The organism is Methylobacterium sp. ap11 (assembly GCF_900110515.1).
Taxonomy (GTDB): Bacteria; Pseudomonadota; Alphaproteobacteria; order Rhizobiales; family Beijerinckiaceae; genus Methylobacterium; species Methylobacterium ajmalii.
Map to the genome: position 1 here is coordinate 1 of NZ_FOEB01000009.1, position 56,871 is coordinate 56,871.

General features: G+C 70.8%; 47 protein-coding genes, 2 tRNA genes and 2 pseudogenes (1 of these 51 only partly in view). 28 read left to right on the forward strand and 23 right to left on the reverse strand.

All coding sequences use genetic code 11. The annotated features are described in order from the left end of the window. Window positions 1-412: pseudogene (locus BMX97_RS14860) on the reverse strand (porin family protein); the annotation flags it as partial. A 663-nt stretch (window positions 413-1,075) separates the two neighbouring features. Here BMX97_RS14860 and BMX97_RS14865 point away from each other — a divergent pair. Then, window positions 1,076-2,686 (forward strand): DEAD/DEAH box helicase, encoded by a 1,611-nt coding sequence (locus tag BMX97_RS14865; protein WP_091751488.1) that lies wholly within the window; start codon window positions 1,076-1,078, stop codon window positions 2,684-2,686. Between the two features lie 124 nt (window positions 2,687-2,810). Further along, window positions 2,811-3,875: a GGDEF domain-containing protein gene (locus BMX97_RS14870; protein ID WP_091751491.1), complete on the forward strand. Its 1,065-nt coding sequence runs from the start codon at window positions 2,811-2,813 to the stop codon at window positions 3,873-3,875. A 51-nt stretch (window positions 3,876-3,926) separates the two neighbouring features. On the opposite strand, the gene sufA is transcribed toward BMX97_RS14870, so the two are convergent. Continuing rightward, a complete protein-coding gene (sufA, locus tag BMX97_RS14875; protein ID WP_091751494.1) occupies window positions 3,927-4,307 on the reverse strand; it encodes a Fe-S cluster assembly scaffold SufA in 381 nt (126 codons plus the stop codon). Window positions 4,308-4,420: 113 nt separating this feature from the next. Between sufA and BMX97_RS33710 the strand changes: the two genes are divergently transcribed. Together BMX97_RS33710 and BMX97_RS33715 are read left to right on the forward strand one after the other, a co-directional pair. Further along, a complete protein-coding gene (locus tag BMX97_RS33710) occupies window positions 4,421-4,843 on the forward strand; it encodes a Uma2 family endonuclease (RefSeq protein WP_244538442.1) in 423 nt (140 codons plus the stop codon). A 21-nt stretch (window positions 4,844-4,864) separates the two neighbouring features. Continuing rightward, complete coding sequence (locus BMX97_RS33715) at window positions 4,865-5,035, forward strand: hypothetical protein (RefSeq protein ID WP_244538443.1); 171 nt, start codon at window positions 4,865-4,867, stop codon at window positions 5,033-5,035. 6 nt (window positions 5,036-5,041) lie between these two features. Here BMX97_RS33715 and BMX97_RS14885 read toward each other — a convergent pair whose 3' ends face one another. The 6 genes from BMX97_RS14885 to BMX97_RS14910 all read right to left on the reverse strand — a co-directional run bounded on the left by BMX97_RS14885 (window position 5,042) and on the right by BMX97_RS14910 (window position 11,643). Next, window positions 5,042-5,347 (reverse strand): SUF system Fe-S cluster assembly protein, encoded by a 306-nt coding sequence (locus BMX97_RS14885; RefSeq protein WP_244276460.1) that lies wholly within the window; start codon window positions 5,345-5,347, stop codon window positions 5,042-5,044. A 91-nt stretch (window positions 5,348-5,438) separates the two neighbouring features. Then, on the reverse strand, window positions 5,439-6,683 hold the full coding sequence (locus BMX97_RS14890) for a cysteine desulfurase (RefSeq protein ID WP_091751500.1): 1,245 nt from the start codon (window positions 6,681-6,683) through the stop codon (window positions 5,439-5,441). Between the two features lie 57 nt (window positions 6,684-6,740). After that, entirely contained in the window at window positions 6,741-8,060 is a 1,320-nt protein-coding gene (locus BMX97_RS14895) for a SufB/SufD family protein (protein ID WP_091751503.1), read from the reverse strand. A 2-nt stretch (window positions 8,061-8,062) separates the two neighbouring features. After that, complete coding sequence (sufC, locus tag BMX97_RS14900) at window positions 8,063-8,815, reverse strand: Fe-S cluster assembly ATPase SufC (RefSeq protein ID WP_091751506.1); 753 nt, start codon at window positions 8,813-8,815, stop codon at window positions 8,063-8,065. A gap of 113 nt (window positions 8,816-8,928) precedes the next feature. Continuing rightward, on the reverse strand, window positions 8,929-10,398 hold the full coding sequence (gene sufB, locus BMX97_RS14905; protein WP_060847530.1) for a Fe-S cluster assembly protein SufB: 1,470 nt from the start codon (window positions 10,396-10,398) through the stop codon (window positions 8,929-8,931). A 69-nt stretch (window positions 10,399-10,467) separates the two neighbouring features. After that, entirely contained in the window at window positions 10,468-11,643 is a 1,176-nt protein-coding gene (locus BMX97_RS14910; RefSeq protein WP_091751508.1) for a cysteine desulfurase family protein, read from the reverse strand. 256 nt (window positions 11,644-11,899) lie between these two features. Between BMX97_RS14910 and BMX97_RS14915 the strand changes: the two genes are divergently transcribed. Continuing rightward, on the forward strand, window positions 11,900-12,556 hold the full coding sequence (locus BMX97_RS14915; RefSeq protein ID WP_060847528.1) for an alpha/beta hydrolase: 657 nt from the start codon (window positions 11,900-11,902) through the stop codon (window positions 12,554-12,556). A 190-nt stretch (window positions 12,557-12,746) separates the two neighbouring features. On the opposite strand, the gene BMX97_RS14920 is transcribed toward BMX97_RS14915, so the two are convergent. Beyond that, entirely contained in the window at window positions 12,747-13,700 is a 954-nt protein-coding gene (locus BMX97_RS14920) for a polyphosphate kinase 2 family protein (RefSeq protein WP_091751511.1), read from the reverse strand. An 82-nt stretch (window positions 13,701-13,782) separates the two neighbouring features. Between BMX97_RS14920 and BMX97_RS14925 the strand changes: the two genes are divergently transcribed. The 7 genes from BMX97_RS14925 to BMX97_RS14955 all read left to right on the forward strand — a co-directional run bounded on the left by BMX97_RS14925 (window position 13,783) and on the right by BMX97_RS14955 (window position 23,564). Further along, window positions 13,783-14,376: a histidine phosphatase family protein gene (locus BMX97_RS14925; RefSeq protein WP_091752040.1), complete on the forward strand. Its 594-nt coding sequence runs from the start codon at window positions 13,783-13,785 to the stop codon at window positions 14,374-14,376. Between the two features lie 201 nt (window positions 14,377-14,577). Beyond that, the gene (locus BMX97_RS14930; protein ID WP_091751514.1) at window positions 14,578-18,690 is read left to right on the forward strand and encodes a Pls/PosA family non-ribosomal peptide synthetase; all 4,113 of its coding nucleotides are present in this window, start codon (window positions 14,578-14,580) and stop codon (window positions 18,688-18,690) included. A 97-nt stretch (window positions 18,691-18,787) separates the two neighbouring features. Beyond that, window positions 18,788-20,581 (forward strand): single-stranded-DNA-specific exonuclease RecJ, encoded by a 1,794-nt coding sequence (recJ, locus tag BMX97_RS14935; protein WP_091751517.1) that lies wholly within the window; start codon window positions 18,788-18,790, stop codon window positions 20,579-20,581. A 105-nt stretch (window positions 20,582-20,686) separates the two neighbouring features. Next, window positions 20,687-20,771: transfer RNA gene (locus BMX97_RS14940), tRNA-Tyr, on the forward strand. Between the two features lie 149 nt (window positions 20,772-20,920). After that, a tRNA-Tyr gene (locus BMX97_RS14945) sits at window positions 20,921-21,005 on the forward strand. A 146-nt stretch (window positions 21,006-21,151) separates the two neighbouring features. Next, window positions 21,152-22,072 (forward strand): polyphosphate kinase 2, encoded by a 921-nt coding sequence (gene ppk2 / locus BMX97_RS14950; protein ID WP_091751520.1) that lies wholly within the window; start codon window positions 21,152-21,154, stop codon window positions 22,070-22,072. A 7-nt stretch (window positions 22,073-22,079) separates the two neighbouring features. After that, complete coding sequence (locus BMX97_RS14955) at window positions 22,080-23,564, forward strand: carbohydrate porin (protein WP_091751523.1); 1,485 nt, start codon at window positions 22,080-22,082, stop codon at window positions 23,562-23,564. A 443-nt stretch (window positions 23,565-24,007) separates the two neighbouring features. Here BMX97_RS14955 and BMX97_RS32885 read toward each other — a convergent pair whose 3' ends face one another. From BMX97_RS32885 to BMX97_RS33725, 5 genes and pseudogenes are all read right to left on the reverse strand, one after another. After that, a complete protein-coding gene (locus BMX97_RS32885) occupies window positions 24,008-26,053 on the reverse strand; it encodes a methyl-accepting chemotaxis protein (protein WP_244538444.1) in 2,046 nt (681 codons plus the stop codon). 359 nt (window positions 26,054-26,412) lie between these two features. After that, window positions 26,413-27,411, reverse strand: coding sequence for a TorF family putative porin (locus BMX97_RS14965; protein WP_091751526.1), 999 nt, complete (start codon window positions 27,409-27,411; stop codon window positions 26,413-26,415). A 193-nt stretch (window positions 27,412-27,604) separates the two neighbouring features. Further along, complete coding sequence (eat, locus tag BMX97_RS14970) at window positions 27,605-28,984, reverse strand: ethanolamine permease (protein ID WP_091751529.1); 1,380 nt, start codon at window positions 28,982-28,984, stop codon at window positions 27,605-27,607. A 56-nt stretch (window positions 28,985-29,040) separates the two neighbouring features. Next, entirely contained in the window at window positions 29,041-29,850 is an 810-nt protein-coding gene (gene eutC / locus BMX97_RS33720; protein ID WP_244538453.1) for an ethanolamine ammonia-lyase subunit EutC, read from the reverse strand. Window positions 29,851-29,940: 90 nt separating this feature from the next. Beyond that, window positions 29,941-31,239: pseudogene (locus tag BMX97_RS33725) on the reverse strand (ethanolamine ammonia-lyase subunit EutB); the annotation flags it as partial. Window positions 31,240-31,528: 289 nt separating this feature from the next. On the opposite strand from BMX97_RS33725, the gene BMX97_RS14980 reads away from it, so the two are divergent. From BMX97_RS14980 to BMX97_RS14990, 3 genes are all read left to right on the forward strand, one after another. Next, window positions 31,529-32,581: an AraC-like transcriptional regulator QhpR gene (locus tag BMX97_RS14980; RefSeq protein WP_091751534.1), complete on the forward strand. Its 1,053-nt coding sequence runs from the start codon at window positions 31,529-31,531 to the stop codon at window positions 32,579-32,581. A gap of 434 nt (window positions 32,582-33,015) precedes the next feature. After that, window positions 33,016-34,695 carry a methyl-accepting chemotaxis protein gene (locus BMX97_RS14985; protein WP_091751537.1) on the forward strand — a complete coding sequence of 560 codons (1,680 nt, stop codon included), beginning with the start codon at window positions 33,016-33,018 and terminating at the stop codon, window positions 34,693-34,695. A 316-nt stretch (window positions 34,696-35,011) separates the two neighbouring features. Continuing rightward, the gene (locus BMX97_RS14990; protein ID WP_091751540.1) at window positions 35,012-36,565 is read left to right on the forward strand and encodes a sensor domain-containing diguanylate cyclase; all 1,554 of its coding nucleotides are present in this window, start codon (window positions 35,012-35,014) and stop codon (window positions 36,563-36,565) included. A 29-nt stretch (window positions 36,566-36,594) separates the two neighbouring features. On the opposite strand, the gene BMX97_RS14995 is transcribed toward BMX97_RS14990, so the two are convergent. From BMX97_RS14995 to BMX97_RS15010, 4 genes are all read right to left on the reverse strand, one after another. Beyond that, complete coding sequence (locus tag BMX97_RS14995) at window positions 36,595-37,479, reverse strand: NAD(P)-dependent oxidoreductase (protein ID WP_091751543.1); 885 nt, start codon at window positions 37,477-37,479, stop codon at window positions 36,595-36,597. Then, a complete protein-coding gene (locus tag BMX97_RS15000) occupies window positions 37,479-37,823 on the reverse strand; it encodes a putative quinol monooxygenase (RefSeq protein WP_091751545.1) in 345 nt (114 codons plus the stop codon). The genes BMX97_RS14995 and BMX97_RS15000 overlap by 1 nt, the downstream gene beginning before the upstream one ends. A 71-nt stretch (window positions 37,824-37,894) precedes the next feature. Continuing rightward, a complete protein-coding gene (locus BMX97_RS15005; protein ID WP_060848063.1) occupies window positions 37,895-39,256 on the reverse strand; it encodes an NAD(P)H-dependent oxidoreductase in 1,362 nt (453 codons plus the stop codon). A 172-nt stretch (window positions 39,257-39,428) separates the two neighbouring features. Beyond that, a complete protein-coding gene (locus tag BMX97_RS15010) occupies window positions 39,429-40,337 on the reverse strand; it encodes a LysR substrate-binding domain-containing protein (RefSeq protein ID WP_091751548.1) in 909 nt (302 codons plus the stop codon). A 331-nt stretch (window positions 40,338-40,668) separates the two neighbouring features. Here BMX97_RS15010 and BMX97_RS15015 point away from each other — a divergent pair, with 331 nt between their 5' ends. Beyond that, window positions 40,669-41,700, forward strand: a complete 1,032-nt coding sequence (locus tag BMX97_RS15015) for a TRAP transporter substrate-binding protein (RefSeq protein WP_091751551.1) — start codon at window positions 40,669-40,671, stop codon at window positions 41,698-41,700. Further along, a complete protein-coding gene (locus BMX97_RS15020; protein WP_091751554.1) occupies window positions 41,697-43,568 on the forward strand; it encodes a TRAP transporter large permease in 1,872 nt (623 codons plus the stop codon). Before BMX97_RS15015 ends, BMX97_RS15020 begins: the two co-directional genes overlap by 4 nt. 190 nt (window positions 43,569-43,758) lie before the next feature. Here BMX97_RS15020 and BMX97_RS15025 read toward each other — a convergent pair whose 3' ends face one another. Then, on the reverse strand, window positions 43,759-45,435 hold the full coding sequence (locus BMX97_RS15025; RefSeq protein WP_091751557.1) for a formate--tetrahydrofolate ligase: 1,677 nt from the start codon (window positions 45,433-45,435) through the stop codon (window positions 43,759-43,761). A 315-nt stretch (window positions 45,436-45,750) separates the two neighbouring features. On the opposite strand from BMX97_RS15025, the gene BMX97_RS15030 reads away from it, so the two are divergent. From BMX97_RS15030 to BMX97_RS15040, 3 genes are all read left to right on the forward strand, one after another. Further along, window positions 45,751-46,095, forward strand: a complete 345-nt coding sequence (locus BMX97_RS15030; protein WP_091751561.1) for a hypothetical protein — start codon at window positions 45,751-45,753, stop codon at window positions 46,093-46,095. A gap of 170 nt (window positions 46,096-46,265) precedes the next feature. Beyond that, the gene (locus BMX97_RS15035; RefSeq protein ID WP_091751564.1) at window positions 46,266-46,496 is read left to right on the forward strand and encodes a DUF6894 family protein; all 231 of its coding nucleotides are present in this window, start codon (window positions 46,266-46,268) and stop codon (window positions 46,494-46,496) included. 161 nt (window positions 46,497-46,657) lie between these two features. After that, the gene (locus BMX97_RS15040; protein ID WP_091751567.1) at window positions 46,658-47,251 is read left to right on the forward strand and encodes a hypothetical protein; all 594 of its coding nucleotides are present in this window, start codon (window positions 46,658-46,660) and stop codon (window positions 47,249-47,251) included. Window positions 47,252-47,358: 107 nt separating this feature from the next. Here BMX97_RS15040 and BMX97_RS15045 read toward each other — a convergent pair whose 3' ends face one another. The 4 genes from BMX97_RS15045 to dgcN form a co-directional block, all read right to left on the reverse strand. Beyond that, window positions 47,359-47,640, reverse strand: a complete 282-nt coding sequence (locus tag BMX97_RS15045; protein WP_091751569.1) for a hypothetical protein — start codon at window positions 47,638-47,640, stop codon at window positions 47,359-47,361. A 117-nt stretch (window positions 47,641-47,757) separates the two neighbouring features. Continuing rightward, window positions 47,758-48,075, reverse strand: coding sequence for an EthD family reductase (locus tag BMX97_RS15050; protein ID WP_091751572.1), 318 nt, complete (start codon window positions 48,073-48,075; stop codon window positions 47,758-47,760). 177 nt (window positions 48,076-48,252) lie between these two features. After that, on the reverse strand, window positions 48,253-49,233 hold the full coding sequence (gene dgcA / locus BMX97_RS15055) for an N-acetyl-D-Glu racemase DgcA (RefSeq protein ID WP_091751575.1): 981 nt from the start codon (window positions 49,231-49,233) through the stop codon (window positions 48,253-48,255). Continuing rightward, the gene (dgcN, locus tag BMX97_RS15060; RefSeq protein WP_091751578.1) at window positions 49,230-50,240 is read right to left on the reverse strand and encodes an N-acetyltransferase DgcN; all 1,011 of its coding nucleotides are present in this window, start codon (window positions 50,238-50,240) and stop codon (window positions 49,230-49,232) included. Before dgcN ends, dgcA begins: the two co-directional genes overlap by 4 nt. A gap of 298 nt (window positions 50,241-50,538) precedes the next feature. Here dgcN and BMX97_RS15065 point away from each other — a divergent pair, with 298 nt between their 5' ends. The 8 genes from BMX97_RS15065 to BMX97_RS15100 form a co-directional block, all read left to right on the forward strand. Then, entirely contained in the window at window positions 50,539-51,450 is a 912-nt protein-coding gene (locus tag BMX97_RS15065) for a transporter substrate-binding domain-containing protein (RefSeq protein WP_091751581.1), read from the forward strand. Between the two features lie 157 nt (window positions 51,451-51,607). Next, window positions 51,608-52,327 carry an amino acid ABC transporter permease gene (locus BMX97_RS15070; protein WP_091751584.1) on the forward strand — a complete coding sequence of 240 codons (720 nt, stop codon included), beginning with the start codon at window positions 51,608-51,610 and terminating at the stop codon, window positions 52,325-52,327. Window positions 52,328-52,355: 28 nt separating this feature from the next. After that, entirely contained in the window at window positions 52,356-53,048 is a 693-nt protein-coding gene (locus BMX97_RS15075) for an amino acid ABC transporter permease (protein ID WP_091751587.1), read from the forward strand. 142 nt (window positions 53,049-53,190) lie between these two features. Next, on the forward strand, window positions 53,191-53,919 hold the full coding sequence (locus tag BMX97_RS15080; RefSeq protein ID WP_091752045.1) for an amino acid ABC transporter ATP-binding protein: 729 nt from the start codon (window positions 53,191-53,193) through the stop codon (window positions 53,917-53,919). A 103-nt stretch (window positions 53,920-54,022) separates the two neighbouring features. Then, window positions 54,023-54,667, forward strand: coding sequence for a maleylacetoacetate isomerase (maiA, locus tag BMX97_RS15085; RefSeq protein WP_091752049.1), 645 nt, complete (start codon window positions 54,023-54,025; stop codon window positions 54,665-54,667). Between the two features lie 109 nt (window positions 54,668-54,776). Next, window positions 54,777-55,352 carry a sigma-70 family RNA polymerase sigma factor gene (locus tag BMX97_RS15090; RefSeq protein ID WP_091751590.1) on the forward strand — a complete coding sequence of 192 codons (576 nt, stop codon included), beginning with the start codon at window positions 54,777-54,779 and terminating at the stop codon, window positions 55,350-55,352. A gap of 32 nt (window positions 55,353-55,384) precedes the next feature. Further along, window positions 55,385-56,164: an anti-sigma factor family protein gene (locus tag BMX97_RS15095; protein WP_091751593.1), complete on the forward strand. Its 780-nt coding sequence runs from the start codon at window positions 55,385-55,387 to the stop codon at window positions 56,162-56,164. Between the two features lie 38 nt (window positions 56,165-56,202). Beyond that, window positions 56,203-56,871 carry the 5' portion of a Bax inhibitor-1/YccA family protein gene (locus BMX97_RS15100; protein ID WP_091751596.1) on the forward strand. It continues 42 nt past the right edge of the window, so the window shows 669 of its 711 coding nt (coding positions 1-669); its start codon is at window positions 56,203-56,205; its stop codon lies off the right edge, out of view.

Below are 56,871 nucleotides of genomic sequence, written 5' to 3' on the forward strand. Positions count from 1 at the left end.
GGTTGCGGCTGCGGCCGAAGTCGACGTACTGGGCGTCGGCCTCGATACCCACGACCACGCCCGAGCCCGGGGTGAACTGGTAGTTGTAGCCGATCTGGCCGCCGCCGACGAAGCCGTCGTTGCTGTTGCGGTTGCCGAAGGCGACGACGCCCGTGGCCGGCCGGCCGAACTGGTCGATGAACACGCTGTTGGCGGCAACGGTGCCGGCCGGCACGCCGATCACGGTCGGGGCGCGGGTGTCAGCGGTGTTGAAGCCGTAACCGGCGTTGAAACCGGCGTAGAAGCCCGTCCAGGTGAAGACCGGCACCGGGGTGAAGACCGGCGGCGGGGCGACGCGACGCGGCAGGTCGGCGGCCGAGGCAGCGGCGGACAGGCCGACGAGGGCCACGGAGGCGAGGAGGATCTTCTTCATTGTCTGACTGGTCCTGATTGGCGAGAGCCGGCGCGCTTCTATCCCCGGTCGGTCACCCGGTCTGTCGCATTCCTGCAACGAGGCCAGGGTTTACCCCGCCACCCGTCAACGAAGCGTGAATCGCGGACCACCCGAAGCCGGAAAAATCGAACTGCGACGGTGACTTGTCATTAACCATGGCGCCGCGGCCGCACACCAGGCGATGTCCACCGGACCTGTGCGGCAGATGTGTCCGGCCGCACGTCCCCGCCCGGCCGCACCCGGAAAACGCCGCCCGGCGCCGTCCTCGACCCACCGAACGATCGTGGGATTCCCTAGCGGCCCGAGGCGCCGAGCCGGCCGGTGTCGCCGGGTCCCGCCGTCTCCCGCGCGGGGGCGCCGTCGCGATCGCCCCCCGGCGTCCCGGCGGCCCGGCGGCCCGGGCTGCTCCGCCCCGGGCGCCGCCGTCACCGGGCAAATCACGGCCAGCACTTGACAAATGCCTGCGCATCGGGCGTGTCCTGCGGGCGGTCGCGTGCCCGACGCGACGGAGCAATGGCGTGAACGTCCCGCCTCGGATCACCGGCGCGGGACTGGCTGCGAAACGACTTTGCCTCCCGGCCGTTGCCGCGACGGTTTCTCCGCGCCGGCCCGATCGGCCCGCGCGCAACGGTTCTCCTCAGGATGTCATTCGCCGAACTGGGTTTAAGCGAGAAGGTCCAGCAGGCCGTCGAGGCCGCGGGCTACACCACGCCGACCCCGATCCAAGCCCAAGCCATTCCGCACGTGCTGGCGCGACGCGACGTGCTGGGCGTCGCCCAGACCGGCACCGGCAAGACGGCGGCCTTCACGCTGCCGATGCTCACCCTGCTCGAGCAGGGCCGGGCCCGCGCCCGGATGCCGCGCACGCTGGTCCTCGAACCGACGCGCGAGCTCGCCGCGCAGGTCGTCGAGAACTTCGAGCGCTACGGCACCAACCACAAGCTCAACGTCGCTCTCCTGATCGGCGGCGTCTCGTTCGCCGACCAGGACATGAAGATCACCCGCGGCGTCGACGTGCTGATCGCGACGCCCGGCCGGCTCCTCGACCACTTCGAGCGCGGCAAGCTGCTGCTCACCGGCGTCGAGCTCCTCGTCATCGACGAGGCCGACCGGATGCTCGACATGGGGTTCATCCCCGACATCGAGCGCATCGTGAAGATGGTGCCGTTCACCCGCCAGACGCTGTTCTTCTCCGCGACGATGCCGCCGGAGATCCAGCGCCTCGCCGACGACTTCCTGCACAACCCCGTGCGGATCGAGGTGGCGCGCCCGGCCTCCACCGCCACCACCATCACCCAGCGCCTCGTGGCGACGGGCGCCGAGGGACACCAGAAGCGCAAGACCCTGCGCAAGCTGATCCGCGCGGCCGAGGAGTTGAACAACGGCATCATCTTCTGCAACCGCAAGCGCGACGTCGCGCAGCTGCAGAAGTCGCTGTCGAACCACGGCTTCAACGTCGCGGCTCTCCACGGCGACATGGACCAGCGCGCCCGCATGGCGGCGCTCGACGCCTTCCGCTCCGGCGAGGTGCCGCTGCTCGTCGCCAGCGACGTGGCCGCCCGCGGCCTCGACATCCCCGCGGTGAGCCACGTCTTCAACTTCGACATCCCGCACCACGCCGAGGACTACGTCCACCGGATCGGCCGCACCGGCCGGGCCGGCCGGGCGGGCGCCGCCTTCACCCTGGTCGGCCGCGGCGACGAGAAGTCGCTGTCCGCGATCGAGACCCTGATCGGCCAGCCGATCGCCTGGGCCGAGGGCGACCTCGCCAGCCTGCCCGACGAGGAGCCCGGCGAGTCGGACGACCGCCGCCGGCGGGGCGGCCGCGGCCGCCGCGACGAGGGCCGAAAGGACGAGGGCCGCCGCGAGGAAGGCGGCCGCCGCGACGAGACGCGCCGGCGCCGGGCCCGCAGCCCCCGCACCGAGGAGGCCGCGTCCGCCCGCGGCAACGGCGAGGGACAGGCCGCCGAGGCCCGGCCCGCTGCCGAGGAGCGCCGGCCGCAGGAGGCCCGCGGGCCGGAGCGTCGCCCCCGGCAAGAGCGCCAGCCCCGCGAGGACCGTGCTCCGCGGGACGAGCGTCCGGTCCAGGAGGAGCGTCGTCCCCGTGACGAGCGCCCGACCGCCCGCCGCAACGACCGCGGACGCAACCGCGACGACGACGCGATGCCGGAGGCCGCGGTCGGCCTCGGCGATCATGTTCCGGCCTTCCTGCTACGGCCGGTTGTGCTGAAGAAGCGCCCGGATTCCGAGTAGTCTCCGGTTTTTCTCGTCTGCCGGCGCTTGAGGGGCGCCGGCTTTAACTGCTTCTCCACGGAACGACCGTAATGGTCTCTGGAAGGCGGCGGCACGAAGCCGGCGCCCAGCGCGGAGACGTTCGATGCCTGACCTGAGCAGCGCCGACCTCGATCGGAGCTTCTTGTTCGGTCAGCGGGCGATGGAGCTGATGAAGGCGTACCGCTCGTCGGCGACGCCGCGCAGCTACGCCGTCTGGTACACCTACGTCGCCGGCCTCAACCCGCAGCTGACCGAGACCGTCAAGCGTCTCACCGCCGAGCACGGTGCCCTGACCGACAACAACGTCGATCTGCTTTTCGAGACCTATCTCGACGGGCGCCAGCTCTCGAGCGAGACCGAGCGGGCGAGCAACGGCGTGCTGGCCGAGATCGAGCAGATCATGGAGATGCTCGATACGGCGCTCGGCTCGACGGCGCGCTACGGCGCCTCGCTCCAGGCCTTCACCCAGGACCTCGCCGCGCCGGCGGTGAACCGCGCCCGGGTGCGCGAGATCATCTCCTCGCTCGTCGTGACCACCCGGGACGTCGCGGCCAACAACCGCACCCTCGAAGCGCGGATGCGCGAGAGCCGCAACGAGATCGAGACCCTGCGCGAGACCCTCGAGGCGGTGCGGGTCGAGTCCCTCACCGATCCCCTCACCGGCATCGGCAACCGCAAGCACTTCGAGGAGATGCTGCGCAAGGCGGTCGACCACTCGGCGGTGCAGGGCCAGCCGGTCTGCCTCGTCGTCCTCGACATCGACCACTTCAAGCGCTTCAACGACCTCTACGGCCACCTGACCGGCGACCAGGTGCTGCGCCTGGTGGCGATGACGATGCGCGAGAGCGTCGAGACTCGCACCACCATCGCGCGGTTCGGCGGCGAGGAATTCGGGATCATCCTGCCGGATTGCGACCGGATCAGCGCCGGCGAGGTCGCCGAGAAGGTCCGCACCAGCGTGATGGGCCGCGAGCTCGTGAAGCGCTCGACCGGCGAGAGCCTGGGCCGGATCACGATCTCGGTCGGCGTCGCGGTCTATCGCCGCGGCGATACCGCGGTGTCGCTCCTGGAGCGGGCCGACCACTGCATGTTCACCGCCAAGCGCTCGGGCCGCAACCGGGTCGTGGACGACGGGATCCCGGCCGACACGATGCACGACGTCGCCTGAATTCGGTCCGAGGCGGCCCGTACGGCACCGCCCCGGCGAAGCACGCTGCCCTCAGGCGTGGGCGGCGGTGAGCGCGTTGGGATCGGCTGGGGTGATCGCCACCGACTCGCCGCACCCGCAGGCCGAGGTCTGGTTGGGATTGTTGAACACGAACTGCGACGACAGCTTCGTGGTCTGGAAATCCATCTGCGTGCCGAGCAGGAACAGCACCGCCTTCGGGTCGATGAAGACGCGCACGCCCTTGTCCTCGACCACGTCCTCGCCGGCCTTGCGCTCCTCGGCGTATTCCATCGTGTAGCTCATCCCGGCGCAGCCGCCGTTCTTGACGCCGACGCGCAGGCCCGCGATCGGGCGCTCCGCATCGGCCATGATGCCCTTGATCCGCGCGGCGGCGGCGTCCGTCAGCGACATCACCTTGAAGCTCGGTGCCATGGTCAAAACTCTCTCCGGCGGCCGGGTTCAAGGCCCGGGCGGTTGAGGCGTGAGGTTACGCCTCGGAAGATAAGCATCCCGTTGCCGATGGTCCACCGGCGGGACGTGCTAGGATGGGACTGCACGGAGGCGGCCATGGCGGATGCGGCACGCGGCGGATGACGCCGGAGGAATTCTTTCGCTGGCAGGAGGGCCAGGACGAGCCGTTCGAGCTCGTCGACGGCGTTCCGATCCCGAAGCACCGGATGATGACCGGGGCGAGCGTCCAGCACGACCGTGTGACCGTGAACATCATCATCGCTTTGGGCAATCAGCTGCGCGGGTCGCGCTGCCGGCCGACGACGGACGACGTCTCGCTGCGCACCAGCATCACCACGATCCGGCGGCCCGACGTCACGGTCGAGTGCGGCGAGATGGTCTACGACACGCACGAGGCCCGCGAGCCGCGCCTCGTCGTCGAGGTCGCCTCCCCATCAACGACCACCGTCGACCGGACCGTGAAGCTGGAGGAGTACAAGCGGCATCCGAGCCTGTGATACATCCTCCTTCTCGAGACCGTGGCCCCGGTCGCCCTCCTCTACCGCCGCGAGGCGGAGGGCTGGCGGCCGGAGCTGTTCGAGGGGCTGGACGCCGTCATCGTCCTGCCGGAGATCGGCGCCGAACTGGCGCTCGCCGAGATCTACGACGGCCTCGCCTTCCCGCCCCGCATCACCGACGCGATGCGCTGAACCCGCTCACCACATGTCGAGCGCGATGCGGGCCTCGTCCGACATCCGGCTCTGGTCCCACGGCGGATCGAACACCATCGTGACGCTGCAGCCGGCGATGCCCGGCACCGCCGAGACGGCGTTCTCGACCCAGCCCGGCATCTCGCCGGCCACCGGGCAGCCCGGGGCGGTGAGCGTCATGTCGATGGCGACGTTGCGGTCGTCGGCGATGTCGACCCGGTAGATCAGGCCGAGCTCGTAGATGTCGGCCGGGATCTCCGGATCGTAGACGGATTTCAGCGCCGCCACGATGCCGTCGGTCAGGCGGTCCATCTCCTCCGGCGGGATCGCGGGAGCGGTCACTTGCGCGTTCAGCGGCGGGGTCGTCGCGCCGGTCGCGGCGGGGGTATCGGTCATGGGGTCCTCACGCGAACATCCGTTCGGCCCGGGTCAGGGCCGAGACGAGGGCGTCGATCTCCGCCGTCGTATTATACAGGCCGAACGAGGCGCGACAGGTGGAAGTGGCGCCGAACCGCTTCAGCAGCGGCATGGCGCAGTGGGTGCCGGCGCGGACCGCGACGCCCTGGCGGTCGATCACGGTCGCGACGTCGTGGGCATGCGCCCCCTTCATCTCGAAGGCGATCACCGCACCCTTGTTCCTGGCCGTGCCGATGATCCGCAGGCTGTTCATCCCGCGAAGCCGCTCCTGCGCGTAGGCGAGGAGGTGCGCCTCGTGCGCGGCGATGCGCTCGCGGCCGAGGCTCATCATGAATTCGAGCGCCGCGCCGAGCCCGATCGCCTCGATGATCGCCGGGGTGCCGGCCTCGAAGCGGTGCGGCGGCGTGTTGTAGGTGACGCGCTCCTCCTCGACGATCTCGATCATCTCGCCGCCGCCCTGGTAGGGGGGCAGGCGCTCCAGCCACTCCTTCTTGCCGTACAGCACGCCGATGCCGGTCGGCCCGTAGACCTTGTGGCCGGTGAAGACGAAGAAGTCGCAATCGAGGGCCTGGACGTCGACCGCCTGGTGGACCGCGCTCTGGGCCCCGTCGAGCAGCACCGGCACGCCGTGGGCATGCGCGATGCGGACGATTTCTTCCGCCGGCGTCACCGTGCCGAGCACGTTCGACATCTGGGTGATCGCCACCATCTTGGTGCGGGGCGTGAAGAGCTTCTCGTATTCCTCGACCAAAAAGTTGCCCTCGTCGTCGACGGGGGCGAATTTCAGCACGGCGCCGCGGCGCTCGCGCAGGAAGTGCCAGGGCACGATGTTGGAATGGTGCTCCATGATCGACAGGATGATCTCGTCACCCTCGCCGATCAGGCCGGCCCAGCCCATGCTGCTCGCCACGAGATTGTAGGCCTCGGTGGCGTTGCGGGTGAAGATGATCTCGTCGGTGGAGCGGGCGTTGAGGAACTGGCGCGTCGTCTCGCGCGCGCCCTCGAACCCGTCCGTCGCCGCGTTCGCCATGAAGTGCAGGCCGCGATGCACGTTGGCGTAGGCCGTCTCCATCGCGCCCGACATCGCGTCGATCACCGCCCGCGGCTTCTGGGCGGAAGCGGCGTTGTCGAGATAGACCAGCGGCTTGCCGTAGACCTGCTGCGACAGGATCGGGAATTGCGCCCGGATCGCCTCGACGTCGTAGGGGGTCTGCAGGACGGGTGCGTTCATGTCGGGCTCTCGTGCGTACGGGGTCGGGCCGGCCCGCTCGGGCCGGCCCCGTCGTCGTCAGCCGCGGCGAGCGAGCCAGGCCTCGGTCTCGGCGATCATCGCGGCGCGTGCGCCCTCGTGGGTCACCGCCTCGATCGCCTCGCCGAGGAAGGCCTGGACCAGCAGGCTCTCGGCCTGGGCCCGCGGCAGGCCGCGGGCCATCAGGTAGAACAGGAGCTCGTCGTCCGGCGCGCCGCAGGTGGCACCGTGGCCGCAGGCCACGTCGTCGGCGAAGATCTCCAGCTCCGGCTTGTTCATCATCTGCCCCTCGTCGGTGAGTAGGAGGCAGTCGGACTTCATCTTGCCGTCGGTCTTCTGGGCGATCTGGCGGACGATGATCTTGCCCTGGAACACGCCGGTGGCGTCGCCGTCGATGACCGTCTTGAACTGCTCGCGGCTGATGCCGCCCACAGCCGCGTGGTCGGCGAGCAGGGTCGAGTCGGCGAGCTGGCCATCGCGGATCATCGCGGCGCCGTTGACGGTGGCGGTCGCGTCGTCACCCGCGAAGTGCAGGTAGAGCTGGTGGCGCGACAGCACCGCGCCGGTCACCACGTTGACGGTCTCGATGTGCGAGCCGGCGCCGAGGCGGGCCGACACGGTCGAGAGCGCAATGGCCGCGTCGCCCTCGATGTTGAGGCGGCTGTGCAGCACGCGGGCGCGGTCGGCGATCACGACGTCGAGGACGTCGTTGGGCTGGTAGGCGATCCCGTCCGGGCCCTCGTGGCTCTCGAGGATCGTCACCTCCGACTCCTCGCCGGCGACGACGAGCACGCGGGTCGCGGTCGAGAACGGGGACGACCCGGTGCCGACGAAGCGCAGGTGCAGGGCGCGCTCGACCTTGGCGCCGGCCTCGACCCGGATCACCGCCCCGTCCGCCATGAAGGCGGCGTTGAGCTGGTAGATCGGGTTCTCGCGGGTCTGCTCGACCGGAGCGAGATGGTCGAGGAGCGGATGGCCCTCGGCCATGGCCTTCGCGAAGGTCACCACCTCCAGGCCCTCGGGCAGGCCCGAGAGATCGGAGAGCGCCGGGACCAGGTGGCCGTTGACGAAGGTCAGGCGCGCGGCCTCGATTCCCGAGAAGCCCCGGGCCGCCTTGACGGCGTTGCGGGCGGTCTCAGGCTCGGGCGCCTCGGCCGGCGGGGCGGCCTCGCGGACAGCGGCGCGCAGGTCGGTGTACTTGAACGCCTCGACGCGGCGGTGCGGCAGGCCCGCCGCCTCGAAATAGCGAAAGGCCTCCTCGCGGGCGATGGCGGCGCCGGGAAGCTTGAGCCGCTGGACCTCGAAGAGCTTCGATAGCCCGGTCTCGGCGGCGGTGCGGAGAGTGGTGACGTCGGCCATGGTCACGCGGCCTCGTTCGCCCGGTACTCGGCGTAGCCCGAGGCCTCGAGCTCGAGGGCGAGCTCCTTGCCGCCGGACTTCACCACGCGGCCCTGCGCCATGACGTGCACGGTGTCGGGCACGATGTGGTTGAGGAGCCGCTGGTAGTGGGTGATGACCAGGAAGCTGCGGTTCTGGGCACGCAACGCGTTCACGCCCTCCGAGACGATGCGCAGCGCGTCGATGTCGAGGCCGGAATCGGTCTCGTCGAGGACGCAGAAGCGCGGCGAGAGCAGCGCCATCTGCAGGATCTCCATGCGCTTCTTCTCGCCGCCGGAGAACCCGACGTTGAGGGCGCGCTTGAGCATCTCGCGGTTGATCTCGAGCTTGTCGGCGGCCGCGAAGACCTGGCGCATGAAGTCGGGCGTGGTCAGCTCGTCCTCGCCGCGGGTCTTGCGCTGGGCGTTCATCGCCGCCTTGAGGAAGGTCATCGTGCCGACGCCGGGGATCTCCAGCGGGTACTGGAAGGCCAGGAAGATGCCGGCCGCCGCGCGGGCGTCGGCTTCCATCTCCAGGATGTTCTCGCCGTCGAGCAGGATCTCGCCGTCGAGGACCTCGTAGTCCTCCTTGCCGGCGATGACGTAGGATAGGGTCGACTTGCCGGAGCCGTTCGGCCCCATGATGGCGGCGACCTCGCCGTCGTTGACGGTCAGGCTCAGGCCGTTGAGGATGGGCTTGTCCTCGATGTTGACGACCAGGTTCTTGATTTCCAGCATGGTAGAAAAGTCCTGACGGGAGCGCAGGCCGTGCGTGCGGCGCCGCGTCCGTGATGGGCGGTATCGGGCGTGGAGCGGTTCCCGGCGCGGCGCCGGGAACCGTGAAGGGGCGATCAGCCCACCGAGCCTTCCAGGCTGATCGAGATCAGCTTCTGGGCCTCGACGGCGAACTCCATCGGCAGCTGCTGCAGCACGTCGCGGACGAAGCCGTTGACGATGAGCGCGGTCGCCTCCTCCTCGGAGAGGCCGCGCTGCAGGCAGTAGAACTTCTGGTCCTCGGAGATCTTCGAGGTGGTGGCCTCGTGCTCGAACACCGCGGATGCGTTCTTCGACTCGATGTACGGCACGGTGTGCGCGCCGCACTGGTCGCCGATCAGGAGCGAGTCGCAGTTGGTGAAGTTGCGAGCGCCCTTGGCCTTCTTGTGCGCCGAGACGAGGCCCCGGTAGGTGTTCTGCGACCGGCCGGCCGAGATGCCCTTCGAGATGATCCGGCTCGTCGTGTTCTTGCCGAGATGGATCATCTTGGTGCCGGAATCGACCTGCTGCATGCCGTTCGACACCGCGATCGAGTAGAACTCGCCACGGGAATTGTCGCCGCGCAGGATGCAGGACGGATACTTCCAGGTGATCGCCGAGCCGGTCTCGACCTGCGTCCACGAGATCTTCGAGTTCGCGCCGCGGCAATCGCCGCGCTTGGTCACGAAGTTGTAGATGCCGCCGCGGCCTTCGGCGTCGCCCGGGTACCAGTTCTGGACCGTCGAGTACTTGATCTCGGCGTCGTCGAGAGCGACGAGCTCGACCACCGCGGCGTGGAGCTGGTTGTCGTCACGCTTCGGGGCGGTGCAGCCCTCGAGGTACGAGACGTACGAGCCCTTGTCGGCGATGATCAGCGTGCGCTCGAACTGGCCGGTGTCACGCTCGTTGATGCGGAAATAGGTCGACAGCTCCATCGGGCAGCGCACGCCCGGCGGGATGTAGACGAACGAGCCGTCGGAGAACACCGCCGAGTTCAGCGTCGCGAAGTAGTTGTCGGTGACCGGCACGACCGAGCCGAGGTACTTGCGCACCAGCTCGGGATGCTCGCGCAGGGCCTCCGAGATCGGCATGAATATGACGCCGGCCTTGGCCAGCTCGGCCTTGAAGGTGGTGGCGACCGAGACCGAATCGAACACCGCATCGACGGCGACGCGGCGCTCGGGGGCGATGCCCTCCAGCACCTCGACCTCGCGCAGCGGGATGCCGAGCTTCTCGTAGGTCTTCAGGATCTCGGGGTCGATCTCGTCGAGCGACTGCGCCGCCTTGCGCTTCGGCGCGGCGTAATAGTACAGCTCGTCGTAGTTGATCTTGTCGTACTCGACCCGCGCCCAGTTCGGCTCCTTCATGGTGAGCCAGCGGCGATAGGCGTCGAGGCGCCATTCGAGCATCCACTCCGGCTCGTCCTTCTTGGCCGAGATGAAGCGGATCACGTCCTCGGAGATGCCCTTCTCGGACTTCTCCATCTCGATCGTGGTCTCGAAACCGTACTTGTACTGATCGACATCGATGGCGCGAACGCGATCGACCGTCTCCTGCACTGCAGGCATACCCGTCTCCTACCGCTTACGGCTTCAAGGGCCGCGAGGTGATGACACGGCCGGATGCGAGGCACGCGCTCACGCGGCCCGCTCCCGGCGCTTATATAGGGATGAAACCAGCCGATCGAAGGCCGCGAGGAACCTTTCCCCGTCCTCTTGCCGGCTGCTCCATCCCAAACTCACGCGCAGCGCCCCCGCGGACAGGGCGGACTCGACCCCCATCGCCGCGAGCACGCCGGAGCGCGACACCTTGCCCGAGGCGCAGGCCGCCCCGGACGATACCGCCACGCCGTCGAGGTCGAGGGCGATCAGCGCCGTCTCGGCCTTGAGTCCCGGCACGGCGAAGCACAGCGTGTTCGGCAGGCGCTCGGCCCCCTCCCCGAACACCACCGCCTCGGACGCCCGCGCCCGCACCCCGGCGGCGATCCCGTCGCGCAGGGCGGCGAGGCGGACCGTTTCCTCCGGCAGCGCGGCGAGCACCAGCTCGGCGGCGAGGCCGAACCCGACGATGCCGGGCAGGTTCTCGGTCCCGGCCCTGAGCCGCGCCTCCTGGCCGCCGCCGCGGATGAAGGCCGGCTCCAGGCCCGCCCCCTCCCCGAGCACGATCGCGCCGACGCCCTTCGGCCCGCCGAGCTTGTGGCCCGAGAGGGTCACGGCGTCCGCGGCGAATATATTGCGCCCAATCGAAATCCGTCCAGCGGCCTGGACGGCATCGGTGTGGAGCAGGGCGCCGTGCTGGCATGTCAGCGCCGCAACCCTCGCCAGGGGCTGGACCACGCCGGTCTCGTTGTTGGCGGCCTGGACCGAGACCAGCGCCGTCACGCCCTCCCCCGCCAAGGTCGCGAGCCGCGCCTCCAGGACGTCGAGACGCAGGACGCCGTCCGCGTCCACCGGCAGGATCTCGGTGGCGTCCATCGTGAACCCGTGCCCTTGCAGGCCGCACGGGTGCTCGGTCGCGCCGATCAGGAGCCGGGTCGGCGCCGGCAGGCCGCGGCGCCGCAGGGCGCCCGACAGGACGGCGTTCGAGGCCTCGGTGCCGCCGCTCGTGAATACCACCCGCGAGGCCGCCGCCCCGACGAGCCCCGCGACCTGGGCGCGGGCCGCCTCGATCGCGGCGCGGGCGGCGCGGCCCTCCCGATGGATCGAGGACGGGTTGCCCGGCAGCTCGACGAGCGCGCGCGCGACCGCCTGCGCAACCTCAGGCTTCACCGCCGAGGTCGCGTTATGGTCGAGATAGGCGCGCTCGCGCTCCATGCGCTGAATTCCTTTGCCTTTCCCCCCGGGGACCGTGCTAAGGCCCGCCCCGGATACGCGTAATCAGACGGTGCGTGGTCATCGGCGCGAGGCGCGGGACTTCGGCACCCGGTTGTTTAGAATGATTCTAGTCATCTAGAACCGTTCTAAGGGTGCTTTTATGGGAGACGGGACCCGAGTCAAGGTTCCGGCCCGGCCCTCTCGTCCGCCGGCGCGCCGCGCTCACGCACCGTTGAAGCCTTTGGAGAGGTGGTTCATGCCCGAGGTCATCTTCGCCGGTCCTGCCGGCCGGCTCGAGGGGCGCTACCAGGCCCCCAAGCAGCGGGGCGCCCCGATCGCCATCGTGCTTCATCCGCACCCGCAATTCGGCGGGACGATGAACAACCAGATCGTCTACAACCTCTTCTACACGTTCGCGAATCGCGGCTTCGCCGCCCTTCGCTTCAATTTCCGCGGCGTCGGCCGCAGCCAGGGCTCGTTCGACCACGGCGTCGGCGAATTGTCGGACGCGGCCTCCGCCCTCGACTGGGTGCAGGCGGTGAACCCCGAGGCCCGCGCCTGCTGGATCGCCGGCGTGTCGTTCGGCTCGTGGATCGGCATGCAGCTCCTGATGCGCCGCCCGGAGATCGAGGGCTTCATCTCGATCGCCGCGATGGCCAACCGCTACGATTTCAGCTTCCTGGCTCCCTGCCCCTCGTCGGGCCTGTTCGTGCACGGCTCCGAGGACCGGGTCGCGCCGGCCCGCGAGGTGATGCCGGTGATCGAGAAGGTGAAGACCCAGAAGGGCGTCATCATCGAGCACCAGATCGTCGACGGCGCCAACCACTTCTTCGACGGCAAGGTCGACGAGCTGACGCAGACGGTCGACACCTACCTCGACAAGCGCCTCGGCAAGCGCGACGAGGCGGCGTAACGGCTGCCGCGCTCGAGCGAACTCGCCACCCTCATCCTGAGATGTCAGTCGTTCGTCGACCGACTGACCTCGAAGGAAAGCTCCAGAAGGCTCGGGTCTCGCTGGAGCCCTCCTTCGAGGCTCCCTGCGGTCGCACCTTAGGATGAGGTGGCGGTTGGGATGAGGAGCCCGATGCGGGCGGACGGTTTCATCAATCCGGCACCGTGATCCTGCTCAGATCCGCCGTCTGCTCCGGAAAGCGCGGGTCCATCGCCTCCAGGGTGTCGGCGACGAGGCGGGCGACCGCGAGGTTGCGGAACCACTTCCGGTTCGCCGGCACGACGTGCCAGGGCGCGAGCCGAGTGCCGCAGAGGGTCAGCGCGTCCTGGAACGCGCCCTGGTAGGCGTCCCAGGATTCGCGCTCGACGAGGTCGGCGGGATCGAACTTCCAGTTCTTGGTCGGATCGGCGAGGCGGGCCTCGAGCCGCTCCTTTTGCTCGGCCTTCGAGATGTGCAGGAAGATCTTGAGCACGGTGGTGCCCGAGAGGGTGAGCAGGCGCTCGAAGTCGTTGATGAGGTCGTAGCGCGGCCGCCACACCGCCTCCGGCACCAGCTGCTTGACCCGGACGATCAGCACGTCCTCGTAGTGGCTGCGGTTGAACACCCCGATCATGCCGCGGGCCGGCACCTGGCGGTGGTAGCGCCACAGGAAATCGTGGTCGAGTTCCTCGGCGCTCGGCGTCTTGAACGACGCGACCTGGCACCCTTGCGGGTTCACCCCCTCGAAGACGTGCCGGATGGTGCCGTCCTTGCCGCCGGTATCGATCGCCTGCAGCACGACCAGCAGGCTGCGCTTGCGCTCGGCGTAGAGCCGTTCCTGGAGGTCGCGGATGCGGGCGCGCACCTCGGCGAGGTCCGCCTCGGCCTGCGCCTTGCCGTCGGAGGAGCCCGGCGCGTCGGGATCGATCTCGGCCAGCCGGCACGGCGCCTCGGGCCGCGACTGGACCACGCCGGGGGGCGGCACCGGCATCGTCGCGCCGTGCTCGGCGAGGAAGCCGGGGCTCGCCGCCGCCAGCAGCCCGGCCTCGTTCGCCCAGGCGGCGGAGGAGGGCCGCGGATGACCGGGAAGCGAAACCGTCTTGTCTTTCGGGTTCTTCTTCGACATCGGAAGGCGGGGGCTCGGATGAGGAACGGCGTGTGCAGGCGATAACGACAGCGAAGCGGGGCCGTTCCGAAAGGTGCGATTGGTGATCCGGGCGCCGATCTACTTCGTGCGCCACGGCGAGACCGACTGGAACGCCGAAGGCCGCCTGCAGGGCCAGCGCGACATCGCCCTCAACCGCAAGGGCGTGGCCCAGGCCGCGGAGGTCGGCGAGCGCCTGGCGGGCCTCGTCGGCGAGGGTGTCGCCGCCCTGCCCTTCGTCTCGAGCCCGATGGAGCGGACCCGCCACACGATGGAGGGCCTGCGCCGCGCGCTCGGCCTCGATCCCGCCGGCTACGCCACCGATCCGCGGCTGCGCGAGATCGGCTTCGGCGCCTGGGAGGGCCTGACCTGGAAGGACGTGCGCCGCGCCGATCCGGCCCGCTCCCAGGCCCGCGACCGCGACCGCTGGGGCTTCTGCCCGCCCGGCGAGGGCGCGGAGAGCTACGCCATGGTGGCCGAGCGGGTGCGCCCGCTCCTCGCCGCCCTCGACGGCCCGACGGTGATCGTGGCCCATGGCGGCGTCGCCCGCGCCGTCATGGTGTCGCTTGGCGTCGCGAGCACCGAGGAGGCGCCCCACCTCGAGATCCTGCAGGGCCGCGTCCTGGTGCTCGAGCCCGGCGGGCGGCGCTGGGTCTGACCCCGTCCGCGGTTTTCGGGCCGGGCCGGGCCGCGAAGCCGCGCCGGTGCCTTGAACCGGCCCCGGTTCTCGTCCACCTCCCCGTGCACCGCCCGTCCGCTACCTGACGCGGGCGAGACCCGTCCGCCGGCCTCCATCCCGGAGCCGCGCCGGCGCCCTGGTGAAGCTCAATGGCCCGAGGCGGGCCAGCGGAGTCGCTTGATGAACCACACCGCCGGGACCGTCCGTCCGCCCAGCCACGGGACGCGCCAGACGGCCGTTCCGCCCAGGGGCGCGGCGGTGCTGCGCGGCCCCGTGCGCCCGGACCTGATCCGTGACGAGGTGCTGGCCGAGATCTTTGGCGAGAGCGCGCGGGCGCGGCCCGACCACCCGGCGCTGATCGACGCGGCGAGCGGGTCCGACGCCGCCTCCCGCACCCGCCTGTCCTACGCCGAGGTCGACCGGCGCTCCGACGCGATCGCCGCGGGCTTCGCAGCCCGCGGCATCGGCCCCGGCGACGTGGTCGGCCTGTGGATGGCCCGCTCGCCCGACCTCCTAGTGGCGCAGATCGGCATCACCAAGGCGGGTGCCGCCTGGCTGCCCTTCGACGCCGAGGCGCCGTCCGACCGCGTCGCCATCTGCCTGAACGATTGCGACGCCAAGGCCCTCCTCCTGTCGGCGGCCCTGAAGGACAAGGCGCCGGACGGCGCCTGCCCAGCCCTCACCCCGGACGAGGTTGCCGCGGGAGCCGCCGGCCCGGCGCCCGACCTGCGGGCCGCCGGCCTCACCCCCGAGCACCCGGCCTACCTGATCTACACCTCCGGCTCGACCGGCGTGCCGAAGGGCATCGTCATCAGCCACCGCAACATCTGCCACTTCCTGCGCTCGGCTAACGACCTCTACGGCGTCACCGGCGACGACGTGGTGTTCCAGGGTGCGTCCGTCGCCTTCGATCTCTCGATGGAGGAGATCTGGGTTCCCTACCTAGCCGGTGCGACCCTGTTCGTGGCGAGCCCGGCCCAGATGGGCGATGCCGAGGCGCTGCCCGACATCCTCAACGAGGCCGGCATCACGGTCCTCGACACGGTGCCGACCCTCCTCGGGCTGATGACCAAGGACGTGCCCGCCCTGCGGCTCATCCTGCTCGGTGGCGAGGCGCTGCCCGAGCCGCTGATCGCCCGCTGGGCGACCCCGTCGCGCAAGCTGTTCAACACCTACGGGCCGACCGAGGCGACCGTGGTGGCGACCGCCGCCGAGATGAAGCCGGGCGACCCCGTCACCATCGGCGGGCCGATCGCCAACTACACCGCCTACATCGCCGACGAGGCCCTGAACCTCGTCGGGCCCGGCGTGCAGGGCGAACTCCTGATCGGCGGTCCGGGCGTCGCCAAGGGCTACCTCGCGCGGCCGGAGCTGACGGCGGAAAAATTCGTCGCCAATCCCTATGGCGGCGACGGCTCCGACCCGGTGCTCTACCGCTCGGGCGACGCGGTCTCGCTCGACTCGGTCGGCCGCATCGTCTTCCACGGCCGCATCGACGACCAGGTGAAGGTCCGCGGCTTCCGCGTCGAGCTCGGCGAGATCGAATCGCGCATCCGGGTCCAGCCCGGCATCGCCTCCGCGGCGGTGGTCCTGCGCCAGGACGACGGCGTCGACCGGCTGGTGGCCTTCGTGGTGCCTGAGCGCGGCAACGCTTCCCAAAAAGAAGACTCGCGGGGGGCCGAGTTCGATCGCGGGCGCCTGCGCGCGGCGCTCGCCGAGACGATGCCGCCCTACATGATTCCGGCGCATTTCGAGGTGGTGGACAGCCTCCCCGTCCTGGCCGCCTCCGGCAAGGTCGACCGCAAGGCGTTGCGCGCCGCACCGCTCGCCGTGGTCGAGATTTCCGGCGAGCAGGAGGAGCCCCGCGACGAGACCGAGGCCGCCTTGCTCGCCGCCGCCCAGACGGTGTTCGGCAACCAGCCGATCCCGTTCGAGGCCGACTTCTTCGGCGATCTCGGCGGGCATTCGCTGCTCGCCGCCCGCTTCGTCTCGGCGGTGCGCACGGTGCCGGCGCTCGCCGCCATCACGCTCCAGGACGTCTATAACGGCCGGACGCTCCGGGCGATGTCCGAGACCCTGATCGCCCGCACCGGCGGCGCCGGGGCGGCGGCCGCGATCCACGATTTGTCGTTCGAGCCGCCGCCCCTGAGCCGGCGCTTCCTGTGCGGCCTCGCGCAAGCCGCCGTCCTGCCCTTCGTCATCGCGCTCGCCACCGCGCAGTGGCTCGGCATCTTCGTCACCTACCTGCTCATCACCGGCGGCGAGCTCGGCTTCTTCGCCGAGATGGCGGTGCTGCTGCTGGTCTATATCGGGCTCAACGCCGCCACCGCGCTCATCGCCATCGCGGTGAAGTGGCTGGTGCTGGGGCGGACCAGGCCCGGGCGCTACCCGCTCTGGGGTACCTACTACTTCCGCTGGTGGCTGACCCAGCGCCTGACGCCGCTCGTCCACGTCAAGTGGCTCCAGGGCTCGCCGATGATCCGCATCTACCTGCGGCTGCTCGGCGCCAAGGTCGGCGAGGATGCGCTGATCTCCGACATCGAGATCGGCGCGCCCGACCTCGTCAGCATCGGGCGTGGCGCCTCGCTGGGCGGCCGGCTGACGCTGGCCAACGCCGAGGTCGTCGGCAACGAGCTGGTCATCGGCCGGGTCTGGATCGGCGACGACGTCGCCATCGGGACCTCCTGCGTCGTCGGCTACGACACCCGGATCGAGGACCACGCGGAACTCGCCGACCTCACCACCGTGCCGTCGGGCACCGTGGTCGGCCGCGCCGAGGCCTGGGACGGCTCGCCGGGCCGCAAGGTCGGCACGGTCGACGTCTCGGACGTCCAGCCGGCGCCGGAGGTCTCCCGCGAGCGCCAGGCCGCGTTCTTCGCGATCTACGCCGTGCTGCTGGCGGCGATCCCCGCGGTCGGCCTGCTGCCGATCTTCCCGGCCTTCTACATCTTCGACCAGATCAGCGACTCGCTGGCGACGATGACCGACGTGGACTACCACTGGTACCTGCCGCTGCTCACCTGGCCGACCGCCATGCTGATGACCGCCGGCACGGTCGGGCTCATCGCCGGCATCCGTTGGCTGGTGCTGCCGCGGCTCAAGGCCGGCAGCTACTCGATCCACAGCGGTGTCTACCTGCGCAAATGGGCGGTGGCGCTCGCCGCCGAGGTGACGCTGGAAACCCTCTCGTCGCTGTTCGCCACCGTCTACATGCGGGCCTGGTACCGGCTGATGGGCGCCGGGATGGGTCAGGGCGCCGAGATCTCGACGAACCTCGCCGGCCGCTACGACCTGGCGGAAGTGGGGCCGCGCAACTTCATCGCCGACGAGGTCGTGTATGGCGAGGAGGAGGTGCGCCGCGGCGTGATGGAGCTGCATCCGGTGCGCACCGGCGCCCGGGTCTTCGTCGGCAACGACGCGGTGGTGCCGCCCGGCGCGATCATCCCGGACGACGTGCTGATCGGCATCAAGTCGAAGCCGCCGGCCAACGACCGCATGGCGCCCGGCGAGACCTGGTTCGGCTCACCGCCGATCAAGCTGCCGGTGCGCCAGAAGGTCGATCTCGGCCAGGCCCAGACCTTCGAGCCCGGGCTCTGGCCGCGGCTGCGGCGCGGCATCTTCGAGGCCTTCACGTCCTCGTTCTCGCCGATGCTGTTCATCACCTTCGCCATCCTGGCGATCGATTTCATCTTCTACCCGGCGATCCTGGCCGGCGACTGGTCGGGCCTCGCCGTCGGCTTCGTCGCCACCAGCGTGGTGATCGCGGTGCTGCAGACCCTCGTGGTCATCGCCGTGAAGTGGCTGCTGATGGGCCGCTACGAGCCCGGCATGCACCCGATGTGGTCGTGGTGGGCGATGCGCACGGAAGCCGTGGCGGTGATGTACTGGGGCCTGGCCGGCAAGGTGCTGCTCGAGCACCTGATGGGCACCCCCTTCCTGCCCTGGGTGCTGCGGCTGTTCGGCACCCGCACCGGCGAGGGCGTGTGCATGCTCGCCACCGACATCACCGAGTTCGACTGCGTCACCATCGGCGACTTCGCCTCGGTCAACCGGATGTCGGCGCTCCAGACCCACCTCTACGAGGACCGGGTGATGAAGGTCGGCCGGGTCGAGGTCGGCCGCGGGGTCAGCGTCGGCGCCTTCGCCACCGTGCTCTACGACACCAAGGTCGGCGACTACGCCCAGCTGCGCCCGCTCACCATCGTGATGAAGGGCGAGAGCATCCCGGCCAATTCCCGCTGGGAGGGCGCGCCGGCGGTGCCGGTGGTCCATCAGGCGGCGGCGGCGGAGTAGCGCGGCGCCATCCCGGGCGGCGGGCGGGCCTTCGCCCGCCCACAGGTGTCTCCCGGCTGCGGCAGCACCCGCGGGCGAATCCCGCTACACTCCCCCGGTGTCCACGCTCCTCGACCTGCCCCGCCCCCTCCTCGACGTCCACCGCTCCGCCCTCGGGCGGCCCTGGCACGAGCGCTGCGCCTCCGCCCCGGCCCAGAGCCTGGCGGTCGCCATCGCGCAAGGGCACGGCCTGCCCGAGGTCCTGGCCCGTGTGCTGGCCGGCCGCGGGGTCGACCTCCACGCCGTGCCGGGCTTCCTCGAGCCGCGCCTGCGCGACCTCCTTCCCGACCCCGCCGTGCTGGTCGACATGGAGGCGGCGGCCGACCGTCTCGCGAGCGCGATCCTCAAGCGCGAGAAGGTCGCGATCTTCGGCGACTACGACGTCGACGGGGCGGCGAGCGCCGCGCTGCTCGCGAGTGCGCTGCGCGACCTCGGCGTGCCCTACCGGCTCCACATCCCCGATCGCATCACGGAAGGGTACGGTCCCAACGTCGCGGCGGTGCGGATGCTCGCCGAGGAGGGCGCCACCCTCCTCGTCACCGTCGATTGCGGCACCGCCGGGCACGAGCCGCTCGCCGAGGCCGGCCGCCTCGGCATGGACGTGGTGGTGCTCGACCATCACGGCGCCCCCGAGGTGCTCCCGCCGGTGCGCGCCCTCGTCAACCCGAACCGCCTCGACGACCTCTCGGGCCTGGGCCATCTCTGCGCCGCCGGCGTGGTCTTCCTGACGCTGGTGGCGCTCAACCGGCGCCTGCGCCGCGACGGTCTCGCGATCCCCGACCTGATGGCCGGGCTCGACCTCGTGGCCCTCGCCACCGTCGCCGACGTCGTGCCGCTGCACGGCCTCAACCGCGCCTTCGTGCGCCAGGGCCTCGCGGTGATGCGCGGGCGCGGCCGGCGGGGCCTCGCCGCCCTCCTCGACGCCGCCGGCCTCTCGGAATCGCCCCAGGCCTGGCATCTCGGCTTCCTGCTCGGGCCCCGCATCAACGCCGGCGGGCGCATCGGCGATTCGATGCTGGGTGCCCGCCTGCTCCTGTGCGAGGACCCGATCGAGGCCGCCGGCATCGCAGCCCAGCTCGACGCCCTCAACCGCGAGCGCCAGGCGATCGAGGCCGCGGCCGTCGCCGAGGCCGAGGCCGAGATGGGGATGCGGCTCGAGCGCGAACCCGACCAGCCGGTCCTCGTCGCCGGCAGCCCGGACTGGCATCCCGGCGTCGTCGGGCTGATCGCGGCGCGCCTCAAGGAGCGCTTCGGCCGCCCGGCCTTCGCCTTCGCCCTGCGCCAGGACGGCACCGCCACCGGGTCCGGCCGCTCGATCCCCGGCGCCGATCTCGGCCGGGCGGTGCGGGCCTGCGTCGAATCCGGCCTCGCCGCCAAGGGCGGCGGGCACGCCATGGCGGCGGGCGTGACGCTGGCCGCCCTCGATCTCGACCGGTTCCGCGAGGCGCTGTCGGGCGACCTCGCGACCTCGGTGGCGGAGGCACGCCTCGGCGAGGCGCTGCTCGTCGACGGCCTCGTCTCCGCCGGCGGCGTGCAGCCGGACCTGGCGGATGCCGTGGAGCGGGCCGGCCCCTTCGGCCAGGGCGCGCCGGAGCCGGTCTTCGCCCTGGCCCGCCACCGCATCGCCGACGCGCGGGTCGTCGGCACCGGCCACGTCAAGGCGCAGCTGCGCGGCCGGGACGGCGTCGCGGTCGGCGCCATCGCGTTCCGGGCGGCGGAATCGCCGGTCGGCCGGCTCCTGCTCTCGCATATCGGCCGCGACATCCACGCCGCCGGCACCCTGTCGCGCGACCGCTGGCGCGGTGCCGACCGGGTCGAGTTGCGCCTGTGCGACGTCGCGGAGGCGAGCTGACACGGCTCCGGTGAGCCGGCCACGGATCGCGGCTTGACACCCCCGGGGCACCCCACCATAAGGGCCCCGTCGCCGAGAGGCGGCCCCTGCCGGTGACGGCAGCGTGGGGGAATGTCCCGAGCGGCAAAGGGGGCGGACTGTAAATCCGCTGGCTATGCCTTCGTAGGTTCGAGTCCTACTTCCCCCACCATCCAGTTTTCAGTTCACCCCGTCGCCCGACGATGCCGATCGGCACCGATGGCGCGGGTCAGAGGTCGCTCCCCGTGCCGTGACGGCCGAGGAACGCCTCGCACACGGACCCGCCGCTCCCGCGGCGGCCCCTGCCGGCGACGGCAGCGTGGGGGAATGTCCCGAGCGGCAAAGGGGGCGGACTGTAAATCCGCTGGCTATGCCTTCGTAGGTTCGAGTCCTACTTCCCCCACCACTTCTTCTCCTTCATTCCGGTCATCGAGCCCACCGACGCTGTGCATGGCGCCGTCCCTCGGCGTGCCGGCCGGACGGCTTCTCGATACTGTCACGGGACGGCGGGTAAGGCTCCCGGTCGGACGAACCGGAGCGGGAAGCACGACCATGGGCGAGTTCGAGGCGTCGCAGCAATCGGCGGTGATCGAGGCGCTCCGGCGCGAGATCGCGGATGCCTACGACGAGGAGCTGGAGCTCGAGATGGAGGAGGAGCGCCTCGCCGGCCTCGTGCCGCCGCGCGAGGGCGCCGGTCCGGACCTCGACCGGCGCTTCTACTTCCGCGAGCTCCTGCGCCTGCAGCACGAGCTGGTCCGGCTCCAGGACTGGGTCCAGGCCCACAGGCTGAAGGTCGTGGTACTGTTCGAGGGGCGCGATTCCGCCGGCAAGGGCGGCGTCATCAAGCGCATCACCCAGCGGCTCAACCCGCGGGTCTGCCGCGTCGCCGCCCTCCCCGCGCCGAACGAGCGCGAGCGCGGCCAGTGGTACTTCCAGCGCTACGTCAGCCACCTGCCGACCGGCGGCGAGATGGTGCTGTTCGACCGCTCCTGGTACAACCGGGCCGGCGTCGAGCGCGTCATGGGCTTCTGCTCCGAGGCCGACGTCGAGGAGTTCTTCCGCTCGGTGCCCGAGTTCGAGCGCATGCTGGTGCGCTCGGGCATCATCCTGGTTAAGTACTGGTTCTCGATCACCGACGCCGAGCAGGCCCACCGCTTCGAGATGCGGATCCGCGATCCGCTCAAGCAGTGGAAGCTCAGCCCGATGGACGTCGAATCGCGCCGGCGCTGGGAGAGCTATACCCGGGCCAAGGAGGACATGCTGGCCCGCACCCACATCCCCGAGGCGCCCTGGTGGGTGGTGGACGCGGTCGACAAGCAGCGCGCCCGCCTCAACTGCATCGGCCACCTGCTGGAGCAGGTCCCGTACGGCACCGTCGAGCGCCCGTCCGTCCACCTGCCCGAGCGGGTGCGCAACCCCGATTACGTCCGCGGCCCGGTTCCGGCCGAGATGTACGTGCCGGCCCGGTACTGAGCCCGGCATGAGGGAGTGGCGCGCGGCGGCGGTCCTCGCCGGCCTCGGTCTCGCCGCGGGCGGGGCCGCGGCGCAGCAGGCCGCGCCCGCGCCGGTCCCGACCCTGCCGATCCTGGCGCGCTTTCCCCTCACGGGCGCCGGCGGCGACCCGCAGACCGCCATCGCCCAGGCGCGCACCTCCGACCAGGTCTCGCTGACGATCGGCGGCTCGATCCAGTCGTCGCTCGGCCCCTACGGCGACCCGTTCGGTGCCCGCGCGTTCCTGGCCGAGCGCGGCATCACCTATACGATCACCTATATCGGCGAGGGCCTGGCCAACCTGCGCGGCGGCCTGAAGCGCGGCGTCACCTATGGCGGGCGCCTCGATACCTCCCTCGACGTCGACCTCGACAAGCTCGCCGGCTGGACCGGAGCCAAGTTCCACACCGACTTCTTCCAGATCCACGGCCACGGGATGTCGCGCTCCTACGTCGACAACCTGACGACGGTGAGCGGCATCGAGGCGCTGCCGGCGACCCGGCTGTTCGAATTGTGGCTGGAGCAAAGCCTGTTCGGCGACACGCTCTCGGTCAAGGTCGGCCAGGTCTCGGCCGATACCGAGTTCGCCATCGCCCAGTCGGCGGTGGTGTTCTTCAATGCCGGCTTCGGCTGGCCCAATATCGGCGCCGTGGTGCTGCCGAGCGGCGGGCCGATCTATCCCCTCGCCACCCCGGCGGTGCGGGTGAAGTACGTGCCCGACGAGCGCCTGTCGATCCAGGCGGCGATCTTCGACGGCGATCCCGCGGGCCGCCGCCGGGGCGACGACACCGATCCGCAGCGCCTCAACCGCACCGGCACCAACTTCCGGACGAACGATCCGCCGCTGCTGATCGGCGAGGTCGCCTACGCCTACACGCTCGACCTCTGGGGCGAGAGCCTGCACGGCACGGCGACCCTCGGCGGCTGGCAGCATTTCGGCAGCTTCGACAGCCCGCGGCTCGACAGCGTGTCGGGCCGCCTGCTCGCCGATCCGGAAGCGAGCGGCGTCGCCCGGCGCTTCCGCGGCGACCGCGGCGTCTACGGCATCATCGACCAGACGCTCTACCGCGAGCCCGGCACCGAAGACCAGGGCGCCAGCGCCTTCCTGCGGATGTCGAAGGTGCCGGGCGACCGCAACCTGATCGATCTCTACGTCGACGGCGGCCTCGCCTACAAAGGCCTGCTGCCGGGCCGGCCCAACGACACCGTGGCGCTCGGGGTGATCTATTCGCGCATCGGTCCGGCGGCCCGGGCCTTCGACCGCGACACGATCCTGTTCGGCCAGGGGACCGGCCCGATCCGGTCGAGCGAGGTCGTGATCGAGGCCACCTACCAGGCCGAGGTGCTGCCCGGCTACACGCTCCAGCCCGACCTGCAATTCGTGATGCGGCCGGGCGGCGGCCTCGCCGACGACGCCGGCCGCCGGCTGAAGAACGCGACCGTGATGGGCTTGCGCGCGACGATCAACTACTAGAGAGCTTCACGATCGCCTTGCAATCGCGAAGCTCTCTAAGAGCCTGTTTTGCCGATCGACATGCTCTATCCTACAAGCAACCTCATCCTGAGGTGCTGGCGATCGGAGATCGCACGCGATCTTTGATCGACTGACCTCGAAGGATGGCTCCAGAAGCCTCCAAGATCACTGGATCCCTCCTTCGAGGCTCACTGCGTTCGCACCTCAGGATGAGGTGGATGGTAGGATAGAAAATCCCCCCGCGATTGTGCCGTCGCAAGTCAAACAGGCTCTAAATCTTTGTTTGGTCGCATTTTCTCCGACGAACCGGTTTCCACTTCGTCGGAAAATGCTCCAGCCGCGCGGCCGGCCACGGGGTGTGGTCCAGGCGGCGCGAAGCCTCGGCTCGGCGCCATCCTGGCGCGGGGGGGCATCCGCTCCCCGGCCTCCCCGCGCGGGCGCGGTCAGGCGGCCTGGATGTCGTTCAGGAAGGTGTCGACCTCCTGCTTGACGCTCAGCGACTGGCTCGCCAGCTCGGCGGCCGCGTCGAGGACCTGCGAGGCGGCACGGCCGGTCTCGTTGGCGGAGGTCAGCACCCGCGCCACGTTGGCCGACACGTCCTGCGTGCCGTGCGCCGCCTCGGCGGCGTTGCGGGAGATCTCCGTCGTCGCCCCGGTCTGTTGCACGACCGTGGAGGCGATCATCCCGGAGATCTCGTTGATCGACGCGATCGTCCGGCCGATCTGCAGGATCGCCTCGGTGGCCCGGCCGGTCGCGCTCTGGATCGCGGTGATCTGACCGCCGATCTCCTCGGTAGCGCGGGTGGTCTGGCCGGCCAGCTCCTTGACCTCGGCCGCGACGACCGCGAAGCCGCGGCCCGCCTCGCCGGCCCGGGCCGCCTCGATCGTGGCGTTGAGCGCCAGAAGGTTGGTCTGGGCGGCGATCGACGAGATCGTCGTCACGGCCGCCCCGATCTGCTCGGAGGCGGTGCCGAGCTCGGCCATGGCCGAGCCGCTGGCCTCGGCCTCGCGGGCTGCGTGGGTGGCGACCTCGTTGGAGCGCAGCACCTGGCGCTGGATCTCGTGGAGCGAGGAGACCATCTCCTCGGCGGCCGAGGCCACCGTCTGCACGTTGACCGAGGTCTGCTCGGCGGCGGCGCTCGAGGCCACGGCCTGCCGGTTCGTGGTGTCGGCGACGTCGGTCATCGCCCGGGCGGTGGCGTCGAGTTCGGTGGCCGCCGAGGTGACGATCTCGAGCGAGCGGGCGATCGTGTGCTGGAAGCCCTTGACCAGGGCGTCGACCCGGTCGGCCCGGCGCTGGCGGGCGGATTGCTCGGCGGCCTGGGCCGCCTCGAGGTCGAGGCGGACGACGGCGTTGTCGCGGAACACCGCTACGGCGCGGGCCATGTCGCCGATCTCGTCGCGGCGGGTCAGGTCCGGGATCGCCGATGCGATGTCGCCGTTCGCCAGGCCGGTCATCCGCCGCGTCGCCCGGTCGATCGGTCGGACGAACGAGCGCGCCGAGACGAAGACCGCGGCGAGCACGAGGGCGAGGATCAGGGCCGAGGTCACGATCATCATGTTCAGCGCCGAGCGCGCGCCGGCGAGGGCCGCGTCGTGCGGAATGGTCATGACGACGTGCCAGCGCTCCGTCATACCCGGGAAGCGCACCGGCACGGCCGAGACGAAATCGCGCGACCCATCCGGGTTCCGGTGCAGCTCGACGACCGGGCCGTCGGCGCGGTCGGACGCCTGGACGAGCCTGGCGACCTCCGGACGCTCGATGGGCTTGCCCAGGAGCGCGGCGTCCGGATTCGCGACCCAGGAGCCGCCGGCCGCGATCGTGATCCGCCCGACGCCCAGGGGGGCGAGGCCGGCGGCGAAGGCCTGGAGCTGGGCGAGGCCCATGTCGACGCCCGCCATGCCGATGGCCGCACCGGCCTTGTTGCGCACGACGCCCACGGCCGTCGTCATCAGCACGCTTTTGCCGTCGACGGTGTAGGCGTAGGGCGTCAGAACCCGCGGCCGATTCTCCCTCACCGGCTTGTCGTACCATTCCTCGACGCCGTCGGCCGCCGTCATGCCGAGCTTCTCGATGCTCGCCGCCCCGTCCGGCTTCCGGAAGGCGTAGGGAATGAACCGGCCGAGCTCGCCGTCCTTGCGGTCGAAGGCCCCCGGTTCCATGCCGACCGACAGCCCGAAAATGTCGGGATTGCGGTCGATCACGACCTTCATCATCTGCTCGACCGCCTGGCGGTCGGGCGATCCCGATGCGACGAAGCCGGAGACGGCGTTCGCCACCGTGGCGGCCACCGCCGATCCCTCGACGATCCTGAGCGAGACGTCGTTGGCGTAGCGGTCGAGGAGGGTCTTCATCTCCCGGTCGGCCGCGTCCTCCGACGACCGGTACATGAAGTACGAGCCGCTGAGCGTGACGGTCGCCATCGCGACGATCGTGACGAGGCCGCCACCGAGCGTCAGGCGCGACTTTATGCTTCTGAGCTTGGGCATCGTGCGATCTCGAGGGTAGAATACAAGCCGCGCCGGCGCCGGGCCCGCGTGGTGCGCAGTCGCGTCATCATCGAATTCTGCACCTGCAGTGTTAATGATGGATTATGAATTGCTTGTTTGCGTTCGCGAGAGGCCGTGCGGCACGATTTAACGTGTGAGTGGGCCATCGTTTCGTTTCGTCAAGCCGTCACGAATGCGGGCGCCGATCGAAGTTTCCCCCGCTTTGTCATGCCTTGCCTTGGGTCGTCGCGGCATGAGGACGACGGCCGATCCCGGCTGCACTTGCGACGCGCGAAGGCCACACCCGGCCCTCGGTCGGACGTGGCGCGAGGCGGAGCCGCGGGCCCGGGGGCGGACGACTACCTGAAGAAGCCCAGGATGCCGGCCGGCTCCGAATAGATGCCGGGCGTCGCCGTCGAGAGCTGCCAGGTGATCGAGCCGATGACCGCGTTGCCGCACCAGCGCGAGGTGCCGCCGTTGGAGAAGCCCTGCAGGTCCCCGGTGAGCGCGAAGCATTCCCGCTTGTCCAGGCCGGCGGTGTGGTAGCGCAGGTCGAGCAGGAGGTTCTTGTAGGCATAGGAGACGCCGACGTTGCCGTACCAGTAGCTCGGCAGGTTGAACGAGTTGAAGCGTCCAATATCGGCGTTGAAGCCGGTAGTGGAGTTCTTCGCGCTCGTCAGCGCGAAGTGGCCGACCTCGCCCGAGATGGTGAGGCCGCCGACGAGGGAGGCCGGCAGCGTCGGGAACATGTCGGGCGACAGCGTATAGGCGACGTTGCCCGCCGCGTAGGTGCTGATCGCGTGCGTCCCGAAGAAGTTCGGCGAGTGGAACAGGGCCGCGCCGAGCACCAGGTTGTCGTTGTAGGCGTAGGAGACCTTGCCGCCGCCCTCGTAGAAGTCCGAGTTCGCGGTCGTGGCGTAGAACGGGGTGCCGGTGGTGTCGACCAGGAAGGCGCGACGCTCGTTCGGGTAGTTGTAGTAGTAGATCGCCAGGTCGAAGGTGAACTTGTCGAATTTCGGCCGGATGCCGGCGATCAGGTCGAACTCCATGTCGGGCCGGGTCGGCAGGCGGGTCTGGTAGGTCGCCATCCCGGTATAGAGCAGGTTGTCGAAGTACTGCGCCTCGAAGAAGGTCTGCACGCTGCCGCGGCGGTCCGACTGGCTCACGCCGCGGAAGTTGTAGTCGGTCTGGTAGCGGGCGCCGAGGGAGAAATCGATGACCGGCTTCGGCCCGGCCGCCGCCGGAACCTCGGCCGGCGGCGCCGGCGGGTCGGCCGCGATCGCGGCCCCGCCGAGAGCGGGGGCGAGCAGGAATCCTGCCGCGAGGGAGAGCGCTCTGGCGGTCGTGACGGGGCTCATGGTCTTCCGGGCTCGCTCGTTCGGTCGTTGCAGGTCTGTCATCCGGGGGTGGGCGTCCGCCCCGCCGGCCGGATCGTCCGCGGGACGGGCGGTCGCGCGGGGACCGCCGGGGACCCTCCCCCCGCCCCTGCCGGGGACGGGGGGCGGTCGGGTGCGTCGCGAAAAAACGGGGTCTGTCCGCTTGGGCCCGCCGTTAGGCGAGTTCGCCCGCGGCGCGGCCGGGCACGGCCGCGCGCTGACGGCGCCGGATCAGCATGGTTGCCCCGGTGCCGGCGGCGATCACGAGGGCGAAGATCACGAAGATCTGCAGGTTGTAGACGACGAGCGCGACGAAGCAGACCGCCGCCATCACCAGGGCCGCCAGCGGCGCCGCCGGGTAGAGCGGCGCGCGGTACGGGCGGGCGAGGCCCGGCTCGGTGCGGCGCAGCCGGAACAGGGCCGCCATGCTGACGATGTACATCGTCAGCGCCCCGAACACCGCCATGGTCACGATGCTGGCGGTGAGCGACTGTCCGGCGATGCTGACGAGGTTGTCGCTGTAGATCGCCGCGATGCCGACCGCGCCGCCGGCGAGCGTCGCGAGGTGCGGCGTCTGGAAGCGCGGGTGCAGCCGGGCGAACAGGGCGGGCAGGAAGCCGGCCCGGGCGAGGGCGAAGATCTGCCGGCCGTAGCCCATGATGATGCCGTGGAAGGAGGCGACGAGGCCGAACAGGCCGAGCCAGACCAGCATGTGGAGCCAGCCGCTCGATTCGCCGACGACGCGCTTCATCGCCTGCGGCAGCGGATCGTTGAGGTCGGCGAGCGACTTCCAGTCGCCGGCGGCGCCGGCAAACAGCATCACCCCGAAGGCGAGCGCGGTCAGCGTCAGGACGCCGGTGATGTAGGCGACCGGGATCGTGCGCTTGGGGTCCTTGGCCTCCTCCGCCGCCATGGCGACGCCCTCGATCGCGAGGAAGAACCAGATCGCGAACGGCACCGCGGCGAACATGCCGCCGATGGCGGCGGTGCTGAATGTGTCCTGGCCGGCCCAGCCGCCGGCGACGAAGTTCGAGATGCTGAAGGCCGGGGCGACGACGCCCATGAAGACCAGCAGCTCGCCGACCGCCAGCACCGTCACCACCAGCTCGAAGGTGGCGGCGATCTGCACCCCGACGATGTTGAGGCCCATGAAGATGATGTAGGCGCCGAGCGCGGCGTGCTTCGGGTCGAGGCCCGGATACTGCACGTTGAGGTAGGCGCCGATGGCGAGCGCGATCGCCGGCGGGGCGAACACGAACTCGATCAGGGTGGCGAAGCCCGCGATGGCCCCGCCGGTCTCGCCGAAGGCGCGCAGCGCGTACGCGAAGGGACCGCCCGCCTGCGGGATCGCGGTCGTCAGCTCGGTGAAGCTGAAGATGAAGGCGATGTACATCACCGCGACCAGCGCCGTGGTGATCAGGAAGCCCAGGGTCCCCGCCTGGGCCCAGCCGTAGCTCCAGCCGAAATACTCTCCGGAGATCACCAGGCCGACGGCGATGCCCCAGAGATGGAAGGCGTTCAGCCCCTTGTGCAGGTTGACGGGTGCTTCGGACATGATGGTTCCCCTATGTCATTTGATGGTTGATTTTCCGTTTTCGTTACCTGTTAACCTCAGGAGCCCGTGATCCTGTATGCGCCGGACTGCGTATCCAGGGCGGCCGGCATGTCGTCCTTCAGGCCGACGCCGGACAACTTCCGGTTTGCTGCTTCGCGGGCCAGCCATCCGAGCTTGCGGGCGGCCTGCTCGGCGCTCAGGCCGCCGTTCGGATGGATGTTCGAGATGCAGTTGCGCTCGGAATCCTGCCGGCCCGGCCGGGGGGCGTAGGTCAGGTAGATCCCGAGGCTGTCGGAGACGGTGAGGCCCGGCCGCTCGCCGACGATCATCACGCACAAGGCCACGCCCAGGCGCTCGGCCACGTCGTCGCCGAGCGCCACCCGCCCCTGCGTCGCCACGACGACCGGGGCGAGGCGGAACCCCGCCAGCGCCGCCGCGCAGGCATGGACCAGCGACGCCGCGTGGGCCTGCACGCCGGTGGCCGACAGCCCGTCGGCGACCACGATGGCGATCTCGGCCGGCGCGATCCCCGCGAAGGCGGCATGGCTCTCCGGGGCGAGCACCCGGCCGAGATCCGGGCGCCGCAGGTAGGTGGCGCGGTCGGGGGCGTTGCTGGCGACCCGGAGCGTCGGCAGCGGCTCCAGGGCCCGGCACAGCGCCTCGGTGTCGAGGGCATCGTGGACGGCGTCCCGGGCAAGGGCGTGGGCGTACTGGAACTCCAGCACGGCGCGCATCGGGATGGCGTTCCCGGTCCGCCCGAGGCCGATGCGGGCCGGCGTCAGCGTCCGCAGCAGCGCCCACGGATCGGCGGCGGGCGCGGTGCCGGGGCGCTCGGCCGGGGCCCGCTCGTCGTCGCGCCGGCTCATGCCACGCGCCCGCCGACGATCTGGCGCACGAAGCGGGCCTCGAGCGGCGCCGGCCGGCGGGCGCCCCCGCCCGTCACCCCCGGTCTCGGCGAGCCAGGCCTCGAATTCGGGGGCCGGGCGGACCCCGAGCAGCGAGCGCAGGTAGAGGATGTCGTGGAACGACAGGCTCTGGTAGTTCAGCATCACGTCGTCGGAGCCCGGCACCGCGATCAGGAAGGTACAGCCCGCCGCCGTGAGCAGCGTCATCAGGTCGTCCATGTCGTCCTGGTCGGCCTCGGCATGGTTGGTGTAGCAGACATCGCAACCCATCGGCAGTCCGAGCAGCTTGCCGCAGAAATGGTCTTCGAGTCCGGCCCGGATGATCTGCTTGCCGTCGTAGAGATATTCGGGGCCGATGAAGCCCACCACGGTGTTGACGAGGAGCGGCGCGAAGGCGCGGGCGACCGCGTAGGCGCGGGTCTCGACGGTCTGCTGGTCGACGCCGTGATGGGTGCCCGAGGACAGGGCCGAGCCCTGGCCGGTCTCGAAATACATCGCGTTCTGCCCGACCGTGCCCCGGTCGAGGGTGCGGGCGGCGTCGTGGGCCTCGCGCAGCACCGCGAGGTCGACCCCGAAGCCGACGTTGGCGGCCTGCGTGCCCGCCACCGACTGGAACACCAGGTCGACCGGTGCGCCCCGGTTCATGATCTCGATGCAGTTGGTGACGTGGGTGAGCACGCAGGTCTGCGTCGGGATCCGGTACTCCTGACGCAGCGTATCGAGCATGTCCATCAGGGCGACCGCGTTGGAAACGTTGTCGGTGGCAGGATTGATGCCGATCACGGCGTCGCCGACGCCGTAGAGCAGGCCGTCGAGGGTGCTGGCGGCGATGCCGCGCGTGTCGTCGGTCGGGTGGTTGGGCTGGAGCCGGGTGGCGAGCCGCCCCTCGAGCCCGAGCGTGGTGCGGAACGCGGTGACGACCCGGCACTTCCTCGCGACGCCGATCAGGTCCTGGTTGCGCATCAGCTTCGACACCGCCGCGACCATCTCGGGCGTCAGGCCCGGGGCGAGGGCGGCGAGGGCGGCGGCATCGGCCGCGTCCGAGAGCAGCCAGTCGCGGAACTCGCCGACCGTGAGCGAGGACACGGGCGCGAAGGCCCCCCGGTCGTGGGTGTCGACGATGAGGCGCGTCACCTCGTCGTCCTCGTAGGGGACGACGAGGTCCTCCAGGAAGGTCTTGAGCGGCAGGTCGGCGAGGGCGAAGCGGGCGGCCATGCGCACCTTGGCGCTCCCGGCGGCGAGGCCCGCGAGCCCGTCGCCGGATTTCGGCGCCGAGGCGGCGGCGAGCAGGGTTCTCAGATCCGCGAAGCCGTGCCGTTCGCCCCCCAGCGTGCAGTGATAACGTGCCATGGCGGTGCCCCTCACCTCAGGCGCGCCGTAACGGAACGAAACCATGTCCGACGTTACGGTGAAGCAGGCATGTGTTTTAGCACCTCGCCCGTCAGTCCGGATTGACAGCGGAATCCGGAAAACTGACAGATCGCGACAAAGGCGGACGTTCTCGACCTCGTCCGGGGCCGGTCGCCACGCCGACGACCGGAACGATCCGAGAAACGGTCCAGGACATGCATGTCGAGGACATGCTCGAGGGCTTCGCCAGAGGTCTCTCGCCCGAGGTCTTTTGGAGGAGACCGCCCGCATGGCCGCCCTCGCCCCCGCCGCCGGCACGCCGAAGCTCCTGTCCGCCGCCGCGACGGGGCTGGCGGGCTTCATCGAATCGCGCCGGCTCTGCCTGGACACGATCCTGGGTCACGCCGGGATCGACCAGGCCAGCCTTTCCGACCCGGTGGCGCCGCTGAGCCTCGACGGGTACTGCACCGTCCTCGACCTCGCGGCCCGGCGCTCCGGCGACGACGATTTCGGCCTCGCCTACGGCCAGCAGTTCCTGCCGAGCCATCTCGGCCTCATCGGCTACATCGCGCTATCGTCGGACAACGCCCTGCACGCGGCCGAGAATCTCGCCAGCCACTTCCGCTTTCACCAGCAGGAAACCTCGACCGAGCTGATCTTCCGCAATCCGTTCTATCACCTGACCTATCGGATCGACGATTCCCGCATCGCCCACCGCAGCCAGGACGCGGTGCTGACGCTCGGCATGTTCTGCAACGTTTTCCGGCACTGCGCCGGCCGGGACTGGTGCCCGGACGAGGTCCACCTCGAACATGCCAGGACCGAGAACTGGCGCAGCATCGAGGCCGCCTTCGGTGCGCCGGTCCGCTTCGAGAGCCGGACCAACGCCCTGCTGTTTCGGCCGGAGAGGGCCGTCGCCGCGATGCCGCAGGCGGACCCGGCCCTGCTGCGGCTCATGTGCCACAACATCAAGACCCTGGGCTTTCGCAAGCCGGCGCAGTCCGTCGCCGCATTGGCCGAGGACTACATCCGCCGGAACATCGCCAGCGGCTCGGTCTCCCTCGAGGGAGCCAGCCGCGTCCTGCACATGCCCGCGCGCATGCTGCAGCGGCGCCTCGTCGAGGAGAATGCCAGCTTCGCCGACCTCGTCGAGCAGGTCCGCCGGGTGGAGGGGCGCCGGACGCTGCTGGAGGGCAAGCTCGACATCGCGCAGATCGCCTACGACCTTGGCTATTCGGAACCGAGCGCCTTCGTGCGCGCCTTCAGCCGCTGGTTCGGGATCTCGCCCCTGCGCTTCCGCAAGATGCATCGGATCGAGGGCGGTCGATCCCGCCTCCAGTGAGCGCGCGGGGGCCGCGTCCCACGCCTTCCCGGATCGCGACGCGGAGCCGGGGCACTCGAGCGGACCGCCCTGCTTGCCGCCGCTCGTCTCGACCCGATCCTCGCGACGACTGCGACTCGCCGCCGCTCTCGGCGATACCGTGCATCGTGCACGCGCCGTCATCGTAATCAGCATCGTTTCTCGAGATTCAAGATCGCCCTCCATATGGGGAAGCCGATCGAGGTCTGGTGAGAAACTCTTTCAAGCTCCGTGCAACTGCACGCCATTATACGGTATACCGCCAATCAATAGAGTTGCCTGGGATGCGGTGATCATTCGGTGAATTGCCTGCCGACTCGGCAGCTGAGCGCCGAATGGGCAGTTTTATAGCAAAATTAATCGATGTTTAAGAATTTCCAGGTCCTCATGACGCTCCCATCCTCAGGGCGCTCGTCATGCTCTCGAACCTCACCATCCGGGTGCGCCTTGTCGCCTCGCTTGCCCTCCTGCTCGTCCTGACCGTGGGACTGGGCGGCTTCTGCTATTACCGGCTCGGGGAGCTGCGCGTCGCGGTCGCCGAACTCAGCGGCAACGCGCTTCCGTCGACCCGGGTCGTCGGCCGCCTGGCGACCGATTTCGAGACGCTGCGCAGCCGCCAGCTCGCCTACCTGCTTTCCAGCGAGCAGCGGCGGCCCGCCTCACTCGGTCGCCTGCGCGAGACCATGACGGCGATCGACGCCGATCTCGCGGAGTACGAGCGCTATGTCAGCCCGGGCGAGGAAGACCTTTGGGAGGCGATCCGCAAGACCGTCCCGGCCTATTCCAAGATGGGCGAGGAATACCTGCGCCGCCTGAGCGCCGGCGACGAGAAGGGCGGGTCCGACTACCTCCTCGACGGCATGCTGCCGACGCTGAACGCCGCCCGCGCCGCCCTCAAGGCCGTTGTCCAGTTCAACGACGCCCACGGCCGCAAGGCCGCCGCGACCGCCGATGCCCTCGGCGACGGCGCGCGTCTCGCGATCGCGGTCGTGCTCGCCCTCGTCGTCACGGTCACGCTCGCCGTCTCGTGGATGGCGGTGACGTCCATCTCGGTGCCGATCCGGCGCATGGCGGGCGTGATGCGGGTGGTGGCCGAGGGCGACATCGCCGCCCCGGTGCCGAATGCCGGCGAGCGCAGCGAGCTCGGCGAGATGGCCGCCTCCCTCCAGGTGTTCAAGGACAACCTCGCTCGCACCCGCGCGCTCGAGGAGGAGACGGCGCTCGCCCGCGCCTCGGCCGAGGAGCAGCGCCGGCGCGCCATGCGCGAGATGGCCGACGGCTTCGAGGCCGCGGTCGGCGGCGTCATCGGCATGGTGGCCTCCGCGGCCACCGAGCTGCAGGCGACCGCCAGTTCCATGAGCGGCACCGCCGCCGAGACCGCGGCGCAATCGACAGCCGTCGCGGCCGCCGCCGAGGAGGCCGCCTCGAACGTCGGCACCGTGGCGGTGGCGGCCGAGGAGCTCGGCGCCTCGGTCCAGGAAATCAGCCGCCAGGTCGGCGGCTCCGCGGATCTGGCCCAGCGCGCCGTGGCCGAGGCCGACCGGACCGGCGTTCAGGTGCAGGAGCTGAGCGCCGCCGTCTCGCGGATCGGCGACGTGGTCGGCCTGATCTCGTCGATCGCCGAGCAGACCAACCTGCTGGCCCTGAACGCCACCATCGAGGCGGCCCGTGCCGGGGCCGCCGGCAAGGGCTTCGCGGTGGTGGCCGGCGAGGTGAAGGCGCTGGCCGGGCAGACCGCCAAGGCGACGAGCGAGATCTCGGAGCAGATCGTGCGCATCCAGGCCTCGACCGGCCAGGCGGTGTCCTCGATCGAGGGGATCACCGGGCGGATCCGGGAGATCAACGCGGTGGCGGCCTCGATCGCGGCGGCGGTGGAGCAGCAGGGCGCGGCGACGCAGGAGATCGTCCGCAACGTCTCCCAGGCGGCCATCGGCGCCGGCGAGGTCACGGGCAACATCGCCGGGGTGGCGGGGGCGGCCGAGGAGACCGGGGCGGCGGCAAGCCAGGTGCTCTCGGCCTCCTCCGAACTGTCGCGCCAGTCCGAGCACCTGACCGCCGAGGTCGCGCGCTTCCTCGCGACGGTGCGGGCGGCCTGACGCGGGGCCGGTGCAATCCCGGCGATCGCCGCGTCGGACCCGTGCCGGCGGCGATCGCCGTCCACCCGGCCCAGGACGATACGCCGTCTTTTCGGGCGATCGTCCCTCCGGGTGAGCCGAGCGATGACGGGTCGCGGCACGGCAAACGCCGCACGAACCCCTCATCCGCGCTTAGCGATTCCGCAATGCCTCTACGTCAAGGTTGTGTCAGAAGGCACAACCGCAATCGTTGGGTCATGAAACGCCGAAAGCCGCCGCCGCTCCGTCGCCACCCGGCCGGCCGTCCCGCCTCGATCCGGCTCCGGAGCGGCACCCGATGATCGCGGATCCGGCGGCGCGCGTCACGCGCTGGCTGCGGTCGTCCCGCGCCTGGGTCGTGGTCGGGATCCTGGCTCCCCTCGGCCTGGTCGCCGTGTGCGGGCTGATGCTGCTCGACCTGCGCCGGGACGCCTGGGACAAGGCCGAGCAGACCTCGCGCAACCTGCTCCAGGTCATCGAGCGCGACATCGACCGCAACGTCGAGATCATCGATCTCGCCCTGCGCGCCGTGATCGAGAACATCGCCCTGCCCGGCATCGAGACGATCGATCCCGGGTTGCGCCAGCGCATCCTGTTCGACCGGGCGGTGAACGCCAAGGACCTCGGGGTGATGCTCGTCCTCGACGAGAACGGCGACACCGCCTTCGATGCGGCGCAGTGGCCGGCCCGGCGCCTGAACAACGCCGAGCGCGCCTACTTCCGGGCGCACAAGGCACAGGCCGGCCTCGGGCTCTACATCAGCCGGCCCCTGGTCTCGCAGCTCACCGGCGCGCCGATCCTCGTGCTCAGCCGGCGGATCGACAAGCCCGACGGGTCCTTCGGCGGGGTCGTGCTCGGCAGCCTGTCGCTGTCCTACTTCAACCGCCTGTTCGACCAGATCGAGCTCGGCCGGGCAGGCACGATCAACCTCTTCCTCCACGACGGCACCCGCGTCGTGCGCTATCCCGAGCCCAACGTGGAGCTGGCCCCCAACTTCGCCTTCTCGCCCAACGTCCAGCGCTTCCTGCGCGAGGGGCGCGGCCGCTTCGTCGGCCTGACCCCGAGCGACGGCGTCGAGCGGCTCTACACCTTCACGCAGGTCGGCACCCTGCCGCTCGTCCTCAACGTCGCCCTCTCGACCCGGGAGATCGAGGCCGAGTGGCGCACGAAGGCGATGGTGATCGGCTGCATCGTGATCGTGCTGTGCGGCCTCACCATGGGGCTCTCGCTCCTCGTCGGCGGGGAGCTGCGGCGGCGCAACGCCGTGGAGGCCGAGCTGGCCCGGCTCTCCCGCACCGACGCCCTCACCGCCCTCCCCAACCGCCGCCATTTCGAGGAGGCGTTCGCGCGGGCCTGGGCGGCGGCGGGCGTGGGGGGAGGCCCCGTCGCCCTGCTGGTCGTCGATGCCGACCACTTCAAGCGCTGCAACGATGGCCACGGCCACGCCGTGGGCGACCGGGTGCTGCAGGCGCTGGCCCGCGCCCTCGCGGCGAGCGCGCGGCGGCCGAGCGACGTCGTCGCCCGGGTCGGCGGCGAGGAATTCGCCATCCTCCTGCCGGGCACCGACGCCCCCGGCGGCGCCAACGTCGCCCGGGCGGTGCACGAGGCGGTCGCCGGGCTGGACATCGCGGCGGAAGGCGCGGGAATCGGCCCGGTCACCGTTAGCATCGGGCTCGCAGCCTGCCGGCCGAGCCAGGGCGGCAGCCCGAGCGACCTCTTTCGCCGCGCCGATCGCGCCCTCTACGAGGCCAAGGCCCGCGGCCGCAACCGGACCTGCCGGGCGGGCGCGGCGAGCGATCCCGCCAGCGGGCCCGCGGACCCGGCCTGCGCGCCGGCCGGCGGGACGGCCTGACCGGGCCGGCTCCCGCACCGGCGCCAGGCTCAGCCCAGGGGCAGCCCGTTCCGGCGCTGCAGCGCGCGGATCACCGCGCTGTGGTCGAGGTCGCCGTCGCCCTCGGCGACCATCTCGGAGAACAGCCCGTCGACCAGGGACAGGACCGGGAGCGTCAGGCCCAGCGTCGCGGCGTGCGAGAGCGCCGTGCCGGTATCCTTGACCTGGTACTTGGCCGGACCGCCCGGGGCGAAGTCGCGCTCGATCATCCGCAGGGCGTGCTGCTTGAGGATCGTCGAATCGGCGAAGCCGCCGAGCAGGGCCTCCCGGACCTTGGCCGGGTCGGCGCCGCCGCGCTCGACGAAGGTGATCGCCTCGGCGACCGTGACGATGGTCGAGGCGACGATCGCCTGGTTGGCGAGCTTGGCGAGCTGGCCGCAGCCGGCCGGCCCGACATGGGTCGGACGCCCCATCGCGGACAGCACCGGCTCGGCCCGGGCGAAGGCCTCCGGGCTGCCGCCCGCCATGATCGCGAGCGTGCCGGCGACCGCACCCCGCTCGCCGCCGGAGACCGGGGCGTCGACGTAGAGGAGGCCGGCTTCCGCCGCGGCCGCGGCCTGGCTTTGCGCGGTCTCGACCGGGATCGAGCTCATCACCACGAGGAGGCTTCCGGGCGCCATCGCCGGGAGGACGCCGCCGGGCCCGAGCAGGATCTCGTCGCAGACCGGGCCGGAACTCAGCATGCAGACCACCACGTCGGCGCCCTGCGCCGCCGCCCGCGGGTCGGCGGCGAGGCCCACCCCGTCCTGCGCCAGGGCGGCGGCCTTGTCGGGGGAGCGGTTCCAGGCCCGCACCGCATGGCCGGCCCGGCCGAGATGGCGCGCCATCGGCGCGCCCATGATGCCGGTGCCGAGGAACCCGATCGTCAGGGCCATCAGTCGGCCTCCGCCCCGCTGAGGCTGCGGGCGAGGAAGCGCACCGGACGCTCCTCCTCGATCAGGGCCGGGAAGCCGGCCCGGAACCGGGCGAGGTGCGGGGTCTCGAGATGGGAGTCGAAGGCGGCGCGGTCGTCGTAGACCTCGTAGAACACCACCGCGAGCGGGTCGCTCTCGCTCACCGCGACGTCGAAGGCGCGGCAGCCGGGCTCGTCGGCGACGGAGCGGCGGGCGTCGTCGTGGGCAAGCGCGAGGAAGGCGTCGAGGGAGCCGGGCTTCACCCGGAACTCGGCGATGACCACGAAGGGCCGGGAAGAGGACACGAAGGGCCCGGAAGAGGACATGGCGGATCCCGATCGAGGAAGAGAGGCCGGAGGCGGGCAGCGGCGCCGGGGGCCCGGCGCCGCGCGTCCCGTCAGGCCGCCTGGGCGGCCGTAGCCTGCCGGGTGGTCTCTTCCATCTGGCGGCGCAGGGCCACCACGTCGAGGTCGGCGACCAGCTCGACGTCGTCGACGCTCACGATCTGGTCGCGGGCGACCGGGCGCTTGAGCTTGACGTTGTGGGCGAGGCCGATCGGCAGGGCGCCGAGCGCCAGGCTCTTCGAGGCGGGAATCGCGTTCGCCCACACCGCGTAGCCGCCCTCGCCGTCCAGCATCTCGCCGGGCTTGAGGTCGCGCTTGGCGGTCGCCACCGCGTCGCCGCGGAACTCCTTCGAGCAGCCGGTCGGCTCGTTGCGCAGCACCGCCGACAGCACGCTGATGCTGGTCTCCAGCCCGATCATGTGGAACGGGCGCCACATCGAGCCGTACCAGCCCGACGGATCGGTGAGCAGGCCGTACTGCTTGAAGCAGGCCTTGGTGTACTCGCTGGTCGCCTTGAAGGTGACGAACACGCCGTAGCGGATGTTGTTGAACACCTCGCGGCCGTCCGGCTCCTGGCTCGCCGCGATGTCGACGAGGCCCGAGCGCGGCAGGCGGCCGCCGTCGGCGACGGGGCGGAACACCCGGGCGAGGTCCTGCAGGCCGGTCGGCGGGAAGGCGAGGCCGTCGTCCGGGCAGTCGAGCCCGGTGCCGTTGGCCACCGCCGCCATCTCGATCGCCGCCTTGGTGCCGTCGGTGAACGAGTTGTACATCTTCGGGTTGAAGTCGCCCTTCTTCACCTCCTCCTCGGACCAGCCGAAGAAGCCCCACACGGTGTCCGGGGTGGAGTAGCGGTAGCGCGGCTCGAAGTTCATGCCCTTGCCGGCCGAGGTCAGCTCGAAGCCGCAGGAGCGGGCCCAGTCGACCAGCTCGCAGATGATCGCCGGCTGGTCGCCGTAGGCCATCGAGTAGACGACGCCCTGGCGGCGGGCGCGCTCGGCGAGCAGCGGGCCGCACAGCACGTCGGCCTCGACGTTGACCATCACGACGTGCTTGCGGGCGTCGATCGCCTGGATGGCGTGGCGGATGCCGGCGATCGGGTGGCCGGTCGCCTCGATGATGCACTCGATCTCGTCGCAGGCGCTGAGCGCGGCGGCATCGGCGGTGACGAAGGTGCGGCCGCTCTTGACGGCGTCGCCCATCGAGGTCGCCGAGTAGCGCTCCTCGGGCCAGTCGACGCGGGCGAGCGATGCGCGGGCGCGGCCGACATCGAGATCGGCGACCGCGACGACGTGCATGCCCTCGATGCGCTGGGCCTGGGCCAGGACCATCGAGCCGAACTTGCCGGCGCCGATCAGGCCGACGCGGACCGGACGGCCGGACGCGGCACGGGCGAGGAGCAGGGTGGAGAGATTCATCGGTTTCCTCCTGGGCCGACCGGCTCTTGTCCGCTCGTGCAGGAGGGAGCGGGGCCGGTCTCGGCGCGATCCCGGCGCGGTCGTGAACCGCCCGCCGGGATCTGACGCCAGGACGCTAGAAGCGGGCTCCGTGAAGGACAATCCAGATTTACGAGGCGACCGTGAAGCGGCTCTAAAGCGTTGTCAGCGCGTCGCGCTCCGTCGCCCAGGCGTCGCGCTCGCGCCGGATCCAGTCGAGGAAGGCCCGGACCTTGTGCAGGCGCAGGTGGTCCGGCGGGCACGTCACCCACTGGGTCACGACGGTGACCCGCGGCGGGTCGGCGAGCGGGCAGGCGAGGCGCCCGGCCCGCAGGTCGCCCCACAGCATCAGGTCGCTCTCCAGCGCGATGCCCAGCCCGCCGGCGGCGGCGTCGATCGCCATGTGGGTGCGGTCGAACAGGAGGCGGCGCCAGCGCGGGGCGGGCGCGATCCCGGCGCGGGTGAACCAGTGCGGCCATTGCACCTGCGACTTCACCGAGTGGATCAGCAGGTGCCGGGGAAGGTCGCCGGCCGCGAGGCTGCCGGGTGCGGCGAGCGAGGGGGCGCAGACCGGCCGGAAGCTCTCCTCCACCAGCCCCTCGACGAACAGGCCCGGCCAGCCGCCGGTGCCGTGCCGGATCTCGATGTCGACGTTCTCCTTCTGGAACGCCGTCGGCTCGTTGGTGCCGTCGAGGCGCAGCTCGATGTCGGGATGCGCGGTGATGAAGGAGGAGAGCCGCGGCAGCAGCCACTTCGTCGACAGGCTCGGGGTCGCCCGCACGGTCAGCGTCGTCATCGAGCGGAAGCCCTGGATGCGCTGCGTCGCCTCCATGATCCGGTCGATCTCGGACCCGATCATCTCGAAGTAGCGCTCGCCGGCCTCGGTCAGCACGATGGCGCGGCCGGACTTGCCGATCAGCGCGGTGCCGAGGGCGAGCTCGAGGGACTGGACCTGCTGGCTCACCGCCGAGGGCGTGACGCCGAGATCCTCCGCCGCCCGGGTAATGCTGCCGGAGCGGGCGACGGCGTGGAAGACCGTGATGGCGCGAAGCGGGACCGACATCCCCATGGTTTAGCGCCACTACACGAAACTGCAAATAATCTGGATTGTCCTACATCGACGCGGTTCCTACTCTCGGCAGCCAAGCGAGACGAGACGCTCCGCACGACGTCGGTTCGTCCGAGGTAAGACGAGGCACCGGATCCCCTCTCCTGCCTCAGGCAGGCGGATCCGCCCCCTCTCCTCCCCGGACGGCCCCGCGACGGCAGGAGCGCCGACAGGGAGGAAGCAGCCGGCACGGCCCCCCGCCGCCGTCGCGTCACGCCTCCTTCCGTCTCGACCCAACGATGCCGCACCGCGACCCACGCGGATGACGGCGCGACGGAGGAAACCGATGACGTCCACCCCCGATTCCAAGCAGGGCCCCTCGCGCCGCCTGTTCCTGGCCGGCGCCGCCGCCGTCCCGCTCGTGGCGATCCGTACGCAGCCGGCGCGTGCCGCCGAGTTCAACTACAAGCTCGCCACCGGCCAGTCCCTGACCCAGCCGATCAACGCCCGGCTCGACCAGGCCTGCCAGCGCATCCGCGAGGCCTCGGGCGGGCGGATCGAGCTGAAGTTCTTTCCGGCAAGCCAGCTCGGCTCCGACACCGACCTGATCACCCAGGTCCGCACCGGCGGCATCGAGTTCCTCAACATCGCCGGCTCGGTGATCTCGACGGTGGCCTCGGGTGCCGCGATCACCAATGTGGGCTTCGCCTTCTCCGACTACGACCACGTCTGGCGCGGCGTCGACGGGCCGGTGGGCGCCTATGTCCGCACCCAGATCGAGAAGGCCGGCCTGATCGTCGCCGCCAAGGCCGCCGACAACGGCTTCCGCCAGATCACCTCGAACGCCAAGCCGATCAAGACGCCCGACGACCTCAAGGGCTACCGCATCCGCGTGCCGGTGGCGCCGATCTTCACCTCGCTGTTCTCGAGCCTCGGGGCGAGCCCGACCTCGATCAACTTCAACGAGCTCTACACCGCGCTGCAGACCCGGCTGGTCGACGGCGAGGAGAACGGCCTCGTCACGATCGAGGCCGGCAAGCTCTACGAGGTGCAGAAGTACCTCACCGAGACCAACCACATCTGGGACCCCTTCTGGATCGTCGCCAACCGGCGCGCCTTCGGCAAGCTGCCCGACGCGCTCCAGGAGATCGTCCGGCGCGAGCTCGACCGGGCCGCGATGGAGGAGCGCGAGGACGTCGCGCGCCTGACCGGCACCCTCAAGGGCCAGCTCGCCTCCCGCGGCCTGGTCTTCGAGACCGCCGACAAGGCCGCCTTCCGCAAGAGCCTGACCCAGGCCGGCTTCTACCGCGACTGGAAGGAGAAGTTCGGGGCCGAGGCCTGGAAGGCGCTCGAGGCCGTCACCGGGGAACTGGCATGAGCGCCGTGGCCGACATCCACGGGCGGCCGGCCGCCGCGCTCCCGACCGACTGGCTGTCCTCCGCCGAGCGGGCGCTCCGCCTCGCCGTCGAGGTGCCGGCGGCGGCCCTCGTCGCCGCCGAGGCGGTGATCCTGTTCGCCGGCATCGTCTCGCGGGCGATCGGGCATTCGATCATCTGGAGCGATGAGCTCGCCTCGATCCTGTTCCTGTGGCTCGCGATGCTCGGCAGCGTCGTGGCGGTGCAGCGCGGCGAGCACATGCGGCTGACCTTCGTGGTCGGCGCGCTCTCGCCGCGGGCGCGGGCCTGGTGCGAGGCCCTGGCCATCGGGGCGATCTTCGCCTTCCTGGCGCTCCTCCTGCACGCCGCCTACGACTACACCGAGGACCAGTCCTTCGTGGAGACGCCGGCGCTCGGCTGGTCCGGCACCGTGCGGGCGCTCGCGGTGCCGGTCGGCTTCGTGCTGGCGCTCCTGTCCTGCGGCCTGCGCCTCGCCCGCCACCGGATCACCGACCTGCTCGGGGTCGGTGCGGTGCTGCTCGGCGTCGTGGCGCTCCTCGCCCTCGCGGCGCCGGCGCTGGCCGGCATCGGCAACTGGGCGCTGCTGGTGTTCTTCGTCGGGCTCCTCGGCGTCGGCATCCTGGCCGGCGTGCCGATCGCGTTCTCGTTCGCGCTCGCGACCTCCGCCTACCTTCTCACCACCACCTCGACGCCGCTCACCATCGTGGTCGGCCGGATGGACGAGGGGATGAGCAGCCTGATCCTGCTCGCGATTCCCCTCTTCGTGCTGCTCGGCCAGCTCGTCGACGCGACCGGGATGGCCCGGGTGATGGTGGCGTTCCTCGCCTCGCTGCTCGGCCACGTGAAGGCCGGCATGTCCTACGTGCTGCTCGGCGCGATGCTGCTGGTCTCGGGCATCTCGGGCTCGAAGACCGCCGACATGGCGGCGGTGGCGCCCGTGCTGTTTCCCGAGATGCGCAAGCGCGGGATGAAGGACGGCGAACTGCTCTCGATCCTCGCCGCCTCGGGGGCGATGAGCGAGACGATCCCGCCCTCGATCGTGCTGATCGCCATCGCGTCGGCGACCGGCGTCTCGATCGCCGCCCTGTTCACCGCCGGCATCCTGCCGGCCCTGGTGCTGGCCCTCGTGCTCGCCGCGGTCGCCCGCTACCGCGCCGGCAAGGAGGAGGACGCGGTGGCGATCCCGCGCGCGCCCGCCTCGGTGGTGAAGAAGACCCTGCTCGTCGCGCTGCCCGCCCTGCTGCTGCCGTTCCTGATCCGCACCGCGGTGGTGGAGGGCGTCGCCACGGCGACGGAAGTCTCGACCATCGGCATCGTCTACTCGCTGGTGCTCGGCCTCGTGATCTATCGCGGCGGGCTCAAGCGCAAGGAGATCCTGCCGATGCTGGCGCGGACCGCCTCCCTGTCCGGGGCGATCCTGTTCATCGTCGGGGCGGCGAGCGCGATGGCCTGGGCGCTGACCCAGTCGGGCTTCTCGCACGACCTCGCCCGGGCGATGGCGGCGGTGCCGGGCGGCAAGACCGGCTTCCTGCTGATCTCGGTCGTCGCCTTCATCGTGCTCGGCAGCCTGCTCGAGGGCATCCCGGCGATCGTGCTGTTCGGGCCGCTGCTGTTCCCGATTGCGCACCAGTTCGGGATCCACGAGGTGCATTACAGCATGATCGTGATCCTCGCGATGGGACTGGGCCTGTTCGCCCCGCCCTTCGGGCTCTGCTACTACGCCGCCTGCATCATCGGCGGGGTGGCGCCCGAAGCCGGCATGCGCCGGATCTGGATCTACCTCGGCGCGCTGTTCCTCGGCCTCCTGGTGCTCACCTTCGTGCCGTGGTTCTCGATCGGGTTCCTGTAGCCCACCCCGACCCGAAACGAGAAAGCCCGGACGGGGAGACCCGTCCGGGCTTTCTCATGGGGAAATTGGTCCCCGGGCGGACCGTCCCAGGCAGGCTTCGCGTCGGCGGGCCGACGCTTCGCCCGCTCGGGTTCTCGGGGTCGTCGCCGATCTTGGTCGCGAAACCGGATGCCGATTCCGCGAAATCCGCTCAGAACAGCCCCTCGATCCGCCCCTCGGCGTCGAGATGGATGCCTTCCGCCGCCGGCACCTTGGGCAGGCCGGGCATCGTCATGATCTCCCCGCAGATCGCCACCACGAAGCCGGCGCCGGCCGAGAGGCGGGCGTCGCGCACCGCCACGACGTGGCCGCTGGGGGCGCCCATCAGGGTCGGGTCGGTGGAGAACGAGTACTGGGTCTTGGCCATGCAGACCGGCAGGTCGCCGTGGCCGGCCTGCTCGAAGGCCGCGAGCTTGGCCGCCGCCTTCGATTCCACCTGGATGTCGGCGGCGCCGTAGAGGGTCTGGGCGACGGTGCGGATCTTGGCCTCCAGCGGCATCGCGTCCGGGTAGGCGAAGCGCGGGGCCGCGGCCGGGCCGGAATCGGCCAGGGCCGCCACCGCGTGGGCCAGCGCCTCGGCGCCGGCGCCGCCCTCGGCCCAGTGCCGGCAGGTGATCGCCTCGACGTCGAGCCGGTCGCGGCAGAGCGCCTTGAGCGCCGCGTGCTCGGCCTCGGTGTCGGCGTGGAAGTGGTTGACCGCCACCACCACCGGGGCGCCGAAGCGGCGCACGTTCTCGACATGACGGGCGAGGTTGCCAAAGCCCCGCTCCAGGGCCTCGACGTTCTCGCGGCCGAGATCGGGCTTGGCGACGCCGCCATGCATCTTGAGGGCCCGCACCGTCGCCACGATGACGACCGCGGACGGGCTGAGGCCGGCCTGGCGGCACTTGATGTCGAAGAACTTTTCCGCCCCGAGATCGGCCCCGAAGCCGGCTTCCGTCACCACGTAGTCGCCGAGCTTGAGGCCGGCCCGGGTCGCGATCACCGAGTTGCAGCCATGGGCGATGTTGGCGAAGGGCCCGCCATGGATCAGGGCCGGGCTGCCCTCCAGGGTCTGGACGAGGTTGGGCTGGAGCGCGTCCTTGAGCAGCACCGTCATGGCGCCGGTGGCCTTGAGGTCGGCCAGCGTCACGGCCTTTCGGTCGCGGGTCTCCGCCACGACGATCCGGCCGAGGCGCGCCTCAAGGTCGGCGAGGTCGCGGGCGAGGCAGAACACCGCCATCACCTCGGAGGCGACGGTGATGTCGAAGCCGTCCTCCCGCGGGAAGCCGTTGGCGACGCCGCCGAGGCTCTGGGTGATGGTGCGCAGCGCCCGGTCGTTCATGTCGAGGACGCGCCGGAACGCCACCCGGCGCAGGTCGATGTCGAGGGCGTTGCCCCAGTAGACGTGGTTGTCGATCAGCGCCGCGGCGAGGCTGTGGGCCGAGGTGATGGCGTGGAAGTCGCCGGTGAAGTGGAGGTTGATCGCCTCCATCGGCACCACCTGGGCCTTGCCGCCGCCGGCCGCGCCGCCCTTCATGCCGAAGCACGGGCCGAGCGAGGGCTCGCGCAGGCAGATCACCGTCTTGCGGCCGATCCGGTTGAGCGCGTCGCCGAGGCCCACCGTGGTGGTGGTCTTGCCCTCGCCCGCCGGCGTCGGGCTGATCGCCGTCACCAGGACCAGCTTGCCCTCGGGCCGCGCCTCGAGGCCGCGGATATGGGCGTGGTCGACCTTGGCGATGTGCCGGCCGTACGGGTGGAGCGCGTCCTCGGGGATGCCGATGCGCTCCGCGATGGCGGTGATCGGCTGGAGGGTGGCCGCGCGGGCGATCTCGATGTCGGTCGGCATGGGTCCCGATCGTTGTTCTGGAGCCGGGGGATGACGGCTGGCGTGAGGCGGATTTTAGGCCGGAGGCGCCAGTTTCGAAAAGATCAAATCGCTTGAGCAGGATCCTCAGAAAAATTGAAGATCGCTCCGGCGGTTGCGAACAGGAACCGTCCCGCCCCAGGGGCTTTCGATCGCCGTGCCGCAAGCCCCGTTAGCCATGCCGAACGATCGGCGCGGCCCGGACGCAGACGTTTCACGATTGGCGCCCCAGAGTGACGTCGGGGCGGCGCGGTCACGGAGCGCCGGCCGGGGACGATCGGGACGCGGGGGAACGGGATGGCCTTCTGGCTGCGGGCCGGGCTGGTGATCGGCGCGATCTACTACCTCTCGCCGCTGCGGCTCGGCGAGGCGGCCCTTCCCGGCCATGCCCTGCCCGGCACGGACCGCCCGGCGCCGCTCCCGGCGAGCCCCGGTGAGGTCGCCGGCGCGGCCTTCGCGCACCTGCCCGCCGACCTGCGCGCCCGGGTGGTGGAGACCGCCGCCGTGGAAGCCGGACGGGCTCTGGGCACCGGCCTGCGGAACGCGGCCGCCGAGGCGGCCCGGCCCGCCTCCCGCGATACCCTGACGATGCAGGACCGCCAGGTTCCCTGGCGGGGCGCCGCGGAGCGGGACGGCCGCTGACGGCACGCCCTGCCCGCGAGGTAGGGGGCGGAACCTTGCCGCGGGGCCCCGGTTCCAGATCAAACTCTGACAGCTGACCGTCGCGACGGTCGTCCCGCCCTGCGCGGGCGGTCCCTGGGACGGTGGATTTGCTCAACATCGTCTTTCCGAAGCGCCGAGTCCGAGTCGCAGTGCCCCGCTACTACTTCGATATCATGGACGCGACCCAGAGCGTGCCGGACGAGGCCGGGCTCGATTGCCGCGACCTCGACGAAGCCCACCGCCAAGCCTGCATCCTGATCGCCGACGCGATGACCGGCCCGGAGGCCACCCGGATCGACTGGTGCGCCTGGCGCGTCGAGGTGCGCGACGAGGTCCACGGCCTGGTCTTCACCGTACCGTTCCCGGCGCCGATCGGCTGACGCTTGGGGACCTGGCCGTCGTCTCGTCCCCGGGCGATGCGGTATCGCTCGGGAAGAGGGGCTAACAAACCGTGATCACACTTCTATACTAGTAAGGAGTTACCAGGTTCCGCTCGCTGCGGCGGGCCGGGACGGTTCCGGACCGGCAGGGAAGGGTTGCGATGTCCGAGATCGACGAGGCGGTTCCGCCCGGGCGCGTGGTCGGCGCGCTGGAGGTCCTGCTGCAGACCCCGCCTTTCCTGCGCTCGCCGAAGCTGGCGCGGTTCCTGCGCTTCGTGGTGGAGGAGGAACTGGCCGGGCGCGGCGCCACCATCAAGGCCTACACCATCGCCACGCAGGCCCTGGGCCGGGGCCCCGACTTCGACCCGAGCCTCGATCCCAGCGTGCGCGTCGAGGCCGGGCGACTGCGCCGCGCGCTCGAGGACGTCTATGCCCGGCACGCCGGGGGGATCGACGTCCGGCTCGCGATTCCCGTCGGCGGCTACCGCCCGCGCTTCATCGCCCTCGACGCGGCGCCGGCCCTCGCCGAGATGGCGCCAGATCCCGATCCCGATCCCGAGCCCGACGACGTCCCACCCCCGGTGATGGTGCGGCAGCGCCCGACCGGGGGCATCAGCCCCCGCGGCGAGACGATGATCATCGCGCTCCTCGCCGGCATCCTGCTGGTGCTCTGCATCGACCTCGCGCTGACCGTGAGCGCCCGGTTCGCCCCGGACCCCGCGCCTACGCGAGAGCTCGCGGTGCGGCGGCAGTAGGCAGATTTGGCGAAAGGCGCCGCCGGTTTCGAAGGCGGAATCTGCGACGAACTAAGAGTACGAGCCGCCGGGGCGTCGGCCCACCAACGCAAGTCCGCGTCGAGACGTCAGGTCCAGCGGGTCGCGAACCGGGCGAGGTCGGTCGCGGTGTCGAAGGCGACCACGCCGAGCGTGCGGGTTTCCTCGGGCCAGCCCGGAAACGGCACGTAGGTCACCGCGCGCCGGCTGTAGCGGGTGGTGGGGGCTTGCGTACCGGCCCAGTCGCGCACCTCCGCTGCCAGGGCGTCGGGGTCGTCCGGCGCGACGAGGCCGGACCGCTCGCGCAGGGCGATCACGTAGGAGCCGAGATCCGGGTGCTGGTCGCGCAGCACCTTGACGATGTCGATCATGGTCCGGTGGGCCTTGCGGAAACGGGCCGGGCCTTTAGCCCGCCTCGGGTTGCGGCATCGCGGGATCCGATCCCGGCAGTCGCCCGCGACCCCGGGGCCGCGGGCGACGCGACGCGATCAGAAGCTCTGCGGCTCGTTGATCTGGACCACGGGCTGGCCCTTGAAGAAGTTCGGGATGTCTCCGAAGATCTCCTTGCCGTGCGCGGCGCCGGCCTTCTGGAAGTCCTCGAGCGAGCGGAAGGTGAGGAGCGCCATCACCTGGAACGGGGCCGGGCTGCCGTCCGGCGTGCCGCTGGCCTTGACCACCTGGACCTTGTCCAGGCCCATCGACGACCAGCGCTCGCGCACCAGCGGCATGTGGTGCTTGAGGTAGTAGTCGAGGTCGAAGGGCTGGGCGTCGGAGCCGCCCGGATACATCACGCTGACGAGGATCATGGCGTCGGTTCTTCCCCGGCTTCACGGGACCCGTGCTCGGTCCCTGCGCCAGACAGAGCATCCTTCCGGCCCCGGGCGCAAGCGCCCGGCCCGCCGCATCGCCGCCGACCGGGTCTTCCCCCAAAGGCATTTTCGCCGCACGGCATTTCCGCCCCGCAGCATTCTCGCCGGAAGCGTTCACCCCCAGAGCCCCGGCTCCGGCGGGTGGACGAGGCTGCCCTCGAAAAGCAGGCCGGGCTCGCGGTCGCGGGAGAGCAGCAGCGGGCCGTCGAGGTCGACGAAGTCGGCATAGCCCGCGAGCAGCATCGCCGGCGCCATGGCGAGCGAGGTGCCGAGCATGCAGCCGACCATGATCGACAGCCCCCGCGCCTTGGCGGCCTGGGCGAGCAGCAGCGCCTCGGTGAGGCCGCCCGCCTTGTCGAGCTTGATGTTGATCGCGTCGTAGCGGTCGGTCAGGCCGTCGAGCCCGGCGCGATCGTGCAGGCTCTCGTCGGCGCAGATCGGGATCGGCCGGGCGATCGTGCGCAACGCCGCGTCGTCGCCGGCCGGCAGCGGCTGCTCGATCAGCTCGACCCCGGCCGCGACGCAGGCCGCGAGGTTGGCCTCGATCGTCTCCGGGGACCACGCCTCGTTGGCATCGACCACCAGGCGCGAATCCGGGGCACCCCGGCGCACCGCCGCGATCCGCTCCGGGTCGCCGATGCCGCCGAGCTTCACCTTCAGGAGCGGCCGGGCCGCCGCCACATGGGCGGCGGCCGCCATCTCCTCCGGGCTGCCGAGGCTCAGGGTGTAGCAGGTCGTGGCCGGGGCGGGCGCCGGGAGGCCGGCCAGCGCATGGGCGGGCCGGCCGGCGCGCTTGGCCTCGAGATCCCACAAGGCGCAGTCGAGGGCGTTGCGGGCCGCGCCCGCCGGCAGCCGGGAGGCGAGGCCCCGGCGGTCGAGCCCGGCGGCGAGCGCCTCTTCCTGCGCGGCGATCAGGTCGCGCACGCCCTCCACGGTCTCGCCGTAGCGGGCGTAGGGCACGCACTCGCCGCGGCCCGTGACGGTCCCGTCGGTGACGGTCGCGGTCACCACAACGGCCTCGGTGCGGCTGCCGCGCGAGATGGTGAACCGGCCGGCGATCGGCCAGGGCTCGATGGCGGTCGCGAGCCGGATCACGCCGGGAACTCCTCGACCAGGCGGTCGACCAGGGCCTCGACCCCGAACCGCACCGGATCGGTCGCCGGCAGGCCGTGCTCGGCGGCGAGCTTCTCGAGGAGCGCCCGCGCCTCCCCCTCCTCCAGGGCCTGGGTGTTGACCGCGATGCCGGTCGGCCGGATGTCCGGGTTGGTCAGGCGGCCGAGCTGCACCGTGAGGTCGATCACCTCCCGGATGCTCGGCAGCGGATGCTTGACGCCGCGCATCGTCGTGCGGGTCGGCTCGTGGCAGACCACGAAGGCGTCGGCCTGGGCGCCGTGCAGCAGGCCGAGGCTGACGCCGGCGAAGCTCGGATGGAACAGCGAGCCCTGGCCCTCGATCAGGTCCCAGTGGGCCGGGTCGGCGGCGGGGGCGATCCACTCGACGGCGCCGGAGATGAAGTCGGCCACCACCGCGTCGATGGCGACGCCGCGGCCGGAGATGAACACCCCGGTCTGGCCGGTGGCGCGGAAATCGGCGTCGAGGCCGCGGTCCCGCATCCCCTTCTCCAGCGCCAGCACGGTGTACTTCTTGCCGACCGAGCAGTCGGTGCCGACGGTCAAGAGCCGCCGGCCCGGGCGCCGCGTGCCCTTGCCGGTGTCGAAGCGCTCCTCGGAGTGGCGCACGTCGTGGAGCTGCCGCCCGTGCCGGGCCGCGGCCTCGGCGATCTCCGGCACCGAGCCGAGGCGGGTGTGCAGGCCGCTCGCCACGTCGAGCCCGGCCTCGAGCGCCGCGACGATGCTGGCGACCCAGTGCGGCGGCAGCACGCCGCCGGCATTGACCACGCCGACGATCAGCGTGCGGGCGCCGCGGGCGATCCCCTCCTCGATGGTCAGGTCCGGGATGCCGAGATCGGCGGCGCAGGACGGCAGGCGCAATTGCCCGACGCACCATTCGGGCCGCCAGTCGACGATGCCGTAGGCGGTCTTGGCGGCGAGCCGGTCGGGCACGTCGCCGAGGAACATCAGGTAGGGCGTGGCGATCTGCATCGGTCTGAACGGTCCGTCGTCGCGGGGGCGTCACGGGAGCCGGGCACGCACGGGCCGCCGGCGGGCGCAGCTTCGCGCGGGTGGATCCGGCGCGCAACAGCCGGGATGCGACGGCCCGTCCGGTTCCGTTGCGGCACCCGGCAGGACCGTCTGGCCCGCGGCTTGCCAGGAGCGGACCGGGCACGACCTTCGGTCCCGCGCGGACCGGCCCGTCCGGGCGTCGCACTCATCCCCAGCCTAACCCTTGACGGCTTCATCGCCGTGACGGACTAGGTCTATGCCCAAAAGGAGAGCACGAATGCGTTTGAGAAGCCTGCTTCCCGTCCTGCTCGCCGGCCTGGCGGCCTCCGCCGGGACCGCCTCGGCCCAGGACCTCACCGGGACGCTGAAGAAGATCAAGGAGACCGGGCAGATCACGCTGGGCTACCGCGATTCGTCGGTGCCGTTCTCTTACCTGGACAACAACCAGAAGCCGGTCGGCTTCGCGATGGACATCTGCTACAAGATCGTCGACGCGGTGAAGGCCGACCTCAAGCTCGACAAGCTCGAGGTGAAGCTCAACCCGGTGACCTCGGCCACCCGCATCCCGCTGATCGCCAACGGCACGGTGGATCTCGAGTGCGGCTCGACCACCAACAACGTCGACCGGCAGAAGCAGGTCGCCTTCACCAACACCCACTTCCTCACCGCCAACCGCTTCGTCGCCAAGAAGTCGAGCGGCCTGACCAAGTTCGAGGACCTGAAGGGGAAGACCGTCGTGTCGACCTCGGGCACCACGAACATCAAGATGATCAACGAGTACAACGCCGAGAAGAAGCTCGGCATCACGATCCTGCCGGCCAAGGATCACGCCGAGGCGTTCCTGATGGTCGAGACCGGCCGCGCCGTCGCCTTCGTGATGGACGACGTGCTGCTCGCCTCGCTCGCCGCCTCCTCTAAGGAGCCGACGGCCTACGCGATCTCGACCGACGCCCTGTCGAAGCCCGAGCCCTACGGGATCATGCTTCGCAAGGACGACGCGCCGTTCAAGAAGGTGGTCGATGCGGCGACCGCGGCCTTCTACAAGAGCGCCGAGAGCGGTCCGACCTACGACAAGTGGTTCATGAAGCCGATCCCGCCGCGGGACATCAACCTGAACCTGCCGATGAGCGACGCGCTGAAGAGCGCCTTCGCCAAGCCGAGCGACAGCCCGGACCCGGCCTCCTACTGAGCCGGCATCCGGCGCCGCCCCCGTGCGGGGCGGCGCCACCCCCCGACGGCATCGCCGCCCTCGGCACTTTTCCCTGTGCCCTCTGCCGCGCCCCGCCTCGCCCGGGCCGGAAAAATCCGTATACCATGACAGTCCAGGCGCACCCGGAAGACAGGGCATGAACTACAACTGGAACTGGGGCATCTTCTTCGAGGCGTCGCCCGAGGGGACCGGCTCGTACGCCGACATGCTGCTGTCGGGCCTGGTCTGGACCATCGTCACGGCGCTCTGCGCCTGGGTGATCGCCTTCGCGATCGGCTCGATCGTCGGCGTGCTGCGCACCCTGCCGGGCCGGGCCGCTCAGGCCGTCGGCAACGCCTATGTCGAGCTGTTCCGCAACATCCCGCTCCTCGTCCAGATGTTCCTCTGGTACTTCGTGCTGCCCGAGATGCTGCCGGAATCCTGGGGCACCTGGTTGAAGCAGCTGCCGAACGCGCCGTTCTACACCGCCGTCGTGTGCCTGGGCTTCTTCACCGCCTCGCGCGTCGCCGAGCAGGTGCGGGCCGGCATCCAGGCCCTGCCGCGGGGCCAGCGCATGGCCGGCACGGCGCTCGGGCTCACCACCGCCCAGACCTACCGCTACGTGCTCCTGCCCAACGCCTACCGCATCATCCTGCCGCCGCTGACCTCCGAGTTCCTCAACAACCTGAAGAACACGTCGGTCGCGCTGACCATCGGCCTCCTGGAGCTCACCGCCCGGGCCCGCGCGATGCAGGAATTCTCGTTCCAGGTCTTCGAGGCGTTCACCGCCGCGACGATCATCTACATCGTCATCAACCTGCTGGTGGTGACCGTGGCCGGCGTGATCGAGCGCCGCGTCGCGGTGCCGGGCCGCTGACCTCACCGCTGCCGGACAAGGGCCCGCGATGTTCTCGAACTTCGACTTCAGCGTCATCCTCAATTCCTGGCGCTACCTGTTCTTCGACGGGATGGCCTTCACCCTGACGCTGACCGCGCTCGCCGCGGTCGGCGGCGTGATCCTCGGCACCCTGATCGCCATGATGCGACTTTCCGGCCTGCCGGTGCTGCCGCAGATCGCCAAGGTCTACGTCAACTTCATGCGCTCGCTGCCGCTGGTGCTGGTGATCTTCTGGTTCTACTTCCTTGTGCCGTATATCGGGCAGTGGATGATCGGGGCCGAGCGGCCGATCCAGGTCGGCGCCTTCTCGTCCTCGCTCATCACCTTCACGCTGTTCGAGGCGGCGTACTTCTCCGAGATCATGCGCGCCGGCATCCAGTCGATCCCGAAGGGCCAGGGCGCGGCGGCCTCGGCGCTCGGCCTGACCTACTGGCAGTCGATGGGCAGCGTCATCCTGCCCCAGGCGTTCCGCAACATGCTGCCGGTGCTGCTGACCCAGACGATCGTGCTGTTCCAGGACACTTCGCTCGTCTACGTGCTGTCGATCACCGACTTCCTCGGCGCCGCCTCCAAGATCGCCCAGCGCGACGGCCGCCTCGTCGAGATGTACCTGTTCGCCGCCGTGGTCTACTTCGCCGTCTGCTTCATCGCCTCGCTCCTGGTGCGCCGCCTGCAGCGCCGGGTCGCGATCATCCGATAGGGTTCCCGCCATGACCTCCTCCGCGATGCCGCCCGTCAGCCCCGTTCCGGAGCCGCAGGCCGCGGCTGCCGCGGCGCCGGCCACCGGCCCCGTCGGCACCCTGCTCACCGAGCGCCCGCCCGTGGCGGCCACCACGGGCCCGATGATCGCCATCGACGGCGTCTCGAAGTGGTACGGCGACTTCCAGGTGCTGACGAACTGCACCACCTCGGTCACCAAGGGCGAGGTCGTGGTGGTCTGCGGCCCCTCGGGCTCCGGCAAGTCGACGCTGATCAAGTGCGTCAACGCCCTCGAACCGTTCCAGAAGGGCCAGATCACCGTCGACGGGACGCAGATCGCCAACAAGAAGACCAACCTGCCCAAGCTCCGCTCGCGGGTCGGCATGGTGTTCCAGCACTTCGAGCTGTTTCCCCACCTCTCGATCACCGACAACCTGAGCCTCGCCCAGCGCAAGGTGCTGGGGCGCGGGAAGGACGAGGCGCAGGCCAAGGGCCTGGCGCTGCTGGAGCGGGTCGGCCTCAAGGCCCATGCCCACAAGTATCCCGGCCAGCTCTCGGGCGGCCAGCAGCAGCGCGTCGCCATCGCCCGCGCGCTCGCCATGAACCCGATCGTGATGCTGTTCGACGAGCCGACCTCGGCGCTCGATCCCGAGATGGTCGGCGAGGTGCTGGACGTCATGGTCGAGCTCGCCCGCGAGGGCATGACCATGATGGTGGTGACCCACGAGATGGGCTTCGCCCGCAAGGTCGCCAACCGCGTCATCTTCATGGACAAGGGCGAGATCGTCGAGGACGCGCAGAAGGAGGAGTTCTTCGGCTCGCCCCGTTCGGAGCGGGCGCAGACCTTCCTGTCCCGCATCCTCCAGCACTGAACCCGCCGTCCATCGCGGCGTGAGCAAGGGGCCCGTCGCGGGCCCCTTGCCGTTTGCAGGGCTGCACCATCTCTCCCCGCGGGACCGGGAGGGGTGATGCATGATGCGGATGATCGGCAACTGGCGCTCGGCCGCCGCCTTCCGGGTGCGGATCGCCCTCAACCTCAAGGGGCTGCCCTTCGAGGAGACCTTCATCGACCTCGATGCCGGCGACCAGCACGCGCCGGGCTTCCGCGCGATCAACCCGCAGGGCGCGGTGCCGGCCTTCTTCGACGGCGACGGGCCGGCGCTGACCCAGTCGCTCGCGATCCTCGACTATCTCGAGGAGACGCATCCCGAGCCGGCGCTGCTTCCCCGCGAGCCGAAGGCCCGAGCCCGGGCCCGCTCGCTCGCCCAGGCGGTCGCCTGCGACTCCCACCCGCTCTACGTGCCGCGGGTGCGCCGCTACCTCACCGACGATCTCGGGCTGCCCCGCGAAGCGATGCAGGCCTGGCTGCGGCACTGGTTCGGCACCGGGCTGGCCACCCTGGAGGCGCGGTTGACGGGCGAGCCCGGCACCGGCCGCTACTGCCAGGGCGACGCGGTCAGCCATGCCGACCTCTGCCTCGTCAGCCTGTGGGTCGGCACCGCGATCTTCGGCGTCGACACCGCCCCCTACCCGACCGTGCGGCGCATCGCCGAGGATTGCCTGAGCCAGGACGCCTTCGCCCGGGCACACCCGACGCGGCAGCCCGGGGCGCCCGCGTGAGAGCCCGGCAACCGGTGATCACGCGGATGTGAACGCTCCGGACGAATGGACGGGCGAGCGCGGGTTCGGCGAATGGGATTAGACCGGCCCCGGCGGACGTTTACCCCATATGATGCTTCGCAAGCGCCCCGACGTCCTCGACCTCCTGGTGCCGCTCCGGCGCTACGCCCGGTCCCTGACGCGCGATTCCGCCCAGGCCGACGACCTCGTGCACGACACCCTCGTGCGCGCCCTCGAGCGCCAGGGCACCCTGCGGCCGGGGACCAACCTGCGCACCTGGCTGATGACGGTGTTGCACAACGCCTTCATCGACGACCAGCGCCGCCGCAAGGTCGAGGCGCGCTACGCCGACGCCCTCGGCCACATCGTCGAGGAGGCGACGCCGCCGGCCCAGGAAGGCCATGTCCGCCTGGCCCAGGTGCGCGAGGCGTTCGGGCGCCTGCCGGCGGAGCAGCGCGAGGCCCTGCACCTCGTGACCATCGAGGGGCTGGCCTACCAGGAGGCGGCCGACGTGCTCGGCATCCCGATCGGCACGCTGATGTCGCGCCTCGGGCGGGCGCGGGCGGCGCTGCGCACCATCGAGAGCGGCGGCGCGTCCCGCCTTCCGGCCCCCGAGGAGGAGGCACGCGCCGCGCCGCGTCTGCGCGTGGTCGATGGCGGGGCCGGCCCCGCGAGGGCGTCGTGATGATGACCGGAGAGCATGCAGCGGAGGCGAGGATGGACCCGATCACCGAAGCGGACCTGAACGCCTACATCGACGGCCAACTCGATCTCGGCCGGCGGATCGAGGTCGAGGAGCACCTGTCGGCGCGGCCCGAGGTGGCGGCCCGGGTGATGGCCGACCTGCACACCCGCGACGCGCTCTGCGCCGCGTTCGGGTCGGCGCGGGACGGCGCCGTGCGGGCCGGCCCGACCCCGGAGCGCCTCGCCGCGGCGGCCCGCCGCCTCGACCGGTCCCTGACCTGGCGGCGCGTCGGCGCCCGGCTGCAGCGCGCCGCGGTGATCGCGATGCTGGTCGGCACCGGCTGGCTCCTGCACAACGAGACCGGCGATTTCGGCGTGCAGAACACCAACGCCTCGACGCATTCGCCGGCCTTCGTCGAGGACGCGCTCCAGGCCCGCCAGGCCGCCCAGATGCGCGCCCGCGTCGCCTCGCAGCGGCCGACGCCGGCCTACGACCGGCGCGAGGTCGAGGCGGCGACCGGCATCGCCCTGCCCGACCTGCCGGCGGACTGGCGCGTCGACGACATGCAGATCTTCCCCTCGCGCAGCGGCGCGGGCGTCGAGGTCGCGATCGATGCCGGCAGCCTCGGCAAGGTCGCGCTCTTCGCCACCCGCTCGGCCGACGCGGCGGCGCACGCCCCCGCCATCGTCCGCTCGCCGGAGGCCGTCACGGTCTACTGGACCGCGGGGCGCGGGGCCTATGCCCTAAGCGGGTCGGGCAACGAGCCCGATCTCGGCCGCGCCGCCGCCACCCTGGCGGCCCTGCAGCACTGATCTCCGTCACCCGTCATCCCCCCGGAGCGACCTCCCCGATGAACACCCCCTTCGCCTGGCAGACCCACGCCGCCCCCGCCGGCGCGGTCTTCGACGAGGGCCTGCGGCGGCACATGCTGCGGGTCTACAACACGATGGGCCTCGGCCTGGCGCTGACCGGCCTCGTGGCGCTCGGCGTCTCCTCGACCCCGGCGCTCTACAAGCCGCTGTTCGGCACGCCGCTGAAATACGTCGTGATGCTGGCCCCGCTCGCCTTCATCATGGTGCTGTCGTTCCGCGCCGACCGGATCTCGGCCGCCACCGCCCACACCCTGTTCTGGACCTTCTGCGGGGTGATGGGCCTGTCCCTGGCCTCGATCTTCCTGGTCTTCACCGGCACCAGCATCGCCCGCACGTTCTTCATCACGGCGGCGATGTTCGGGGCGACGAGCCTCTACGGCTACACCACCAAGCGCGACCTCTCGAAGATGGGCTCGTTCCTGGTGATGGGCCTGATCGGCCTCGTCATCGCCAGCCTGGTCAACATCTTCCTGGCCTCCTCCGCGCTGCAATTCGCGATCTCGCTCATCGGCGTCGTGATCTTCACCGGTCTCACCGCCTACGACACCCAGTCGATCAAGGAGCAGTACGCCGAGAACTGGGGCGAGGAAGCCAAGTCCAAGCTCGCGGTGTTCGGCGCCCTGTCGCTCTACCTGAACTTCATCAAC

Bases quoted from the DNA above. Each gene is read 5' to 3' on its own strand.
- BMX97_RS15050 (WP_091751572.1), bottom strand. From the start codon at position 48,075: ATGATCCTCGTCAGCGTGATGTATCCGGGCGGCTCCGACGCCCAGCCC.
- BMX97_RS15065 (WP_091751581.1), top strand. From the start codon at position 50,539: ATGCGTTTGAGAAGCCTGCTTCCCGTCCTGCTCGCCGGCCTGGCGGCC.
- eat (WP_091751529.1), bottom strand. From the start codon at position 28,984: ATGTCCGAAGCACCCGTCAACCTGCACAAGGGGCTGAACGCCTTCCAT.
- BMX97_RS14980 (WP_091751534.1), top strand. From the start codon at position 31,529: ATGGCCGCCCTCGCCCCCGCCGCCGGCACGCCGAAGCTCCTGTCCGCC.
- sufA (WP_091751494.1), bottom strand. From the start codon at position 4,307: ATGGCACCGAGCTTCAAGGTGATGTCGCTGACGGACGCCGCCGCCGCG.
- BMX97_RS14920 (WP_091751511.1), bottom strand. From the start codon at position 13,700: ATGTCGAAGAAGAACCCGAAAGACAAGACGGTTTCGCTTCCCGGTCAT.
- sufC (WP_091751506.1), bottom strand. From the start codon at position 8,815: ATGCTGGAAATCAAGAACCTGGTCGTCAACATCGAGGACAAGCCCATC.
- BMX97_RS15015 (WP_091751551.1), top strand. From the start codon at position 40,669: ATGACGTCCACCCCCGATTCCAAGCAGGGCCCCTCGCGCCGCCTGTTC.
- sufB (WP_060847530.1), bottom strand. From the start codon at position 10,398: ATGCCTGCAGTGCAGGAGACGGTCGATCGCGTTCGCGCCATCGATGTC.
- BMX97_RS15070 (WP_091751584.1), top strand. From the start codon at position 51,608: ATGAACTACAACTGGAACTGGGGCATCTTCTTCGAGGCGTCGCCCGAG.
- ppk2 (WP_091751520.1), top strand. From the start codon at position 21,152: ATGGGCGAGTTCGAGGCGTCGCAGCAATCGGCGGTGATCGAGGCGCTC.
- BMX97_RS14890 (WP_091751500.1), bottom strand. From the start codon at position 6,683: ATGAACGCACCCGTCCTGCAGACCCCCTACGACGTCGAGGCGATCCGG.
- BMX97_RS14885 (WP_244276460.1), bottom strand. From the start codon at position 5,347: ATGGACCGCCTGACCGACGGCATCGTGGCGGCGCTGAAATCCGTCTAC.
- BMX97_RS14995 (WP_091751543.1), bottom strand. From the start codon at position 37,479: ATGGCCCTGACGATCGGGTTCCTCGGCACCGGCATCATGGGCGCGCCG.
- dgcN (WP_091751578.1), bottom strand. From the start codon at position 50,240: ATGCAGATCGCCACGCCCTACCTGATGTTCCTCGGCGACGTGCCCGAC.
- BMX97_RS14915 (WP_060847528.1), top strand. From the start codon at position 11,900: ATGCCCGAGGTCATCTTCGCCGGTCCTGCCGGCCGGCTCGAGGGGCGC.
- eutC (WP_244538453.1), bottom strand. From the start codon at position 29,850: ATGAGCCGGCGCGACGACGAGCGGGCCCCGGCCGAGCGCCCCGGCACC.
- BMX97_RS15020 (WP_091751554.1), top strand. From the start codon at position 41,697: ATGAGCGCCGTGGCCGACATCCACGGGCGGCCGGCCGCCGCGCTCCCG.
- BMX97_RS14985 (WP_091751537.1), top strand. From the start codon at position 33,016: ATGCTCTCGAACCTCACCATCCGGGTGCGCCTTGTCGCCTCGCTTGCC.
- BMX97_RS33710 (WP_244538442.1), top strand. From the start codon at position 4,421: ATGGGACTGCACGGAGGCGGCCATGGCGGATGCGGCACGCGGCGGATG.
- BMX97_RS14895 (WP_091751503.1), bottom strand. From the start codon at position 8,060: ATGGCCGACGTCACCACTCTCCGCACCGCCGCCGAGACCGGGCTATCG.
- BMX97_RS32885 (WP_244538444.1), bottom strand. From the start codon at position 26,053: ATGCCCAAGCTCAGAAGCATAAAGTCGCGCCTGACGCTCGGTGGCGGC.
- BMX97_RS14930 (WP_091751514.1), top strand. From the start codon at position 14,578: ATGAACCACACCGCCGGGACCGTCCGTCCGCCCAGCCACGGGACGCGC.
- BMX97_RS14990 (WP_091751540.1), top strand. From the start codon at position 35,012: ATGATCGCGGATCCGGCGGCGCGCGTCACGCGCTGGCTGCGGTCGTCC.
- BMX97_RS15000 (WP_091751545.1), bottom strand. From the start codon at position 37,823: ATGTCCTCTTCCGGGCCCTTCGTGTCCTCTTCCCGGCCCTTCGTGGTC.
- BMX97_RS15095 (WP_091751593.1), top strand. From the start codon at position 55,385: ATGGACCCGATCACCGAAGCGGACCTGAACGCCTACATCGACGGCCAA.
- BMX97_RS14965 (WP_091751526.1), bottom strand. From the start codon at position 27,411: ATGAGCCCCGTCACGACCGCCAGAGCGCTCTCCCTCGCGGCAGGATTC.
- BMX97_RS15025 (WP_091751557.1), bottom strand. From the start codon at position 45,435: ATGCCGACCGACATCGAGATCGCCCGCGCGGCCACCCTCCAGCCGATC.
- BMX97_RS14865 (WP_091751488.1), top strand. From the start codon at position 1,076: ATGTCATTCGCCGAACTGGGTTTAAGCGAGAAGGTCCAGCAGGCCGTC.
- BMX97_RS15090 (WP_091751590.1), top strand. From the start codon at position 54,777: ATGATGCTTCGCAAGCGCCCCGACGTCCTCGACCTCCTGGTGCCGCTC.
- BMX97_RS15030 (WP_091751561.1), top strand. From the start codon at position 45,751: ATGGCCTTCTGGCTGCGGGCCGGGCTGGTGATCGGCGCGATCTACTAC.
- maiA (WP_091752049.1), top strand. From the start codon at position 54,023: ATGCGGATGATCGGCAACTGGCGCTCGGCCGCCGCCTTCCGGGTGCGG.
- BMX97_RS14870 (WP_091751491.1), top strand. From the start codon at position 2,811: ATGCCTGACCTGAGCAGCGCCGACCTCGATCGGAGCTTCTTGTTCGGT.
- BMX97_RS15075 (WP_091751587.1), top strand. From the start codon at position 52,356: ATGTTCTCGAACTTCGACTTCAGCGTCATCCTCAATTCCTGGCGCTAC.
- BMX97_RS15045 (WP_091751569.1), bottom strand. From the start codon at position 47,640: ATGATCGACATCGTCAAGGTGCTGCGCGACCAGCACCCGGATCTCGGC.
- BMX97_RS14955 (WP_091751523.1), top strand. From the start codon at position 22,080: ATGAGGGAGTGGCGCGCGGCGGCGGTCCTCGCCGGCCTCGGTCTCGCC.
- BMX97_RS15080 (WP_091752045.1), top strand. From the start codon at position 53,191: ATGATCGCCATCGACGGCGTCTCGAAGTGGTACGGCGACTTCCAGGTG.
- BMX97_RS14910 (WP_091751508.1), bottom strand. From the start codon at position 11,643: ATGGAGCGCGAGCGCGCCTATCTCGACCATAACGCGACCTCGGCGGTG.
- BMX97_RS15040 (WP_091751567.1), top strand. From the start codon at position 46,658: ATGTCCGAGATCGACGAGGCGGTTCCGCCCGGGCGCGTGGTCGGCGCG.
- BMX97_RS15005 (WP_060848063.1), bottom strand. From the start codon at position 39,256: ATGAATCTCTCCACCCTGCTCCTCGCCCGTGCCGCGTCCGGCCGTCCG.
- BMX97_RS15010 (WP_091751548.1), bottom strand. From the start codon at position 40,337: ATGTCGGTCCCGCTTCGCGCCATCACGGTCTTCCACGCCGTCGCCCGC.